The 56,600-nt window shown below is 57.9% G+C and carries 57 protein-coding genes (1 of these 57 running past the window's edge); 9 read left to right on the top strand and 48 right to left on the bottom strand.

From position 1 onward, the window contains the following. Positions 1-209: 209 nt before the first annotated feature. Entirely contained in the window at positions 210-1,685 is a 1,476-nt protein-coding gene (locus tag LPB405_RS06930) for a class I SAM-dependent methyltransferase (protein ID WP_374021072.1), read from the top strand. Positions 1,686-1,986: 301 nt separating this feature from the next. Then, positions 1,987-3,135 carry a glutamate--cysteine ligase gene (locus LPB405_RS06925; protein ID WP_219100869.1) on the top strand — a complete coding sequence of 383 codons (1,149 nt, stop codon included), beginning with the start codon at positions 1,987-1,989 and terminating at the stop codon, positions 3,133-3,135. Positions 3,136-3,310: 175 nt separating this feature from the next. On the opposite strand, the gene tsaD is transcribed toward LPB405_RS06925, so the two are convergent. The 5 genes from tsaD to alr form a co-directional block, all read right to left on the bottom strand. Next, a complete protein-coding gene (gene tsaD / locus LPB405_RS06920; RefSeq protein WP_219100867.1) occupies positions 3,311-4,411 on the bottom strand; it encodes a tRNA (adenosine(37)-N6)-threonylcarbamoyltransferase complex transferase subunit TsaD in 1,101 nt (366 codons plus the stop codon). A gap of 144 nt (positions 4,412-4,555) precedes the next feature. Beyond that, complete coding sequence (gene rimI / locus LPB405_RS06915; RefSeq protein ID WP_219100865.1) at positions 4,556-5,065, bottom strand: ribosomal protein S18-alanine N-acetyltransferase; 510 nt, start codon at positions 5,063-5,065, stop codon at positions 4,556-4,558. Then, entirely contained in the window at positions 5,066-5,911 is an 846-nt protein-coding gene (gene tsaB / locus LPB405_RS06910) for a tRNA (adenosine(37)-N6)-threonylcarbamoyltransferase complex dimerization subunit type 1 TsaB (RefSeq protein ID WP_219100863.1), read from the bottom strand. Positions 5,912-5,934: 23 nt separating this feature from the next. Further along, positions 5,935-6,534, bottom strand: coding sequence for a tRNA (adenosine(37)-N6)-threonylcarbamoyltransferase complex ATPase subunit type 1 TsaE (tsaE, locus tag LPB405_RS06905; RefSeq protein WP_219100861.1), 600 nt, complete (start codon positions 6,532-6,534; stop codon positions 5,935-5,937). After that, on the bottom strand, positions 6,534-7,847 hold the full coding sequence (alr, locus tag LPB405_RS06900) for an alanine racemase (RefSeq protein WP_219100859.1): 1,314 nt from the start codon (positions 7,845-7,847) through the stop codon (positions 6,534-6,536). The genes tsaE and alr overlap by 1 nt, the downstream gene beginning before the upstream one ends. Positions 7,848-7,985: 138 nt before the next feature. Between alr and LPB405_RS06895 the strand changes: the two genes are divergently transcribed. The 3 genes from LPB405_RS06895 to LPB405_RS06885 all read left to right on the top strand — a co-directional run bounded on the left by LPB405_RS06895 (position 7,986) and on the right by LPB405_RS06885 (position 12,050). Next, positions 7,986-9,248: a glycosyltransferase gene (locus LPB405_RS06895; RefSeq protein WP_049363214.1), complete on the top strand. Its 1,263-nt coding sequence runs from the start codon at positions 7,986-7,988 to the stop codon at positions 9,246-9,248. A 28-nt stretch (positions 9,249-9,276) separates the two neighbouring features. After that, complete coding sequence (locus LPB405_RS06890) at positions 9,277-10,059, top strand: phosphatase (protein ID WP_049341800.1); 783 nt, start codon at positions 9,277-9,279, stop codon at positions 10,057-10,059. 509 nt (positions 10,060-10,568) lie between these two features. Further along, positions 10,569-12,050, top strand: a complete 1,482-nt coding sequence (locus LPB405_RS06885) for a sugar transferase (protein ID WP_219100857.1) — start codon at positions 10,569-10,571, stop codon at positions 12,048-12,050. A gap of 224 nt (positions 12,051-12,274) precedes the next feature. On the opposite strand, the gene LPB405_RS06880 is transcribed toward LPB405_RS06885, so the two are convergent. From LPB405_RS06880 to glmS, 3 genes are all read right to left on the bottom strand, one after another. Next, positions 12,275-13,861 (bottom strand): bifunctional ADP-dependent NAD(P)H-hydrate dehydratase/NAD(P)H-hydrate epimerase, encoded by a 1,587-nt coding sequence (locus LPB405_RS06880; protein WP_219100855.1) that lies wholly within the window; start codon positions 13,859-13,861, stop codon positions 12,275-12,277. Positions 13,862-13,946: 85 nt separating this feature from the next. Then, complete coding sequence (locus tag LPB405_RS06875; protein WP_049356365.1) at positions 13,947-14,390, bottom strand: holo-ACP synthase; 444 nt, start codon at positions 14,388-14,390, stop codon at positions 13,947-13,949. A gap of 265 nt (positions 14,391-14,655) precedes the next feature. Then, entirely contained in the window at positions 14,656-16,539 is a 1,884-nt protein-coding gene (gene glmS, locus LPB405_RS06870) for a glutamine--fructose-6-phosphate transaminase (isomerizing) (protein ID WP_049341792.1), read from the bottom strand. A gap of 184 nt (positions 16,540-16,723) precedes the next feature. Here glmS and coaA point away from each other — a divergent pair, with 184 nt between their 5' ends. From coaA to mscL, 3 genes are all read left to right on the top strand, one after another. Next, on the top strand, positions 16,724-17,680 hold the full coding sequence (gene coaA / locus LPB405_RS06865) for a type I pantothenate kinase (protein WP_005505041.1): 957 nt from the start codon (positions 16,724-16,726) through the stop codon (positions 17,678-17,680). A 151-nt stretch (positions 17,681-17,831) separates the two neighbouring features. After that, complete coding sequence (locus tag LPB405_RS06860) at positions 17,832-18,746, top strand: M15 family metallopeptidase (RefSeq protein WP_219100853.1); 915 nt, start codon at positions 17,832-17,834, stop codon at positions 18,744-18,746. 292 nt (positions 18,747-19,038) lie between these two features. Then, positions 19,039-19,419, top strand: coding sequence for a large conductance mechanosensitive channel protein MscL (mscL, locus tag LPB405_RS06855; RefSeq protein ID WP_049363200.1), 381 nt, complete (start codon positions 19,039-19,041; stop codon positions 19,417-19,419). 176 nt (positions 19,420-19,595) lie between these two features. Here mscL and glmM read toward each other — a convergent pair whose 3' ends face one another. The 37 genes from glmM to rpsJ all read right to left on the bottom strand — a co-directional run bounded on the left by glmM (position 19,596) and on the right by rpsJ (position 48,356). Beyond that, complete coding sequence (gene glmM, locus LPB405_RS06850) at positions 19,596-20,954, bottom strand: phosphoglucosamine mutase (protein ID WP_219100851.1); 1,359 nt, start codon at positions 20,952-20,954, stop codon at positions 19,596-19,598. Between the two features lie 243 nt (positions 20,955-21,197). Then, entirely contained in the window at positions 21,198-22,265 is a 1,068-nt protein-coding gene (gene ppk2 / locus LPB405_RS06845) for a polyphosphate kinase 2 (protein WP_012903067.1), read from the bottom strand. A 180-nt stretch (positions 22,266-22,445) separates the two neighbouring features. Further along, a complete protein-coding gene (rpsI, locus tag LPB405_RS06840) occupies positions 22,446-22,937 on the bottom strand; it encodes a 30S ribosomal protein S9 (RefSeq protein WP_005505036.1) in 492 nt (163 codons plus the stop codon). Positions 22,938-22,969: 32 nt separating this feature from the next. After that, a complete protein-coding gene (gene rplM, locus LPB405_RS06835) occupies positions 22,970-23,413 on the bottom strand; it encodes a 50S ribosomal protein L13 (protein WP_005505035.1) in 444 nt (147 codons plus the stop codon). Between the two features lie 365 nt (positions 23,414-23,778). After that, positions 23,779-24,744, bottom strand: coding sequence for a tRNA pseudouridine(38-40) synthase TruA (gene truA / locus LPB405_RS06830; protein WP_219100849.1), 966 nt, complete (start codon positions 24,742-24,744; stop codon positions 23,779-23,781). Positions 24,745-24,917: 173 nt separating this feature from the next. Further along, entirely contained in the window at positions 24,918-25,571 is a 654-nt protein-coding gene (gene rplQ / locus LPB405_RS06825) for a 50S ribosomal protein L17 (RefSeq protein WP_005505032.1), read from the bottom strand. A 105-nt stretch (positions 25,572-25,676) separates the two neighbouring features. After that, a complete protein-coding gene (locus LPB405_RS06820) occupies positions 25,677-26,669 on the bottom strand; it encodes a DNA-directed RNA polymerase subunit alpha (protein ID WP_005505031.1) in 993 nt (330 codons plus the stop codon). A 139-nt stretch (positions 26,670-26,808) separates the two neighbouring features. Then, the gene (rpsK, locus tag LPB405_RS06815) at positions 26,809-27,216 is read right to left on the bottom strand and encodes a 30S ribosomal protein S11 (protein ID WP_005505028.1); all 408 of its coding nucleotides are present in this window, start codon (positions 27,214-27,216) and stop codon (positions 26,809-26,811) included. Between the two features lie 68 nt (positions 27,217-27,284). After that, positions 27,285-27,653, bottom strand: coding sequence for a 30S ribosomal protein S13 (rpsM, locus tag LPB405_RS06810; protein ID WP_005505026.1), 369 nt, complete (start codon positions 27,651-27,653; stop codon positions 27,285-27,287). Between the two features lie 180 nt (positions 27,654-27,833). Continuing rightward, entirely contained in the window at positions 27,834-27,947 is a 114-nt protein-coding gene (gene rpmJ, locus LPB405_RS06805) for a 50S ribosomal protein L36 (RefSeq protein WP_004005257.1), read from the bottom strand. 124 nt (positions 27,948-28,071) lie between these two features. Next, positions 28,072-28,293 carry a translation initiation factor IF-1 gene (gene infA, locus LPB405_RS06800; RefSeq protein WP_005505018.1) on the bottom strand — a complete coding sequence of 74 codons (222 nt, stop codon included), beginning with the start codon at positions 28,291-28,293 and terminating at the stop codon, positions 28,072-28,074. Between the two features lie 286 nt (positions 28,294-28,579). Then, complete coding sequence (gene rlmN, locus LPB405_RS06795; protein ID WP_044150213.1) at positions 28,580-29,794, bottom strand: 23S rRNA (adenine(2503)-C(2))-methyltransferase RlmN; 1,215 nt, start codon at positions 29,792-29,794, stop codon at positions 28,580-28,582. Positions 29,795-29,918: 124 nt separating this feature from the next. Further along, positions 29,919-30,758, bottom strand: a complete 840-nt coding sequence (map, locus tag LPB405_RS06790) for a type I methionyl aminopeptidase (RefSeq protein ID WP_049341779.1) — start codon at positions 30,756-30,758, stop codon at positions 29,919-29,921. A gap of 120 nt (positions 30,759-30,878) precedes the next feature. Beyond that, positions 30,879-31,442 (bottom strand): adenylate kinase, encoded by a 564-nt coding sequence (locus LPB405_RS06785; RefSeq protein WP_005505015.1) that lies wholly within the window; start codon positions 31,440-31,442, stop codon positions 30,879-30,881. After that, complete coding sequence (secY, locus tag LPB405_RS06780) at positions 31,439-32,746, bottom strand: preprotein translocase subunit SecY (RefSeq protein ID WP_219100847.1); 1,308 nt, start codon at positions 32,744-32,746, stop codon at positions 31,439-31,441. Before secY ends, LPB405_RS06785 begins: the two co-directional genes overlap by 4 nt. A 279-nt stretch (positions 32,747-33,025) precedes the next feature. Further along, positions 33,026-33,472: a 50S ribosomal protein L15 gene (rplO, locus tag LPB405_RS06775; RefSeq protein ID WP_005505008.1), complete on the bottom strand. Its 447-nt coding sequence runs from the start codon at positions 33,470-33,472 to the stop codon at positions 33,026-33,028. A 2-nt stretch (positions 33,473-33,474) separates the two neighbouring features. Next, entirely contained in the window at positions 33,475-33,681 is a 207-nt protein-coding gene (rpmD, locus tag LPB405_RS06770; RefSeq protein ID WP_004005265.1) for a 50S ribosomal protein L30, read from the bottom strand. A gap of 2 nt (positions 33,682-33,683) precedes the next feature. Beyond that, positions 33,684-34,328, bottom strand: coding sequence for a 30S ribosomal protein S5 (gene rpsE, locus LPB405_RS06765; RefSeq protein WP_171840195.1), 645 nt, complete (start codon positions 34,326-34,328; stop codon positions 33,684-33,686). Positions 34,329-34,357: 29 nt separating this feature from the next. Next, positions 34,358-34,717, bottom strand: coding sequence for a 50S ribosomal protein L18 (rplR, locus tag LPB405_RS06760; RefSeq protein ID WP_005505006.1), 360 nt, complete (start codon positions 34,715-34,717; stop codon positions 34,358-34,360). Between the two features lie 2 nt (positions 34,718-34,719). Next, positions 34,720-35,256 carry a 50S ribosomal protein L6 gene (gene rplF, locus LPB405_RS06755; RefSeq protein WP_049338084.1) on the bottom strand — a complete coding sequence of 179 codons (537 nt, stop codon included), beginning with the start codon at positions 35,254-35,256 and terminating at the stop codon, positions 34,720-34,722. A gap of 27 nt (positions 35,257-35,283) precedes the next feature. Further along, positions 35,284-35,682 carry a 30S ribosomal protein S8 gene (rpsH, locus tag LPB405_RS06750; RefSeq protein WP_005505003.1) on the bottom strand — a complete coding sequence of 133 codons (399 nt, stop codon included), beginning with the start codon at positions 35,680-35,682 and terminating at the stop codon, positions 35,284-35,286. A gap of 73 nt (positions 35,683-35,755) precedes the next feature. Then, positions 35,756-36,316 (bottom strand): 50S ribosomal protein L5, encoded by a 561-nt coding sequence (gene rplE, locus LPB405_RS06745; protein ID WP_005505001.1) that lies wholly within the window; start codon positions 36,314-36,316, stop codon positions 35,756-35,758. Beyond that, positions 36,316-36,651 carry a 50S ribosomal protein L24 gene (rplX, locus tag LPB405_RS06740; protein ID WP_005504988.1) on the bottom strand — a complete coding sequence of 112 codons (336 nt, stop codon included), beginning with the start codon at positions 36,649-36,651 and terminating at the stop codon, positions 36,316-36,318. The genes rplE and rplX overlap by 1 nt, the downstream gene beginning before the upstream one ends. 3 nt (positions 36,652-36,654) lie before the next feature. After that, a complete protein-coding gene (rplN, locus tag LPB405_RS06735; RefSeq protein ID WP_005504986.1) occupies positions 36,655-37,026 on the bottom strand; it encodes a 50S ribosomal protein L14 in 372 nt (123 codons plus the stop codon). Between the two features lie 670 nt (positions 37,027-37,696). Then, complete coding sequence (locus LPB405_RS06730; RefSeq protein WP_257604881.1) at positions 37,697-38,473, bottom strand: YncE family protein; 777 nt, start codon at positions 38,471-38,473, stop codon at positions 37,697-37,699. A 1,364-nt stretch (positions 38,474-39,837) separates the two neighbouring features. Next, positions 39,838-42,633 carry a Vgb family protein gene (locus LPB405_RS06725; protein ID WP_219100843.1) on the bottom strand — a complete coding sequence of 932 codons (2,796 nt, stop codon included), beginning with the start codon at positions 42,631-42,633 and terminating at the stop codon, positions 39,838-39,840. A 489-nt stretch (positions 42,634-43,122) separates the two neighbouring features. Continuing rightward, positions 43,123-43,395, bottom strand: coding sequence for a 30S ribosomal protein S17 (gene rpsQ / locus LPB405_RS06720; protein WP_012903053.1), 273 nt, complete (start codon positions 43,393-43,395; stop codon positions 43,123-43,125). Continuing rightward, entirely contained in the window at positions 43,392-43,631 is a 240-nt protein-coding gene (gene rpmC / locus LPB405_RS06715) for a 50S ribosomal protein L29 (protein ID WP_005504969.1), read from the bottom strand. The genes rpsQ and rpmC overlap by 4 nt, the downstream gene beginning before the upstream one ends. Positions 43,632-43,636: 5 nt before the next feature. Beyond that, a complete protein-coding gene (gene rplP / locus LPB405_RS06710; protein ID WP_005504968.1) occupies positions 43,637-44,056 on the bottom strand; it encodes a 50S ribosomal protein L16 in 420 nt (139 codons plus the stop codon). Beyond that, on the bottom strand, positions 44,057-44,854 hold the full coding sequence (rpsC, locus tag LPB405_RS06705) for a 30S ribosomal protein S3 (RefSeq protein ID WP_005504966.1): 798 nt from the start codon (positions 44,852-44,854) through the stop codon (positions 44,057-44,059). It lies immediately after the preceding gene. Further along, positions 44,855-45,220, bottom strand: a complete 366-nt coding sequence (gene rplV / locus LPB405_RS06700; RefSeq protein ID WP_005504964.1) for a 50S ribosomal protein L22 — start codon at positions 45,218-45,220, stop codon at positions 44,855-44,857. Positions 45,221-45,280: 60 nt separating this feature from the next. Then, on the bottom strand, positions 45,281-45,562 hold the full coding sequence (rpsS, locus tag LPB405_RS06695; RefSeq protein ID WP_004005282.1) for a 30S ribosomal protein S19: 282 nt from the start codon (positions 45,560-45,562) through the stop codon (positions 45,281-45,283). A 12-nt stretch (positions 45,563-45,574) separates the two neighbouring features. Further along, a complete protein-coding gene (rplB, locus tag LPB405_RS06690) occupies positions 45,575-46,411 on the bottom strand; it encodes a 50S ribosomal protein L2 (protein ID WP_005504961.1) in 837 nt (278 codons plus the stop codon). Between the two features lie 40 nt (positions 46,412-46,451). Further along, positions 46,452-46,754: a 50S ribosomal protein L23 gene (gene rplW, locus LPB405_RS06685; RefSeq protein WP_005504959.1), complete on the bottom strand. Its 303-nt coding sequence runs from the start codon at positions 46,752-46,754 to the stop codon at positions 46,452-46,454. Then, entirely contained in the window at positions 46,754-47,371 is a 618-nt protein-coding gene (rplD, locus tag LPB405_RS06680; protein ID WP_005504957.1) for a 50S ribosomal protein L4, read from the bottom strand. The genes rplW and rplD overlap by 1 nt, the downstream gene beginning before the upstream one ends. A 6-nt stretch (positions 47,372-47,377) precedes the next feature. Continuing rightward, positions 47,378-48,034, bottom strand: a complete 657-nt coding sequence (gene rplC, locus LPB405_RS06675) for a 50S ribosomal protein L3 (protein WP_219100842.1) — start codon at positions 48,032-48,034, stop codon at positions 47,378-47,380. A 13-nt stretch (positions 48,035-48,047) separates the two neighbouring features. Beyond that, positions 48,048-48,356 carry a 30S ribosomal protein S10 gene (gene rpsJ / locus LPB405_RS06670; RefSeq protein WP_004005287.1) on the bottom strand — a complete coding sequence of 103 codons (309 nt, stop codon included), beginning with the start codon at positions 48,354-48,356 and terminating at the stop codon, positions 48,048-48,050. Positions 48,357-48,842: 486 nt separating this feature from the next. Here rpsJ and LPB405_RS06665 point away from each other — a divergent pair, with 486 nt between their 5' ends. Next, positions 48,843-52,262 (top strand): Fe2+/Zn2+ uptake regulation protein, encoded by a 3,420-nt coding sequence (locus tag LPB405_RS06665; protein WP_219100840.1) that lies wholly within the window; start codon positions 48,843-48,845, stop codon positions 52,260-52,262. A 604-nt stretch (positions 52,263-52,866) separates the two neighbouring features. On the opposite strand, the gene tuf is transcribed toward LPB405_RS06665, so the two are convergent. The 3 genes from tuf to rpsG form a co-directional block, all read right to left on the bottom strand. Beyond that, entirely contained in the window at positions 52,867-54,057 is a 1,191-nt protein-coding gene (gene tuf, locus LPB405_RS06660; RefSeq protein WP_005508397.1) for an elongation factor Tu, read from the bottom strand. A 200-nt stretch (positions 54,058-54,257) separates the two neighbouring features. Further along, positions 54,258-56,372 (bottom strand): elongation factor G, encoded by a 2,115-nt coding sequence (gene fusA, locus LPB405_RS06655; RefSeq protein ID WP_219100838.1) that lies wholly within the window; start codon positions 56,370-56,372, stop codon positions 54,258-54,260. Between the two features lie 72 nt (positions 56,373-56,444). Next, on the bottom strand, positions 56,445-56,600 hold the 3' portion of the coding sequence (rpsG, locus tag LPB405_RS06650; protein WP_005504941.1) for a 30S ribosomal protein S7. Its footprint extends 315 nt past the window's final position; 156 of the gene's 471 nt are visible here — the last part of the coding sequence; its start codon lies beyond the right edge, outside the window — the gene reads right to left on this strand; it ends in the stop codon at positions 56,445-56,447.

The raw sequence follows: 56,600 nt of genomic DNA, 5'->3' as shown, positions 1-56,600 counted from the left end.
TGTGGATTTACGTTTGATGCGAGACAGCGGCGCAGTGGCGCGCCCGATGACTGTCTCGAGTGCTACCTCAACTCTAGTTTCACCCGTGCTTTCGGTCAAGAAAAGCGCCCCTCTGCCGGGGTGTTTCACCGCAAGGCGAACGCTGAGCAAAAAGCTGGGCGAATCGGGCTTCCCACCCGCCAAAATCGGCACCCCGTAAAATGAGGAGCATGCCTATTCCCGCATCCCTTTTTACTCCCGCCGCCAAGCTTCCATTCAGCGCCGAAGCGCTCGCGGCAGCCGATGAGCTCTACCCGCTGGGCTCGGACACACTCAGCGCCGTCACTTCTTTGCGTTCGCGCGGTTTTAGCCCCGAGGAGTCTGCACAGATTATCTCGCTGGCGCAAGCACGCACCCGTGCACGTGCCAAGTTCGGCGAGCGCGCCCGCACGCTCATGCTGACTCAGGAGGCTGCGGAGCAGGCGACCCGCCCGGTGATTGCGCACTATCGCGCTCAGCGTCTGCGCCCGGTTGCCGGCACGGTGGCTGATTTGGGGTGCGGTATCGCCTCGGATTCTGCCGTGTATGCGGCGGAGCGCGGTGCCGTGGTTGCGGTGGAGTTGGATCCGCTGACGGCTTCTTTTGCGGCGAAGAACCTTGAGTTTTGCCCGCAGGCGCGCGTGTATTCGGGGGATGTGACCAATTACGTGCACGGTGAACTTCTGGACACTGCCGGTGAGCCGGTGGGCATTGTGTGGATGGACCCGGCACGCCGCGAGTTGCGCGGTGCGAAGAAGGCTCAGACGGAGCGCCTTTTTAATCCGGAGGCGTTCTCTCCCCCGTTCTCGTTCGTTCTGAATCTGGCTCGTACAGGCGTGCCGATGGGCGTGAAGTTGGGTCCCGGTTTTCCGCATGAGGGCATCCCCTCACCCGAAGATATTGCGTCGGAGGCGAATCCTAACCCGCGCGTTGAGGCGGAGTGGATTCAGTCGGAGGGTTCCCTCGCCGAGTTGGTGCTCTGGTTTAACTCGCTGGCTCAGGAGGGGGTGGCTCGCACGGCAACCTCGGTGCGCGAAGTGTCCGCCGAAGAGACCGACTGCAACGAAGGCCCCGCCGAAGGTTCTGCCGAAACTAGTGCCCTACTGCCGCCCTATGAAGCGGTCAGCTTCCGTAGCCCCTTGACAGCGGAAGAGGCGGAGCAGAGCGTCGACGTTCCGGTATCCCTGCCGCAGCCCGGTGAGTACCTGCTGGAGCCTGCCCCGGCGATTGTGCGCTCGCATCTGGTTGCTGAGTTTGCGCAGAGTATTGGCGCGTTTCTATTGGATGAGCACCTGGCGTACCTGTGTTCTGCCGAGCCGGTGGAGCATCCGCTGGTTGCTTGCTACGAGGTGCTGGAGGAGATTCCCCTGCAGGAGAAGCAGTTGAAGCGCTGGGTGCGTGAGCAGGGCTTTACGGCGCTGACGATTAAGAAGCGTGGCGTGGATATTGTTCCGGAGCAGTTGCGTGCGCGTCTGCTGGGTTCTGCAGGCTCTAAGCCGTCCAAGAAGAAACAGAAAAAGAACGCTAATTCTTCTTCTGGTGCGCAGAAGGGTGCACAGGAATCTTCGTACCGTCCGGCAACGCTGGTCTTTACCCGCATCGGCTCGGGTAGGGATTCACGCCGCGTCGGCTGGCACGTGCGCCCGCTCCAACCTCGCCAGCCCTAACTAACCAGCCTTGACTACTCAACCCTGGCTACCCAACCCTGACTGCCCAGCCCCGAGGACAGGTTACCGTTCTTAACGATTCGTGACGTTTCCCGTTCCGGATTCTGCCCCCGACAGGGCACCGGGCACCGCAAGACCGTACACTAGATACGGTGCCTGATAAAGATACGGTGCCTAGTAGAGGTACTCCCCGCGAAAGCCAGCTCTCACCAGCTAGCGCACGACCGGGTAGAGCCCACCGATAATAACTTCCATAGTCGGCACCATGCACGACCCTATTTCCAGACGCAGGAAAGGCCATATGATCGACTTTGCTTCCTCCCCGCAGTCCACCCTCGGCGTGGAATGGGAGATTGCACTTATCGACCGTGAAAGCGGCGAACTGACCCAGCGCGCCAGCGAGGTGCTGTCCATCCTGCGCGAGCGCCGCCCCGAACTGCTCAAGCCCGCCTCCGACCGGGCGCATGTGACCGGCGAATTCCTGGAGAACACCCTCGAGGTGGTGACCGGCATCTGTCGCACCGTCGCTGAGGCGTGCCGTCAGCTGCAGGATTTGGCGGATACTCTGCGTGACATTACCGATGAGCTCGGCATTGAGTTCTACCCCGCCGGCACTCACCCCTTCTCCCATTGGGCTGACCAGCCGGTCGTGGCGAAGGAACGCTACCAGCGTGTGGTCGAGCGCGCCCAGTATTGGGGCCGCCACATGGTCATTTACGGTGTGCACGTGCACGTGGGCGTTGATTCTCGCGATAAGGTTCTGCCGCTCATTGACGCGCTGACCAACTACGGTCCGCACCTGCTGGCGCTTTCCTGTTCTTCCCCCTACTGGGATGGAATCGACACCGGTTACGCATCGCACCGCACCCAGCTCTACCAGCAGCTCCCGACGAACGGTCTGCCCTTCCACTTTGATACCTGGGAGCAGTACAGCGACTACCTGGAGTCGCTCGTGGCAACCGACGTGATTAACGACCCGAGCGAGGACCGTTGGGATGTTCGCCCGGTTCCGCGTTACGGCACCATTGAGATGCGCTATTGCGATGGCCTCGCCTCCCTGCCGGATATTGCCGCTCTGGTAGCGTTCACGCAGTGCCTGGTGGAGTACTTCTCCCGCCGTATTGAGGCGGGTGAAAGCATCGAGGTGCTCGCCCCCTGGCACGCACAGGAGAATAAGTGGCGCGTTGCCCGCTACGGCCTGGAAGCTAAGATCGTGGTCTCTAACGAGCCGGTGCAGCGCACCCTGCGTGAAGATTTTGAGCTGCTTCTGCCCAAGCTGGAGCCGGTGGCACGCGACCTTGACTGCGAGGTAGAGCTGGCGCAGGTACGCCGCATCCTCACCGAGGGCACGGGTGCGGATCGTCAGCGTGCGGTCTTTGAGAAGACCGGCTCTCTGCGTGAGGTGGCGCTGGATGTTGCCGCGCAGTCCCGTGCGCGAGCACTGCGCTAGAGCCGCTCCCCCGCAACTCAAGTTTGAAGACAGAAAATGCCTCGGCGCAGTCCTTTGGGAGAGTCCTTTTGGAAAACTGCGCCGAGGCATTTCTATGAGCATTTTCGAGGCGAGCCGCATCAACGCGCTCGCGCTGGTAATCCCTGTAGAGGCAGCCTGCTTAGAAGCAGACAGTTTAGAAACAAACGGTGGTCACGGGCAGCGAGGAGTCCGTCGTGAAGTCCACGCCCGAGGGCTCACGGCCGGCGGCGACCAGGCGGGCACCCAGTGCCGCAACCATCGCGCCGTTATCGGTGCACAGGGTGAACTTCGGGATGATTAGGCGCACCCCCTCGGAGGCGCATCGGGCGGCAAGCAACTCACGCAGACGCGAGTTAGCCGCCACGCCACCGCCGAGCAGCAGGGTCTTCATGCCCTGCTCGCGGCAGGCAAGCATCGCCTTCTTGGTGATGACGTCCACGACCGCCTCCTGGAAGGACGCGGCAATATCGGCAACCGGGACCTCTTCACCGGCTGCTTCAAAACTTTCAATCACGCGCGCCACGGCGGTCTTCAGACCCGAGAAGGAGAAATCGTAGCGGTGCGCGCCGGGCTCCTCGGCGGTGCCCATGAACTTGCGGTTCGACAGGCCGCGAGGGAACACGAAGGCGTTGCGGTTGCCATCAGCGGCGGCGCGGTCAATCGCGGGGCCGCCAGGGTAGTCCAGGCCGAGCAGGCGAGCGACCTTATCGTAGGCCTCGCCTGCGGCGTCGTCGAGGGTCGCGCCGAGCAGACGCACATCGGAGGTAATGTCGCGCACCTGCAGAATTTCGGTGTGACCGCCAGATACCAGCAGCGCACCCAGACCACCGGAACCGGCATTCGCCAGCAGGTCGGAGCCGTCCTCGGTGCCGTTATCCTCAAGCAGACCAACACCAACGTGGGCGACCAGGTGGTTAATGCCGTAGAGGGGCTTGCCGGTGGCAATAGCGAGCGCCTTCGCTGCGGAGACACCGACCATGAGCGCGCCAGCCAGGCCGGGGCCCGCGGTGACGGCGATAGCGTCCACCTGATCGAGGGTGATGTCTGCTTCGGCGAGTGCCGCCTTGAGGGCGGGAATCATGGCGTCCAGGTGAGCGCGGGAGGCGATTTCGGGGATCACGCCGCCAAAGCGCACGTGCTCTTCCATGGAGGAGGAGATGGTGTTGCTGAGCAGCTGTGCACCGCGCACAATGCCGATACCGGTCTCATCGCAGGAGGATTCGATGCCCAGAACGAGGGGTTCGCGAGTGCTCATAGTTCATCTTTCTGTTGCGCTGTCTGCGCGTAGTGCTTCTAGTTGCAGTGATGTAAGGATGCTGTGTTGTAGGGATACTGCGATGTAGAGGGCGGTGGAAGCTTGCCCCTAGTGCGGGGATTGCCGTTTAGCCCAACGGAGTATTTAGAACGTGCATTCCATAATGATGGCGTCGGTTCCGTCATCGTAGTAGCCGCGGCGTACGTGAATCGCACGGTAGCCGTTGCGTTCGTAGAGGCGCTGGGCTCGCGGGTTGTCGGCACGCACCTCCAGCAGGATGCGCTCGGCACCCTGCTCGCGGGCACGCTCGTGCATCTGCTCGAGCATGGCGCGACCGAAGCCGCGGCCCTCGTACTCGGGGAGCACGCCAATGGTTTGAACATCGGCGGTGTCGGCTACGACCATGGTTCCACAGTAGCCGATAGCGCGCCAGCTGCCCTCGTTATCTTCCGAACCTTCTGCAGGCAATTCGAGCATGTAGTAGGTGCGGGTCGGGTGGGTCAGCTCTTCGAGGAACATGTCGATGTGCCAGGCGTCGGCGGGGAACAGGGTGGTTTCCATGCGGTGCATTGCCTGCACATCGGCAAGTTCTGCAACGCGCAGGCGGGCACCCAGTGCCAGGTCATCTCGCACGATATTTTCGGTAGCGCTCATTTAGCTCTCCTTCTGCCCGGTTTCATGCGCGGCAGTCTGCGCGGCGGAACCCTGAGTAGCTGCCTGTTTCTGCTGGCGGGCGAGCATTGCGGCGGGGACCTTTGCATCCGAGTCGCGCAGGTACTGGGCGGAGGTGTCCTCGCTCAGGTTCTCTACGCCCAGGCGTGCCGCGGCGGCAACCAGGTACTCGGCGTGGGGGTGAACCTCGTGGGCAGATTCGACGATGGTCCAGCCGTGCTCTTCGAGGGTTTCGGAGTACAGGCCGGCGCCGTAGCCGTAGGCGTAGGAGGGAGCCCCACCGGGCAGAATTTCGGAGGCGGGGCATACGTTCGGGCCGTCCACCAGGCTGTAGCCTTCGGCGTTCACGCGGTAGCGGGCGGAGTAGACTTCGCGGCGGCGTGCATCGGAGAGCACGAGCAGCTCAGCACCTTCGACAAGATCCGCAGAAGCGAACGCTCGTTCTGCGTTCTCTTCACCAGCAGCTGCACCAGCTTCACCGGCAACCACACCAGACACAGCGCGCTCAGCCAGGGCGGTCAGGCTCATCATGCCGTACACCGGCACCGACCAGGCAAAACCCAGAGCGCGCGCAGTAACGATACCGGCACGCAGACCCGTAAAAGGTCCCGGGCCGGTACCGGTCAGAATCGCATCCAAATCTTCGCCGCGCACGCCAGCGTCCTGCAGGGCAGCCTGCGCGTAGGGCCCCATTACCTCAGCGTGGGAGCGGGTATCTTCACTCTCGTAGCGGGCGAGGATTTCGAAGGACGCACCGGCTTCGGAGCCGTGCACACGGGCGAGCGCCACAGATGCGGTGGCGGATGAATCAAGGGCAAGTACTAGCACCCTATCATTCTAACGCGCGGGCTCTAGGCGCTCTGCAGGGCCTCTTTCAGAGCGTCGAAAGCGTGCTCCCAGCGGGGGCCGAAGGCGCGCACCCGCAGCAGGCGAGGTTCGGGGGTGTCCGCATCTTCGTCGCTTTCGTCTTCGTCGTCCCAGCTGAACTCTTCGGCACCCGAGTAGGCGAAGCGCGCATCCGCGCCAGTCAGTCGGGTGAAGTCCAGCTCCAGGCGGGAATCACTCAGGTGCTCAGCCTTATCGCGGCCCCACTCGATGACGGTCACCGAGCGCGGCAGGGAGAACTCCAGATCCAGGTCGTCGAGCTCTTCGGCGCTGGAGAGGCGGTAGGCGTCCACGTGCACCAGGTCGGGGCCGCCGGGGCGGGGGCCGTCCGGCAGGTTCGGATGCACGCGCGAGAGCACGAAAGTCGGCGAGATAACGCCTTCGCGCACGCCCAGGCCTTCACCCAGGGAGCGGGTGAACGTGGTCTTACCCGCACCGAGCTCGCCCGAGAGCAACAGTACGTCCCCGGCGTTCAGGTGCTGCGCCAGGGTGAGCGCCAGTCGGCGGGTATGGTCGGGGCCGGTCACATCCAGGTCGAGGGCGGCAGAAATATACTCAGTGCTCATTAGCCCTCCTGCTCCTGACCGGTGCCCCACAGCTCGTTCAGTTCAGCTTCAACCCAGGAGCCGCCGACGTAGAGGCGCTCCACGCGGGGCGAAATGCGGGTCACGATTTCGTAGTTAATGGTCTGCGCGGCATCCGCCCACTCTTCCACGGGCGGGTTCTCACCGGCACCAAAAAGGATGGCGGGAGCACCCAGGTAGCTCAGGGCGGGGTCGCTCAGGCCGGGTTCGCCCAGGTCAACGACCATCTGGTCCATAGCGACGCGGCCAACCACGCGGTAGGTCTTACCCTCCGCGTTATTAGGCACGGAGCCGTTCTCCGCGTTCTGCGCGCCCGGGTAGATGCGCACCGGCGCGTTCTCCGCAATGCGCGGCACACCGTCAGCGTAGCCGAGCGGCACCAGCGCCAGGGTAGTCGGCTTTTCGGTGTGGTAGCGCAGACCGTAGGAAACGCCCTGACCTGCAGGAACTTCCTTCACGGCGGCAATGTAGCTACCCACCGTCATGACGGGCTTTAGGCCCAGTTCCTCAGCGGTGACCTCCGGCAGCGGGGAAAGACCGTAGAGTGCAAGGCCGCAACGCACACCGTCACCGAGCAGACGCGCCTCCGTATCCCAGCCCTCCAGCGAGGCGGTCAAGGTCGCCGGTGAGTTCGCCAGATGCACCATCTTCGGATTCAGGCCAGCCTCACGAGCCTGAGCCACAAAAGTATCCAAAGTATCGACCTGCTGCGCAGTCTCGGCGCGGGTCGGCTCATCCGCAACCGCCAGGTGGCTAAAAATACCCTCAACCGTAATCAGCCCAGACTCCTCCAGGGAGGCGGCGCGAGCCACCAGCGCAGGCCAATCCGCAGCGGTGGCACCGTTACGGCCCAGACCGGTATCAGCCTTCAGATGCACGATAGCGCGCTCGCCGGTGCGTTCAGCAGCGGCGGCTACCGCCTCCAGGTCCCAGCCGGAAACACCCAGGCGGATTTTCTCCTGCAGTGCAGCCTCAAAATCGGTGGAGGGGGTGTGCAGCCACGCCATGAGCGGCGCATCAATACCGTCAGCACGCAGTTCCAGCGCCTCGTTCACGTGCACCACACCCAGCAGGTCAGCACCGGCTGCAATAGCCGAACGTGCCACCGGGTACGCGCCGTGACCGTACGCATCCGCCTTAATCACTGCAATGAGCGCGCGGTCGCCAATCAGTTCCTTGAGTCGGCGCACATTATGTTCCAGCGCGTCAAGATCAATCGTGGCGCTACGTTCCACCTGGCCGGGAGCGCAGGGCGGGCAGTAAAGCGGTTCGGCAGGCTGCTGAGGGTGAGTCATGGTCCTTCGTTTCTGACGGGCGGGTACTACAGGCTGTACTTGAGCAGCCTCTCTTCTACTAAATTCTAGACCTCCCGCTGTGCGAAAGTCCTGTCGCGCTACACTAGGTCAGGTACCCCTTTAGAGAGGAAAGCATCGATGAGCACTCTGCCGCCGGTTCGGACGGTTCACGTGTATTCCATGCACACCGACCCTTTTGCGCAGCCCGGTAGCGGAGATGCAGGCGGCATGAACGTCTATATTGCCCGGTCGGTGCATGCCATGCTGGAACTGGATCCGGAGCTGCGGGTTGAGGTTTTCACCCTGGATCGCGGTGAGGCGCTTCCGACCGATTCGCCGTTCCGTCAGCCTCCTCAGCCCGGCGAGCGCCTTGTGCGCCACAGTCTTGATCTGCCCTCCGCCCGTGGTCTTTCGAAGAATGAGCTGGCTGCGGTCACCGATGATTTTGCGCAGGCGTGCGTGGAGCAGGCACTGTACACCCCGGATATTATTCACGCCCACTATTGGCTGTCGGGTCAGGCTGCGGCTCGTGCATCCGACCTGTGGTCGGCTCAGGGCGTTGGCTTCCCGGTTCCTGTTCTTTTTACTCCGCATACGACGGCTGCTGCCAAGGATGCGCGCCGCGGCGAAGGTGAGGCGCCCGAACCCGAGGAGCGCTATGCCGCCGAGCGCCTGATGAGTAGCTCCGCGAGCCGGGTGATTGTGAATACTCCCCTGGAGGCGCAGCAGATGGGCGAGTATTACGGTACGGACGCGCAGAAGCTTGCCACTATCCCGCCGGGTGTTGACACCTCGATTTTCCATACGATTCCTGGCGTGCATCCGCTCAATGACACCTCTGAGACTCGTTGCCGCATTGTTTTTGCCGGTAGGCCTCAGCCGTTGAAGGGCCCGCATCTGCTGGTGGAGGCACTCGCGCTGCTCCCCGATGACTTGCAGGTGGACGTAGATATTATTGGTCGTTCCGATTCGGATTATGAGCGCCGCCTGTTGCAGCGTGCAGCTGAGCTGGGTGTGGCGGATCGGGTGCATTTGAAGGACCCGGTTCCGGCGTCTGAGTTGGCGAACATTTTCCGTGCCGCCGATATTGTGGCGTCCCCGTCCTCATCTGAGACGTTCGGTTTGGTGGCGCTGGAGGCGCAGGCATGCGGCGCGGCGGTGCTCGCTACGGATGCTGACGGTCTGCGCTATGCGGTGGAGAACCACCGTACGGGTCTGCTGGTGGCGCCTCGTACTCCGCAGCGTTGGGCTGCGGCTATTGAGCGTCTGGTGCGTGCCCCGTATCTGCGTCATTCGTTGGGTGCGAACGCCGCGGCGCGTGCCCGCACGATGGGTTGGGATCAGACGGCGCGCCGAACCCTTGAAGCTTATGCCGAGGTACGTCAGGGTATCTCGCAGTAATGTATTTTTCACGTTGTGAGGAGTTTTAATGTCTTTCTCCATGAGCCGCGATGAGTTCGCCGCGTACCTGGATTCGGTGCGTATTACCGGTGAGGTAGCGACCGCCCGAGAGAATAACCTGGACCATATTCAGGGTTTCCTGGATGGTAATGAGCACCTTGAGTTTGGTGTGCAGTGGACCCGCGAGTGGGATTACGATTCGGTGTTTGAGGTGATGGTCCGCCGCGCGGGTCTGAACCCGGACCGTTCGCATACTCACGGTCAGGACACTATTGGTGCCGAGCAGTGCATCAGCGCGCTGGAGGAGTACGCCCGTATCTTTGGCGAGGCGGTGCGTGCGGGTTCTCGTATTCTGTTTGCGACCGGTCACCCGGCGGGTCTGTTCCCCATGTACGCGGTGATGGCTGCGGCGGCGAAGGCTGCTGGTGCTGAGGTTCTTCAGATTGAGGAGGGCGAGCGTTTCCTGGACGGCGACGTCCGCCAGATTATGGATGTCGTGATGTTTGAGCAGTACGGCAACCTGCAGCATACGCATTTCCCCGGCCCGATGCGCATCGCTTTGGATCAGCTGGAGGCGCGTGGCGTGACCCCGGACCTGGTGGTTTCGGATCACGGTATGGGTGGTTATGCGGCGTCTACTCGTAAGCTGCTGACGATTGGCATTGCGGATTGTAATGATCCGGGTCTGTTTGTTGCGGCTGAGCAGGGAGATTTGCCGGTGTGCGTGCCGATGGACGATAACGTTCCGCCGCGCCGTTATGAGCCGATGATTGATTTCATTTTGGATCGTGCGGGGCTTGAGCGTCCTTAATGTCCCTTTTACGCCGTGTGCGTAGGGTTTGTTATTGAGCCTCCGGGGTTTGTCTTTTTATATGCCGGTTATTGTTTTTCTGCAGGTGCGTGAAACATACCGGTAGTTTTGGGAGTTTCTTAGCTCCACTAGGCATTCTTCCCGGAGGCTCTTATTCTCTTCTTTTTCTGTGATTGATTTCATCACACCGGAGCGACTTTGCCTCTTCATTCTTCGAGACGGAAGACCCCCGACCCCGTAGAATAGTTTACGGAACACGTTTATGCGCTCTGTGGGCTCATATAACGCTCCACTAGGCGTCTTACCAGCGCCTTTGCCGTAGTCTCTGCCATTATTTTCACTCAGTAAGATTAAGGGTTCACTCATTCATCAGGACAAAGACTAGGACACGATTCCCTATTCACCGATAATTAGGGGTAAATGTGCCTATTCGCCGCTCTCAGTCCACGACACAGGACAAATTTCCGGGGAAGATTACACCGTTGAAAGTACAAGATCGTCTTAAAAAAATGTGGGGTTCAGACTTCGTCGTCAAGCGAAGCTGGCATCCCAAGGTTCAGCGTGCCCTTTACTTTGGCGATTTTCTCGCCATTGCTATTGCGGTTGTCGCTGCGCATCTGATTCGTTTCGGGTGGGAGAATGCTGACCTGCCCTATGTGAACGTTTGGCCTATTAACGCCCTGGATGGCCGTATTCCCGCTATTGATTACATCTTCCTGGGCGTTGGTATGGTTGTCGGCTGGTGGTTTATCCTCCAGGTGAACGGCTCCCGCAGCCTGCGCATCATGGGGTTCGGCACTGAGGAGTACCGCCTCATTACTCGCGGTACTACTTACTTTTTCTGCCTGCTGATTATTGTGGCGTTCTTCCTTAAGGTTGACGTCACCCGTATGTACCTGCTGATTGCTTACCCGCTGGGTCTGTTCCTTCTGCTCGTTGAGCGTTGGCTGATTCGTCAGGGTCTGGTGCGTTCGCGTACTCGCGGTCGTGCGTTGACTCGCGTCATGATTATTTCTGATGTGACGACCGGTCAGCACCTGTACAAGAACCTGAAGGATGTGGTTGCTTCCGGCCTGTCCCCCGCTGCGTTCTACCTGCCCGGTTTCACCCCGGGTACTACTGTTGCTGGCGCTCCGATTCCGGTCCTTGGTTACAGCACTTCTCCGGCTGACATTATGGAGGCCATCCGCGAGAACGATATTCACATGGTCGCGGTTACGAATGGTCACCACTTGAGCCCGGATCAGGTTCGTCTGCTGGGTTGGAAGCTTGCTGATGCGCATATTTCGCTGATTATGGCTCCTGCGACGACCGATATTGCTGGTCCGCGTATGCACATGCAGCCGCTGAATGGTCTGCCGTTGGTGCACGTGTCGACGCCGCGTATTACCGGTCTGTCGGCGTTCTTCAAGCGCGCTGTGGATGTTGTGTCTTCGGGTCTGGGTTTGATTCTGCTGTCTCCGCTGTTCCTGGTGGTGGCGCTGCTGGTGAAGCGTGATGGTGGCCCGGTCTTCTTCCTGCAGAATCGTGTGGGTCTGAACGGTGAGCTTTTCAAGATGGTGAAGTTCCGTTCGATGCGTACTGACGCCGAAGAGGTTAAGAAGCGCCTCCTGGAGCAGAACGAGGGTAATGGTGTGCTCTTCAAGATGAAGGACGACCCGCGTATTACCCCCATCGGCAAGTTCATCCGTAAGTACTCGATTGATGAGTTGCCTCAGCTGTGGAACGTGTTCATTGGCGATATGTCGCTGGTGGGTCCGCGTCCTCCGCTGGTTGAGGAAGTTGAGCAGTACGAGGACATTGCGTACCGCCGTCTGCTGGTGAAGCCCGGTATTACCGGTCTGTGGCAGGTTTCTGGCCGTAGTGACCTTTCTTGGGAAGAGTCGGTTCGTCTGGATCTCTACTATGTTGAGAACTGGTCGCTTACCGGTGACCTCATTATTCTTCTGCGTACTGTCCGTGCGGTTTTCGCTAAGGAAGGCGCGTACTAAGAAGAGTTGGGGGTCTCTCGCTGGTATGTATGCCGTTTTTGAAGATGCTGTTCCGGCACAGGCAGCTTGGCATCATCCATTGATATAAACGCACAGAAGGGGCGTGAATCCATTTCCGGTGGATTCACGCCCCTTCCTTTGTGCCTTCTGCCTGGTTCATTGAGAGACGCTCTAGAATCTCTGGAGGGCGTTAGGCTGGAGGCGGCGTACTGGGCGCCTCTGCCCTATTCGGCGATGAGTCGCGCAATGACTTCGGGGAGCATCTGCGCGACGCGGGTTGCCGGGGCGGGGCCCAGCAGTGCGTCCTTGACGCTTCCGGTGGCGCTGGCGCGTGCGGCTTCACCGTGCAGGTAGACTGCGAGCGCACCGATGGAGGCGTAGGTGCAGTCTTCCAGGGTTTCTCCGCGGGCTTCGAAGGCGGCTACGGTCTGGGCGAGCAGGGCGCCGTAGATGCCGGTGAGGGTGTCTCCGCTGCCTGCGGTGGCGAGCCAGGGGCTTCCTCCGGCAACGCTGTAAGTGGCGCCGTTGGGTGCCGCAATGAGCGTGTAACCGCCCTTGAGCATGACGGTCGCGCCGGAGAGTTCGGAGGCGGCACGCACCCAGCGGAAGGGCTCTGCGTCAATGTCCTTGCGGCTGGGTACGATGGCTTCGCCCAGGTGCTTCTTCCAGGTTTCGGGGGCGAGCTCGTGTACGACCCGCAGGAATCGTTCGAGTTCTGCCGCGTGCGGGGTGAGAATCTTGTGGGATCCGAGGTGCTTACCGGTTGCCATGTATTCTGCCGCCAGGTCGCAGGCACCAGCGTCGAGGATTGCGGGTTCGGGCGAGTGGAGCAGGTAGCGGTTCTTGTCCAGCGAGTCGTAGCTGGAGCCGGAGCCGCCGGCCCACACGGTGACCCTCTGCAGGGCGGGTGCGCCGCTGAAGTAGACGGTTTCGGGGTTGTGGGCGATCATGAGCTGGCGGAGCTCGTGGGAGTTGGCACCGAAGCGAACCATACCAACGCCGGTGTTGAGGGCAGCACGCACACTCATGAGGGCTGCGCCGGGGTATTCGAGGCTTCCAGTGAGCATGCCGAGTACGCCACGAGTGTACTTGTGGGAGTGCTCGTCGGGGATTTCGATGAGTTCGCGGTAGTCTTCGCGGTCGAGAACACGCAGGGCGGGCTTGTGGGCGTCGAGGGCTTCGGGCACGCCCAGGTCGTAGAGTTTGATGTCTCCGGAGTGGACGCTGTGGCTGGTGCCTGCCGGCAGCTTGTGACCGATGAAGGTGACGGTGCGGTCGGCACGCAGGGAGGGTTCGTGCACGGTTCCGCGGTTGTTGTCGACTCCGGAGGGGGTGTCGACGGCGAGGACTGCGCCGAGCTTACCGTCGAGCTGCGCGGCGCGGAGTACGCCAAGGTATTCACCGGCGCTACCGCGTACGGCGCCGCTGGAGCCGGTACCCAGGATGCCGTCAATGGTCAGGTCGTAGCCTGCAAGCTGTTCGAGGGTATGTTCGGGGTCGAGCACGCGGGTGCCTTCGCCGCCTTCGCGGGCGATGAGTTCGAGGTTCTTTTCGCTGGAGTCGAAGATGACTGCATCAACGCGGTGTCCCTTGGCGCTGAGGCGGGCGCCGGCGTAGATGGTGTCTGCACCGTTGTTGCCCGGGCCGATGAGCAGCAGGATTTTTGCTGTGTCTTTGCCGTGGAGTAGCTCCTGTGCTTCGGCTGCGACGGCGTCTGCGGCGCGTTGCATGAGGTAGCCGTCGTAGTCGGCGGCTTCGATGTAGGGCTTTTCTGCTTCGCGTACCTGGGAAGCAGTGTAGATGAGCTTCATTGCTGTCTCCTTGGGTGGCACCGTGCGGGCCTTAGGGGTCACCGGGTGTGGTGTTGATGTGGCTCTGCGTTAATCGTCGGTGGCGTTAGTTTTCGTCGATAGTATCGTCGCCGGCGATGACGCTGAGTCGGTAGCTTTCGGGGTTGAACTTTTGCAGGTGTGCCAGTTCTGCATCGCTGAGGTATTCGGCGGTTGCAATGGCGATGGCCATGGGTTCGTCGTGGGTCAGCGACAGGTGGATACGGTTGATGCCGAGTTCTTTGGCTCGGCGGGCGATGGTGCCCTGAATGATGAGGTAGGGTTGGCCGCTTTCGGCGGTGGCGACTTCGCAGTCTTGCCAGTTGAGTCCGGCGGGTGCTCCGAGTACTTTTGCGACGGCTTCTTTGGCGGCAAATCGTACGGCTTGGGAGCGTACATTCCGGGTACGTTCGTTGGGGGTGAAGACGCGGCGGACGAAGGCTGGTGTTTCGGTGACGATTCGTTCGAATCGTTCGATGTTGACGGTATCTACGCCGATTCCCATGATCATGAGCTTCACCTTCTGGGCTAGGGGTGGTGCCGCGTCCTGTTTGCGGTTTCTCTTGTTTTAAGTCTAGCGAGATTCGTTTCTTTTAGATGGGATAGCGGCAAATATGACGCATAGTTGATATCTGTTTCACAGCGTCTATTTTTGTTGGGTCATCCACGAATAACCACCAGGTTAAACGACAAGGGCGGTGGTCAAGTTCTCTAAGAACTCAACCACCGCCCTTGTCGTTATCGCTGAGGCGATTTCCGAGGATTACTCCAGAGGATTACTCCACGGTCACGGACTTTGCGAGGTTACGCGGCTGGTCAACGTCCAGGCCCTTAGCTTCTGCCAGTGCGCATGCGAAGATCTGCAGGGGCACGGTTGCCAGCAGGGGCTGCAGCAGCGAGGGGCATGCCGGGACGGTGATGAGGCGGTCTGCGTAGGGCTTGACGGCCTCGTCGCCTTCCTCTGCGATGACGATGGTGAAGGCGCCGCGAGCGCGCACTTCCTGGATGTTGGAGACGACCTTGCCGTGCAGGGAGTCGCGACCGTTTGCGGAGGGAACCACTACGATGACCGGCTGGCCTTCATCGATCAGTGCGATGGGGCCGTGCTTGAGCTCGCCTGCTGCGAAGCCTTCAGCGTGGATGTAGGTGATTTCCTTGAGCTTGAGTGCGCCTTCCATTGCGACGGGGAAGCCCACGTGGCGGCCAAGGAAGATCACGGAGGAGGCATCCTTCATTTCGACGCCCAGTTCCTTGACCTGGGTGTCGTTGTCGAGGACCTTCTGGATCTTTGCGGGCATGTTCTGCAGCTCGGCAAGGATCGAAGCAATTTCGTCCTTGTACTTGTTGCCGCGCAGCTGTGCCAGGTACAGGCCAAGCAGGTATGCTGCGGTGATCTGTGCCAGGAATGCCTTGGTGGATGCCACTGCGATTTCGGGGCCTGCGTGGGTGTACAGCGCAGCGTCGGATTCGCGGGGCAGGGTCGAGCCGTGGGTGTTGCAGATGGAGATAACCTTTGCACCCTGTTCGCGTGCGTGGCGCACTGCCATCAGGGTGTCCATGGTTTCGCCAGACTGCGAGAGTGCCACGATGAGGGTCTTCTCGTTCACGATGGGGTCGCGGTAGCGGAACTCGTGTGCGAGCTCAACCTCGGTGGGGATGCGGCACCAGTGCTCGATGGCGTAGCGTGCCACCTGGCCTGCGTATGCTGCGGTACCACATGCGACGACGATGATCTTGTCGATCGAGCGTAGCACCGAGTCGTCGATGTTCAGCTCGTCGAGGGTCAGGTTGCCGTTCTCGTCGAGGCGGCCCATGAGGGTCTGCTCAACAGCTGCGGGCTGCTCGTGGATTTCCTTCTCCATGAAGGAGTTGTAGCCGCCCTTTTCGGCTGCTGCTGCGTCCCACTCGATGTGGAAGGGCTTGCCCTCTGCGGGGTTACCTTCGAAGTCGATGATGGAGTAGTCGCTGCCGGTGATGGTCACGATCTGGTCCTGACCCATTTCGACGGCTTCCTTGGTGTAGTCAATGAACGCGGAGACGTCAGAGCCGAGGAAGTTCTCGTTCTCGCCCAGGCCGATGACCAGCGGGGAGTTGCGGCGGGTTGCCACAACGCGGTCCGGGTGGTCGGCGTGAATAGCCAAGATGGTGAAAGCACCTTCCAGGCGGTTGGATGCGACGCGTACTGCCTCGGTGAGGTCACCGGTACCGAGCTTGTTGTAGATGCTTGCGATGGTTGCTGCAGCTACCTCGGTGTCGGTCTGAGATGCGAACTCTACGCCTTCGGCGAGCAGTTCGGCACGCAGTTCTGCGAAGTTTTCGATAATACCGTTGTGTACGACGGCGAGGCGGCCGTTGTCGACAACGTGGGGGTGAGCGTTGTTGTCGGTGGGTCCACCGTGGGTAGCCCAACGGGTGTGACCGATACCAATCTGGGAGTCCGGCAGGGGGTTTTCCTTAACCTCGTTTTCGAGGTTCAGGAGCTTACCAGCCTTCTTACGGAATACGATGCCGTCGGGGCACACGAGTGCCACGCCAGCAGAGTCATAGCCGCGGTATTCCTGGCGGCGCAGACCTTCGAGGACCACATCGTATGCGTTGTGGTCAAACTTGTTACCGTCCGGAGCAGTGTCCAGACCTACATATCCTACGATTCCACACATGCTATAAGTTTATCCCACAAGTATCCAGATATGCGCACGGTGAAATACCGTTATACGTCACGTTTATTGTGGCTTTCCTGGCTTTTTCAGGTTTTACCCTTTTCTTTCCATACATTTATTTCTTCAGACATACCGTGAGAGTAGATATTTTCCCCACGGGCTGAAAGTTCGTACACTTAGATAAATGAGCACCGCACCGTATTTTTCTGGCGATGACCGCTTCATGCATCTTGACCGTTCCCGTTGGTCGCACCTAGCCGATGAGATTTCTGTTCCCCTCAGTGCTGAGGAAATTGAGTCTCTTCGAGGCCTGGGTGAAACTGTCGACCTTGAGGAGGTGCAGCGTATTTATCTGCCGGTTTCTCGTCTTCTTAACCTGTATGTGACTGCTGCTTCTTCGTTGAACCATATGACGAATGATTTTCTGCATGTGTCTCAGCGCCGCGTCCCGTTCATTATTGGTGTGGCGGGTTCTGTTGCTGTGGGTAAGTCGACGACGGCACGTATTTTGCAGGCTCTTTTGAGCCGTTGGCCTTCGACTCCGAAGGTTCAGTTGGTGACTACGGATGGTTTCTTGTACCCGAATGCTGAGCTTCAGCGTCGCGGTATTATGCACCGTAAGGGTTTCCCGGAGTCTTATGATCGCCGTGCTCTGTTGAATTTTGTGTCGCAGGTGAAGTCCGGTGCCGAGCGTGTGGTGGCGCCGAAGTATTCACACCTGTATTACGACATCATGCCGGATGAGCATATTGAGGTCACCGCACCGGATGTTCTGATTCTTGAGGGTTTGAATGTTTTGGCGCCTTCGCAGGCTGAGGGTCCGGAGACTTCTGATCTGACGCTGAGTGATTTCTTTGATTTCTCTATTTATGTAGATGCCCGCACTGAGGATATTGAGCGCTGGTATGTAAATCGTTTCTTGACTCTGCGTTCTTCAGCTTTTGCGAATCCGGAGTCATATTTCAAGCGTTATGCGGAGTTGAGCGATGAGCAGGCGGTTGAGGTAGCGACCGGCATTTGGAAGAGCGTGAATGAGCCTAATCTGGTGCAGAATGTTTTGCCGACTCGTGCTCGTGCGCATTTGATTCTGCAGAAGGGCGCCGAGCATACCGTGGAGCAGGTTCTTCTGCGTAAGAACTAGAGGTTCTTTAGGTTTTTAGTGTTCGTGTGCGGCTTTTAGCCGGTATTGTGGTGCATTCTAGTAGAAGGCGCCGGAGGCTCCACTCCCTCGCGGGGTGGGTTTAGGCTTCTGGCGCTTTTTGTTTGCATCTACGCCATGATGAGGAGTTATTGTGAAGTCTCTGCACCGTACGTCTACCGCTCAGGAGTCTCTTAATAGTTCTGCGCTGAACCGCCGCACTCTCTTGGGTGCCGCTTTGGGGGTTGGCGGTACCGCCTTGTTGGCGGCTTGTGGCTCGCAGGGCCGGGGTGCCTCCTCTTCATCTTCTGCAGCGAGCGCTTCTGCGTCTGAGTCTGCGACGGCTTCAACGGCTTCTTCTAGTGTCTCTTCCACTGCGGCGACCTCTTCTGCCGCGCCCTCCCCTGTTGCTTCTGCTACCGGTGCTTCTGCAAGCGCTTCGGCTTCTGCGAGCGCGTCTTCGTCCCCGTTGGCTCTTGCTCAGCCCAGTGTTGAGTCTCAGCCGGACTCGTTGCGTTGCCTCGTGAATAAGATGCGCCCCTTTGAGCAACAGGACTGGGAGCCGAGCGACCTGGTGGAGTTCTATGGTCATCAATTGCGTGCTGAGGCGGCTAAGGCGGCGGACACGATGATTGATGCGGCGGCGACCGACGGCGTGACTCTGCTTGTTTCTAGCGCATATCGTTCGTATGCGGTGCAGCAGCAGACCTATCAGTATTGGGTTTCGGTGAACGGCCAGCAGGTGGCGGATCAGTTGTCGGCTCGTCCCGGCTATTCGGAGCATCAGACTGGTTTGGCGATTGACTTTGCTTCTCCTGAGGGTTGCCGTCTGGAGGAGTGTTACCGCGATACACTGGCTGGTCAGTGGTTGGCTAAGAATGCTCCGCGTTACGGATATATTTTGCGTTTCCCTGATGGTCGTCAGTCGGTGACCGGTTATCGTTTTGAGCCGTGGCATTACCGTTATGTGGGTGTGCAGATTGCTCAGGAGTATGTGTCTTCGGGTGCGAAGACTTTTGAGGAGTTTATCGGTACGGGTGCGGCACCCGACTATGCAAGTGCGAACTAGGCTCTGAGCTAAGTTTTTGGCTTTGTCCGGTGCGTCGAGTGGTGATGCGTGTCGTATTTCTGGCTTCCATGTCGGAATTAAATAGGCACAGTAGATGCATATTTTTTCGCGTACAAGTCCTGTAAATCCGCGGTTTTTCGCAGGTTTTAGAGAGTTTTAGTCAGCTTCATGTGACCTAGACCTTAAGTATTGAGTGCCATAGAACCACTGTGAAGAAAAACACATACTTTACAGTGAAAATTTTCTCAGAATATGGCATTTTGAACACCCGAAAGGCGCTATTCTATATCTCATGCTTAAGGGTTTTAAAGATTTTCTGATCCGCGGTAACGTCATCGACCTCGCAGTTGGTCTGATCATGGGTACCGCCTTCACCGCTGTGGTGACCTCTCTTGTCCAGGCCGTCCTGATGCCGGCTATCTCCATGCTGGTTGGCTCCCCCAACTTCGATGAGTTCCTGGTCTTCGGCCAGATCAAGGTTGGCGTGTTCCTGACCGCTGTTGTCAACTTCGTCCTGATTGCAGCTGCTGTGTACTTCGCAGTTGTTATCCCCACTCAGAAGCTGACTGAACTCGCACTGGCTAAGAAGAAGGCTGAAGACGAGGCTGTTGAAAAGGAAGAGACCGAGCTTGACCTCCTGAAGGAGATCCGCGACGCTCTGGCAAAGAAGTAATTTCTCTGCTCTCTACCACTAAGTTTCAAACCCCCGTATCCCCTGTGGATGCGGGGGTTTTCCGTATCCTCGTCCCCCTCCCCCACCCAAGATAACGGAGAAGGGCTGGGAAGGTGTTACCTTCCCAGCCCTTTCTCTATCCTCCATTACGGTCTTCGCGCCGGAAGAGAATACGTTTAGAGTGCCAGTTCCTTAGCCACAACGTCAGCCAGCTGCTGAGCAACCTCATCAGCCTGCTCCTGAGTTGCAGCTTCAACCATCACACGCACCAGAGGCTCGGTGCCGGATGCACGCAGTAGCACGCGGCCGCTCTCACCCAGTACGCCCTCAGCCTCGCTCACAGCGGTAGCGAGCGCCTCATTGGTCTTCACAGCCGCACGGTCAACACCCTTGACATTGATCAGACGCTGCGGGGTGGGCTGCATACGGGATGCCAGATTCGAGAGGGTCTGGCCGCTTCGTGCAACCTCTGCAGCCAGCTGGATGCCAGTCAGAACGCCGTCACCGGTGGTTGCGTAGTCGCTCATGATGACGTGGCCGGACTGCTCGCCGCCGAGGTTGTAGCCGTGCTCGCGCATAGACTCGAGGACGTAGCGGTCGCCCACAGCGGTACGGCCCAGGGTAATACCGTGCTCGCGCAGGTACAGTTCCAGACCCAGGCTGCTCATCACGGTTGCGACGAGGGTGTCCTTTGCGAGCTTACCTTCGCGCTTAGCGGCAACAGCCAGGATAGCCATGATCTGGTCGCCATCTACCAGGTTGCCCTTTTCGTCAACTGCCTGGCAACGGTCGGAGTCACCGTCGTGGGCGATACCGAGGTCCGCGCCGTGCTCAACGACAGCTGCCTGCAGCTTCTCGGGGTGGGTGGAACCCACACCGTCGTTGATGTTGGTGCCGTTGGGCTCTACAGCCAGTGCGATGACCTCTGCACCCAGTGCCTCGAAGGTTGCCGGGGACGCCGCGTAGGCTGCACCGTTTGCGCAGTCCAGAACAATCTTCATGCCGTCGAGGGGCTTGCCTTCGGGCAGGGTGGAGACCAGGTGCTTCACGTAAGCCTCGGTACCGTTCTCCAGGGGCTTGACGGTACCCACAGCACCACCGGTCGGGTAGCGGAAGGACTTCTCGCGGTAAACGCGCTCAATAGCGTCCTCAACGGAGTCTTCCAGCTTCTGGCCGCCACGAGCCAGGAACTTAATACCGTTGTCCGCTGCGGGGTTGTGCGATGCAGAAATCATCACGCCAAAGTCAGCACCGGTGTGTGCCACCAGGTAAGCTGCTGCGGGGGTGGGGACAATGCCGGCATCCAGCACGTCAACACCTGCGCTAGCGAAGCCAGCCTTCATCGCAGAGACAATAAAGTCTGCAGAGGATCGGGAGTCATTTGCAATCACGGCACGGGGGCGTACGCCCTCTTCTACCGTGTCAAAGCCCAGAACAATAGAAGCCGCCTGCGCGAGCTCCATAGCCAGGGCGGGAGTAATTACATCGTTTGCCAGACCGCGTACGCCGTCGGTTCCAAAAAGTCGTTCAGTCACCCTTTTATTTTACGTTGTGCGTAACTCTGCTTAGGCGCATACACCGTAAATTCTTCATAATCAGAAAGTGATTTTCAGCGGCTACATATCTGCTTCATAGCTAATATTTCTGCAGACGCGCAAAGGTGCCTGCTCTCCGTTCCCGGGGTTGGGAAAAGAGAGACAGGCACCTTCATAATGCAAGCTATTTGGCGGCTCTATCGCCGTAGGGTTGAGTTTTTATTCTCCCCTATTTATCCACGCTTACTTGACGACGGGGAAGCCGTCGGGGGAGTCACCGGACTCGTCCTCGAAGACGTGTGATGCGGAGCGGACAATCAGCGAATCGAGCTCGCCCACAACTGCCTCATCCTTGGAGGGGTAGTCGAACTGGGTGAGCACGTAACGCATTGCTTCCAGACGTGCGCGCTTCTTGTCGTTGGACTTGATGACGGTCCAGGGAGCGTCACCGGTGTGGGTGTAGAAGAACATTGCTTCCTTTGCCGCGGTGTAGTCGTCCCACTTGTCCAGGGACGCCAGGTCGGTGGGGGAAAGCTTCCACTGACGAACCGGGTCGGTACGGCGGGAGGTGAAGCGTGCGAGCTGCTCTTCGCGGGTGACGGAGAACCAGAACTTGATGATGTGGATACCGGAGTTCACCAGCATGCGCTCCAGGTCCGGAACTTCGCGCATGAACTCGAAGTACTGTGCCTGGGTGCAGTAGCCCATAACGCGCTCAACGCCGGCACGGTTGTACCAGGAGCGGTCCATCAGGACGATTTCGCCGCCGGAGGGCAGGTGCTTGATGTAACGCTGGAAGTACCACTGGGTCTGCTCGATATCGGTCGGCTTCTCCAGTGCGACAACGCGAGCGCCACGGGGGTTCAGGTGCTCGGTGAAGCGCTTAATGGAGCCACCCTTACCTGCTGCGTCACGGCCTTCGAAGATGATGAGGATCTTCTGACCGGTGGACTTAGCCCAGAGCTGTAGCTTCAGCAACTCAATCTGCAGGGCACGCTTTTCCTTCTCGTATGCCTTACGGCTGAGTTTGGTGTCGTAGGGGTAACCCTTCTTCCATGCCTGAGAGGTTTCGTCGTCCTTCTTGTCCTTGCCGAGGGCGCGGGTGAGGGAAGCCATTTCGTCCAGCTCTGCCGAGTAGTCTTCAACGACGGAGGTACGGCGTGCCTGGGGCTTCAGGGCTTCCTTGATGGCCTGTTTCTTCTCAGAACCGGTGTGTGCGTGTGCGCCTTCAGCGGTGTGCTGGGGGGCTTCAGCCTGAGGAGCCTCCACTGCCTTTTCTTCGGGCTTGGTGGAGGGATTCTGCTCTGCCATGAGTACTCTTTTCTTCCTGTCTGCTTTGACTCTTTAACTCTACCGGGGTGCTCTTCAATGAACAAACGTAACAGTTATATGCACCCTATAACCTTGTAACGCTCACGGTGAGTAGATACGCAAAACGCCCCGAATCTCCCGAAGGAGAAGCGGGGCGTAACGCTTCGTAAAAACCAGCGATTAACGCTTGGAGAACTGCGAAGCCTTGCGTGCCTTCTTAAGACCAGCCTTCTTACGCTCGATGACGCGTGCGTCACGGGTCAGGTAGCCAGCCTTCTTCAGTGCGGGGCGGTTGTTCTCGCGGTCGATCTCGTTCAGTGCACGAGCGATACCCAGGCGCAGAGCACCTGCCTGACCGGAGGGGCCACCACCGTTGATGCGTGCGATGACGTCGTATGCGCCCTCAAGCTCCAGGAGCTTGAAGGGCTGGTTGACGTCCTGCTGGTGCAGCTTGTTGGGGAAGTAGTCTTCCAGGCTACGGCCGTTGATGGTCCAGTTGCCGGAACCGGGCACAACGCGAACGCGTGCCACTGCTTCCTTGCGGCGACCAACTGCTGCGCCTGCAACGGTCAGTGCCGGACGTGCTGCCTTAGCCGCTGCGGGGGCAGCGGACTCCGAGGTGTAGCTGGTCAGCTCTTCCTCGACTACGATCTGCTCTTCGTTCTGAGCCACGATTTCTCCTATTGTTTCTTCGTAGGCCCGAATTACTGGGCGACCTGGTTGAATTCGTAGGTCTTGGGCTGCTGTGCCGCGTGCGGGTGCTCGGGACCAGCGTAGACCTTCAGCTTCTTGAGCTGCTGTGCAGCAAGCTTGTTCTTGGGCAGCATGCCCTTAACAGCCTTCTCAACCGCGCGAACGGGGTTGGTCTCAAGCAGCTCTGCGTAGTTCACGGACTTCAGACCGCCGGGGTAACCCGAGTGGCGGTATGCACGCTTCTGCTCGAGCTTTGCACCGGTCAGGGCGACCTTCTCAGCGTTCACGATGATAACGAAGTCACCGGTGTCAACGTGGGGAGCAAAAGTCGGCTTGTGCTTACCGCGCAGCAGGATAGCGGTCTGGCTTGCGAGGCGGCCGAGAACAACGTCGGTGGCGTCAATGACGTGCCACTGGCGCTCGACTTCGCCGGGCTTGGGAGTATAAGTGCGCAAAATATTGGCCTTTGTCTCGAAATGTACATACGGCGCTTAGTTGGGTATCGCGCCTTTTACTTACGTGCATGACGAACACCCGGGTGAGGACCGAGCTGCCGCCCGTTCTGCCCGTACTCTATACCGCCTTAACGTCCTGCAACTAGACAGCGATTTAGAGCGCGCTCGGGTAGAACACGCACAACATATCAAGACTATACAGGACGTCGAGTGCTTAATCCACCGCCAAAGCCTTAAAAATAGGGCTTTTTTGTCTTAAACACATTTTTAAATTCCATCCGTGTAATTCACCCTCGACGATTGCGCTCCTCCGTTGAGCCCCTCATCACTTCCGGCGTGTGACGGCGCTCAATATACACAGGGCGTTAAGCACTCTGTGCCTCGTGGTCTTCACGCTTTGCTCGAGCACGCTCCGCCTGCACACCGTAGAGCTCCGATGCAGGGTAGTAAATCTCAGCCAGGGCGAGCGCATGCGGAGGTGCCAAAGTCAGCGAAGCCTCGCGTCCAGGGTTCTCGATCCGCTCACGCAACCAGGCGGCGTCACGCTTACCTGTACCGTAGAGCACCAACGCGCCCACAAGCGAACGCACCATGTGATGGCAGAAGGCGTCAGCCACCACGCGCACCTCAATCAGACCGCTTTCTATGCGGGTAAAGCTGAGTTCTCGCAGTTCACGAATCGTAGTCGCCCCTTCACGCGGCTTGCAGAAAGAGAGGAAATCACGCAGACCGAGTAGCTGCTGTGCCGATTCGTTAAGATCAGCGCAATCCAGATGCTCAGGTACTGCCCAAGTGTAGGTGCGGTGCAGAGGGTTAAGACCGTCCGCCGCACCATCTGCGATGCGGTAAACATAGCGGCGGCCGGTAGCGGAGAAGCGCGCATCAAAATCAAAGGGCACTTCGCTCACGCGGTGAATCTGAATAGCGCCCTGCAAAATGCCGCGAACGTTCTTCGGAAGGTTCAGCTGCTCTTCCGCATCGTAAAGGCATCGTTGAAGAGCCCCGGTGAGGCGGCGCCCCAGGGCAGCCGTCGGGTCATCTTCCCCCGTTCGCCCCTGCAGGCGAGTCCAGTCCTCATCACTCAGATCGCAGTGCAAGGTTTGGGCTTCTGCGTGGACTCCCGCATCCGTTCGACCCGCAACCACCACACGGTGAGGCGCCCGCAGAATCAGCTCGAGGGCGTTCTCGATAACTCCCTGCACGGTGACCAGGTTCGGCTGGGCTGCCCACCCGCTGAAAAGAGAACCGTCGTAAGCACAATCAATTCGCACGCGGTGCGTAGCGGTGAAGGGCTGCTCTTCGTAATTCTCTAAAGAAGTAGCGTTATGCATTGGTGTGCCTTTCAGCGGTAAAGGACGATTGAAGACTACGGGCCGGCTCTTGGATAGCGAATGCGCAAAGAACCGTGTCCTCTTAAGTATGCAGATACACCAATCCGCCGCCCACAGCAGTGGACGGCGGATTGACATATTTTAGGCTTAGCCTAAATCAGCTGGGATCCGTATTACTCGGAAACCTTCTGTGCTGCTGCGCCACCTGCGGGGGCGTAACCTGCAGCCTCTGCCGACTCAGCGGAGTCGAACCAGATTTCAGCCTTGGTGCTGGAGTACCAGCGGGAACCGGGCACGTGGTACTTCATGGAATCGGCGTTACCCTTAACCTCGAAGCCCTCGGGAGCCTCGCCGGACTCCAGGGGTGCGTGGGAACCTGCGGGCAGGCCCTCAGCTGCTTCAGCCTTGGGAGCCTCAGCTGCCTTCTCAGCAACCTTGGTTGCCTCAGCAACTGCACCCTTGGTTGCAACGGGCTCCATGACGAGCTCGATGACTGCCATGGGAGCGTTGTCACCCTTACGGTTACCGATCTTGATGATGCGGGTGTAACCACCGGGGCGCTCTGCCATTGCCGGAGCAATAACGGTGAAGAGCTCGTGCACGACGGACTTGTCGGTGATGGAACGCAGCACGCGACGGCGAGCAGCCAGGTCGCCCTTCTTACCGAAGGTGATGAAGCGCTCTGCCACCGGACGCAGGCGCTTTGCCTTGGTCAGGGTGGTGGTGATGCGCTTGTGCTGGAACAGCTGCGCCGACAGGTTGTTGAGCATGTGGCGCTCGTGGGTCGGGGAACCGCCGAGGCGGGGACCCTTAGTGGGAGTAGGCATAGTTAAATCTCCATAGTTGCGTTCCCTAACGCCCCAGCAGCGGAGCCTCTTAGGGAATCAAGTTTGACTGATCCCGGTGGAACCGGGTGAACTATTCGGTCGAAATTATTCGCCGGAACCGTCTTCGTCATCAAGCGGGCGTGCAGCAGGCTCGAAACCGGGAGGGGAGTCCTTCAAAGCCAGGCCGAGCTCGATGAGCTTTGCCTTGACCTCGTCAATGGACTTAGCACCGAAGTTACGGATATCCATCAGGTCAGCTTCACTGCGGGTCACGAGCTCACCCACGGTGTGGATGCCCTCGCGCTTGAGGCAGTTGTAGGAGCGGACGGACATGTTCAGGTCCTCGATCGGCAGTGCCAAATCAGCGGCCATGGACTCGTCGGCGGGCGACGGGCCAACTTCGATACCCTCAGCTGCAATGTTCAGCTCACGTGCAAGGCCGAAGAGCTCGACCAGGGTGCTGCCTGCAGAAGCAACGGCGTCACGCGGTGCGATGGCTTCCTTGGTTTCGACGTCCAGGGTCAGGCTGTCGAAGTCGGTGCGCTGCTCAACACGGGTCGCGTTCACGCTGAAGGTAACCTTCAGAACCGGGGAGTAGATGGAGTCAACCGGGATACGGCCAATCTCGCCATCGCCGACCTTGTTCTGAGCTGCAGTCACGTAGCCGCGACCGCGCTCGATAACCAGCTCAGCGTTGAAGTTTGCCGAGGCGTTCAGGGTTGCCAGGTGCAGTTCCGGGTTGTGGATCTCCACGCCAGCGGGAACCTCGATGTCGCCTGCGGTCAGTTCACCTTCGCCCTGCTTGCGCAGGTAGGCCACGACGGGCTCGTCGTTCTCAGAAGAGATGGAGAGCTTCTTGATGTTCAAGATGATCTCAGTGACGTCCTCGGTCACGCCGGGAACGGTGCTGAACTCGTGCAGTACGCCATCAATGCGGACGCTGGTAACAGCGGCGCCGGGGATGGAGGACAGCAGAGTACGGCGGAGGGAGTTACCCATGGTGTAGCCGAAACCGGGCTCCAGAGGCTCGATAGTGAAGCGCGAGCGGTTGGGCGCTACGACCTCTTCAGTCAGAGTGGGGCGCTGTGCAATAAGCACTTTGTTTCCTTTCGGTGAGCTCCGCTATATGAGCCCACAGGTTGGGGAAAACATATCTTAGGAAGCAGACGGGTGTCTGTACTCTCCGGGTACAGCTCCGTGCGGAGTGTACCCGTCGAGGGATTAGGTCGAGACCTAATTAGACGCGGCGGCGCTTCGGGGGACGGCAACCGTTGTGTGCAACGGGGGTAACGTCCTGGATCGAACCGACCTCGAGGCCTGCAGCCTGCAGGGAGCGGATTGCGGTTTCGCGACCGGAACCGGGGCCCTTGACGAACACGTCAACCTTGCGGACGCCGTGCTCCTTGGCGCGGTTTGCAGCAGCCTCAGCAGCCAGCTGTGCGGCGTAGGGGGTGGACTTACGGGAGCCCTTGAAGCCCATGTCGCCAGCGGAGGACCAGGAGATCACTGCACCGGTGGGATCGGTGATGGAGACGATGGTGTTGTTGAAGGTCGACTTGATGTGAGCCTGACCAGCAACGATGTTCTTGCTAACCTTGCGGCGGTTGGTCTTACGAGCTGCCGCAGCGCGAGTCTTGGGAGGCATTTTTGATTCTCCTACAAAGGTTTTCTAATACGTTGGTCGGATAGAGATATCCAACAGAGCAACGTTGCTTACTTCTTCTTACCTGCGACGGTACGCTTCGGACCCTTGCGGGTACGTGCGTTAGTCTTGGTGCGCTGACCGTGAACCGGCAGGCCGCGGCGGTGGCGCAGGCCCTGGTAGGAACCGATTTCAACCTTACGGCGGATGTCAGCTGCAACCTCGCGGCGAAGATCACCTTCAACCTTGTAGTTGCCTTCGATGAAGTCACGAAGTGCCACGAGCTCCTGGTCGGTCAGGTCCTTGACGCGGGTGTCAGGGTTGACGCCGGTAGCAGCGAGGGTTTCGTGTGCACGGGTCTTGCCCACGCCGTAGATGTAAGTGAGAGCAACTTCCACGCGCTTTTCGCGGGGAATATCAACTCCAGCGAGACGTGCCATACTGGCTTCTCCTTGTTGTTTTCCAGAGGTCTATAGCATCACTGCCCGAGTTATTCTGGCTCGGTCCCCGGCCTCTGAGTCCGGAGGTATCCGAAGGCGCCTCTTGGGGCGTTGCTTCGGAGCGGTGCCTATGACAATTCCACCCTCTTATAGGGCGGCTATGAAGTCAGCTGCTAGGGATTAGCCCTGGCGCTGCTTGTGGCGCGGGTTTTCGCAGATCACCATGACCACACCGTGACGGCGGATCACCTTGCACTTATCGCAGATCGGCTTAACGCTCGGCTTGACCTTCATCGCATTCCTTTTGATTGCAACTTGATTACTGGCGAGATAAGAGGTTCCCTCACTTACGTTGGGGAACTGCGTTATCCCTTTGAACACGATTTAAACGCCGCCAGAGGCGACGTTTATCTCGGGTTTACTTGTAACGGTAGACGATACGACCTCGGGAAAGGTCGTAGGGGCTCAGTTCCACTACTACTCGGTCCTCAGGCAGGATGCGAATGTAGTGCTGACGCATCTTGCCCGAGATGTGTGCGAGAACCTTGTGGCCGTTATCCAGCTCAACACGGAACATCGCGTTGGGCAGAGCTTCAACCACAGAGCCTTCAATCTCGATGACGCCGTCTTTCTTAGCCATATCCTCCGCTAACGTCGGTGCCCGTCGCAGGTGCGGCGGGCAATTGTATCTTCTGTTTGTGAGCTCACCTCGGTGAGGCGATAGGGCGTTTTAAGGCGCACTTAACACTGGCACAAACAACCAACTGTTAACTCTACGGCAAAGGCCGTGGAAAAACAACCGTGATTTTTATGACATCAGGCACTTAATGTTTAAAAGGAAGAAGCCCCTCCCCCACGTTCCTGAAAGTCTTATTGACTTCCCTCCGCAGGAAAGGGGCACCGTTCACCGGTCACAGCTCAACTGCTTAGTCTTCCTTAGCGGCAAGCTGACCGCATGCTCCATCAATATCGGAACCGCGAGTATCACGAATAGTCGTCGGAATACCGTGGGCACGCAGACGCTCCACAAAGTTCTGCTCAACGCCCTTACGGGATGCCGTCCACTTCGAACCCGGGGTCGGGTTCAGCGGAATCGGGTTCACGTGCACCCAACCACGGCCGCGCTGCGCCAGCTTCTTACCGAGCAGATCCGCACGCCAGCCCTGATCGTTAATATCGCGAATCAGCGCGTACTCAATGGAGACGCGGCGGCCGGTCGTACGGTAGTAGTCGTACGCAGCGTCCAGAGTCTCGTCGACCTTCCAGCGCTGGTTAATCGGGATCAGCTCATCACGCAGCTCATCATCCGGAGCGTGCAGAGACAGCGCCAAAGTAATGGGCAGCTTCTCCAGCTCAAACTTACGAATACCCGGCACCAGGCCCACGGTCGACATGGTCAGACCGCGAGCAGAAATACCGAGGCCCTCGGGCGAAGGGTCAATCAGGCGGTGCACAGCACCCATGGTTGCCTTGTAGTTAGCAAGCGCCTCGCCCATACCCATGAAGACAATATTGGAAACACGCAGCGGACGAGTATCCTCAGAACCGCCTTCTGCTTCTTCCAGGCCCTTCATCTGCTTCAGGTAGCGGGCACCGGCAACGACCTGCTCCACAATTTCCGCGGTGGACAGGTTGCGAGTCAAACCCTGCTGACCGGTCGCACAGAAGGGGCAGTTCATACCGCAGCCAGCCTGCGAAGAGATGCACATGGTCACGCGGTTGTCATAACGCATGATGACAGACTCAATGAGCGCACCATCAAAGAGGCGGTGCACAACCTTCAGGGTGTCGCCACCGTCAGCCTCGAGGGTACGGACCGGGGTCAGAAGCTGAGGCATCGCCTGTGCAACCATCTGCTCGCGGTCCTTAGCCGGCAGGTCAGTCATCTCAGCGGGGTCAGTGACCAGACGCTCAAAATAGTGCTTGGACAGCTGGGATGCACGGAACGACTGGTAGCCAAGTTCCTTCAGAAATTCACGGCGGCCAGCCATGTCGAAGTCAGCGATATGCTTGGGCGGCTTCGCACGGCGCGGTGCTTTCAGGGCAATCTGGCCGGGTGCGGGGCGAACGTTCGAGATTTCAACCGGCACCTTGGTCGCAGCGGGTGCGGTTGCCTCGCCGCTATTGAGAGTTTCGCTCATGGAGCTTCTTCCTTGTGATGTGGATGCTTTCGGATGCGCTATCACGCACCGGACCGGATTCGCCGGTTTCTTCGGGTGGAGGTGGGGCAGCTAAAGGTGGATACCCCTCCCCTAGTGGTGGGACTTAGGCGGGGATCGGAACCGGGGTTACGCCAAAGCGAGCAAGTTCGCTTGCACCACCGTCTTCTGCAGTCAGGACCCAGATACCTTCGCTATGCACAGCAACGGAGTGCTCCCACTGGCAGGCATCGGAGCCGTCAACGGTTACAACGGTCCAGTCGTCGGAGAGCACCTTGGTCTCGATGGAACCAGTCACAAGCATCGGCTCAATAGCGAAAGCCATGCCGGGCTTGATCTTCGGCCCCATGTCACGCACTGCGTAGTTCAGTACGTCCGGTGCCATATGCATCTGGGAACCGATGCCGTGGCCCACGTAGTCTTCAATAATGCCGTACTTATCGCCGTATTCTTCGGTCACATATGCTTCGATGGCAAGGCCGATTTCGCCGACCTTCTTTGCGGTTGCCAGAGCGGCGATGCCGTGCCACATTGCTTCGCGAGTGACGGCGGAGAGCTCTGCGCGTGCTTCGCTCACATTGTCACCGACCAGCACAGTACGTGCCGAGTCGCCGTGCCACTGGCGGTTGGTTGCGGGGTCGATAACGTATGCGCCACCGTCGATAGAAAGGATGTCGCCGTCCTTGAGCACGTAGTCGCCGGGGATGCCGTGAACGACCTCATGGTTGACGGAGGTGCATACGGTTGCCGGGTAGTCGTAGTAGCCGTAGAAGTTGGAGGTGCCACCCAGTTCCAGCATGGTGCGTTCAAAAGCGGCGTTCACCTCTGCGGTGGTTGCGCCGGGGCGAGCTGCCGCCACTGCCGCATCGAGCGCGCGGCTGGTGATGACGCCTGCACGAGCCATCTGCTGAAGCTGTGCATTGGTTTTGATTTCGACTCGTGCCATTCTGGCTCCTTAGGTATAGGGGGCGGTGCGCCCAAGCTTAGAACTCTACAGACAGCACTGTACCCCCGCAAGTCTTTGTGATGCATCATGCACCTCAAATTGCGGGGGTACAGCAGAAGATTACTTCAGAGCGTCGAGGATGCGCTCGGTGACTTCAGCAATCTCGCCGAGGCCGTTAACTTCCTTGACGATGCCGCGTTCGCGGTAGATTGCGATCAGCGGTGCGGTCTCTTCTTCGTAGACTTTCAGGCGGTGACGGATGACCTCTTCGTTGTCATCGGTACGACCCTGCTCTGCTGCGCGGTTGAGCAGACGCTCGACGAGCTCGTCGTTGTCTGCAACCAGCAGGAGAACGCGGTCGATCTTCTCGCCCTTGGCTTCGAGGATGGAGTCCAGCTCGTGCACCTGGGAGGTGTTGCGGGGGTAGCCATCGAGCAGGAAGCCGTTGACGACGTCGCTTTCCTCCAGGCGTGCGCGCACCATGTTGTTGGTGACGGAGTCGGGAACCAGGTTGCCGGAGTCGATGTACGACTTCGCTTCCTTGCCCAGCTCGGTCTCTTCCTTGATGTTCTTGCGGAAGATATCACCGGTGGAAATCGCGGGAATCTTCAGCGCTTCAGCGATCTTGACGGCCTGGGTGCCCTTACCTGCACCGGGAGGGCCGACGATGAGCAGACGGTTCATCGGAGCAGTCCTTCGTAGTTTCGTTGTTGGAGCTGAGCGTTGATCTGCTTGAGAGTGTCAAGACCAACACCCACCACGATCAGCAGCGAGGCGCCGCCGAACGGGAAATTCTGGTTTGCGTTGAATAGGATAAGCGCTACCAGGGGAATCATGGAAATTACACCCAGGTAAAGTGCGCCAGGCAACGTAATTCGGTTGAGTACGTAGCTGAGGTAACGCTCGGTGGGCTTACCGGCGCGAATACCGGGGATGAAGCCACCGTACTTCTTCATATTGTCCGCTACTTCTACCGGGTCGAAGGTGACCGCCACGTAGAAGTACGCGAAGCCAATAATCATGAAGAAGTAGAGAGCAATGTACAGCGGGTGGTCGCCGCGCACCAGGTATGCGTTGATCCAGTTAACCCAGTCCGGCGGAGTGGAGCCGTCGGTGGGGGTGTTGAACTGGGCAAGCAGACCGGGCAGGGTCAGCAGGGAGGAGGCGAAGATCAGCGGGATCACGCCGGCCATGTTGACCTTGAGCGGAATGTAGGTGTTGGTGCCGCCAATGGTGCGTCGACCAATCATGCGCTTTGCGTACTGCACGGGGATACGGCGAACGGACTGCTCCACGTAGACCACAGCGAGCATGACCAGCAGGCCGATGCCGCAGACAGCTGCGAAGATACCCCAACCGTGGGTGCGCTGGATGGAACCCAGAGCGCTCGGGAAGGAGGAAGCAATGGAGGTGAAGATCAGCAAGGACATGCCGTTGCCGACGCCACGCTCGGTAATCTGCTCACCCATCCACATGATGACGGTGGTACCTGCACACAGGGTGACGATAATCAGCAGGATGTGCAGTACGTCGTCCTGGGGGATGATGCCCGGGCAGTTACCCAGCAGAACGCCAGAGCGTGCCATCGAGACGATGGTGGTTGCATTCAGCAGAGCAAGAGCGATGGTCAGGTAGCGGGTGTACTGGGTGAGCTTTGCCTGACCCTGCGCGCCCTCATCGTGCAGCTCCTGGAATCGCGGGATGACCACGCGTAGCAGCTGGATGATAATGGACGCGGTAATGTACGGCATCACGCCGAGGGCAAAGATCGAAAGCTGCAGCAGTGCGCCACCACTGAAGAGGTTGACGATATCGTAGACGCCACCGCTTGTAACATTGGCGTTCAGACACTGCTGTACATTTCCGTAGGAAACGCCTGGCGCGGGGATGAAAGTGCCCACGCGGTACAGCACAATCATTGCCAGGGTAAACAGCAGCTTACGCCGCAAATCGGCGGTCTTGACGACTCGCCCGAATGCGCTCAGCACATGTCCTCCTGTAAGTCTATGGGGCACCCTTTCCTCTGAAGGAGTTTCAGGGCGCATTAAACACACCTTCCAGTCTATCGTGTTTGGAGCAGGTAACGATAACTCCCTAGCAGATTATGTAGCTTTTATATTCTCTTAGCGTGATTTTTGGATACTAATGTGGCGCGCGCCAAGCGTTCAAATATGCAAATACAGGAATATACCCCGTTGTGAGTCTTTCCGAGCAGCAAAAAGCCCCCGCCGTACAGTGTACGGACGGGGGCTTTCTCGTCTTGAAGACTACTTAACGGTTACAGAACCGCCAGCGGCCTCGATCTTCTCAATAGCGGAAGCCGATGCCTTGTCGACAACAACGTTCACCTTGACGGAGATTTCGCCGTTGCCCAGAACCTTCACGAGCTCGTTCTTGCGAACGGCACCCTTAGCAACCAGTGCCTCGACGGTGACGTCGCCACCGTTGGGGAACAGTTCCTGGATGCGGTCCAGGTTAACAACCTGGTACTCGGTGCGGAAGGGGTTCTTGAAGCCGCGCAGCTTCGGCAGGCGCATGTGCAGCGGCAGCTGGCCGCCTTCGAAGCCTGCACGAACCTGGTAACGTGCCTTGGTACCCTTGGTACCGCGACCTGCGGTCTTACCCTTGGAGCCTTCACCGCGGCCAACGCGGGTCTTTGCCTTGTGGGCACCCGGTGCCGGGCGCAGATCGTGAATCTTGATAGCTTCTGCCATCTTTACTTGACCTCCTCAACCTTCACCAGGTGAGCAACGGTGTTAACCATGCCAACGGTGACGGGGTCAGCAGTGCGGACTACCTTGTTGCCGGGGCGCTTGAGGCCCAGGGAACGCAGGGTGTCGCGCATGTTCTGCTTCTGACCAACATAGGACTTGACCTGGGTGATTTCCAGCTTTGCGTCGCTGGGCTGAATACGCTTGGCCATTACTACGCACCTGCCTTTTCAGACTTGGTGTTGCGCAGGTAGCTGGGGATAACCTCATCGGTGGGCAGGCCACGGCGGGCTGCCACTGCCAGGGGCTCCTCGAGCTCCTTGAGTGCTGCAACAGTTGCGTGAACGATGTTGATCTGGTTCGAGGAACCGAGCGACTTGGACAGCACGTCGTGAATGCCTGCGCACTCGAGTACTGCACGCACGGGGCCACCTGCGATAACACCGGTACCAGCGGTTGCCGGACGGAGCATCACAACGCCTGCAGCTGCCTCACCCTGCACGCGGTGCGGGATGGTGCGGCCTTCGATGCGGGGAACGCGGAAGAAGTTCTTCTTTGCTTCCTCGACACCCTTGGAGATTGCTGCGGGAACTTCCTTAGCCTTACCGTAGCCAACGCCGACCAGGCCGTTACCGTCACCAACGACGACCAGTGCGGTGAAGCTGAAGCGACGACCACCCTTGACGACCTTGGAAACGCGGTTGATGGTCACAACGCGCTCGATGTACTTGTCCTTCTCCTCCTCGCGAGCGCGGTTGTTACGGCGCTCACCACGGCCACGACGCTCGCCGCGGTTGTTGCGGCGCTCCTCGCGCTGGTTGGAGGTCTCAGCGGTTTCAGCTACTACTGCTTCGCTCACCTGAGTTTCCTTTACGTTCTGCTCGCTCATTAGAGTGCAAGACCTCCCTCGCGTGCACCGTCAGCAACGGCTGCAACACGGCCGTGGTACTTGTTACCACCGCGGTCGAACACGACTGCCTCAACACCAGCTGCCTTGGCGCGCTCTGCTACGAGCTCACCAACGCGCTTTGCCTTAGCGGTCTTGTCCAGGTCAGCTGCACGCAGCTCTGCTTCCATGGTGGAAGCGGATGCCAGGGTTACGCCCTTGACATCGTCGATAACCTGAACGAACATGTGACGGGTCGAACGGGTGACGCACAGGCGCGGACGCGCAGCGGTACCCGAAACGTACTTGCGGATGCGAGCGTGACGACGTGCACGCTGCGCTGCCTTCGACTTGATAGCCATGTTTACTTACCAGCCTTTCCGACCTTGCGGCGGATGTGCTCACCTGCGTAGCGAACACCCTTACCCTTGTAGGGATCGGGCTTACGCAGACCACGAATGTTTGCTGCAACCTGACCAACGAGCTGCTTGTCGATACCCGACACGGTCAGCTTGTTAGCACCCTCCACTGCGAAGGTAATACCCTCGGGAGCGGTGATGTTGATCGGGTGGGAGTAGCCCAGAGCGAACTCCAGGTCGTTACCCTTCGGGGTCACACGGTAACCGGTACCAACGATTTCCAGCTTCTTCTCGTAGCCGGAGGTAACGCCGATAATCAGGTTCTGAATCAGGGTACGAGTCAGACCGTGCAGCGAGCGAGACAGGCGCTCGTCGTTCGGACGAGATACAAGGATCTCGTTTTCGTTCAGAGCCACGGTGATGGGGGAAGCTACCTTGTGGGAGAGCTCGCCCTTCGGGCCCTTAACGGTGACCAGGTTGCCATCGACCTTAACCTCAACGCCGGCGGGAACCGAGATGGGGAGACGTCCAATACGTGACATTATTCTCTTCCTTTCTCTTCTAACCGACTACCAGATGTAAGCGATGACTTCGCCGCCCACGCCCTTCTTCGCAGCCTGCTTGTCAGTGAGCAGACCCGAAGAGGTGGACAGGATTGCGATGCCGAGGCCACCCAGAACCTGGGGCAGGTTGGTGGACTTTGCGTAGGTACGCAGGCCCGGCTTGGAAATACGACGCACGCCAGCGATGGAACGCTCGCGGGACGGACCGTACTTGAGGACGAGGGTCAGGGTCTTGCCGACCTTTGCATCCTCAACCTTCACGTCGGCGATGTAGCCCTCAGCCTTCAGGATCTCTGCAATGCGAGCCTTCAGCTTGGAGTAGGGCATGGATACGGTGTCGTGGTATGCGGAGTTTGCGTTACGCAAACGGGTCAGCATATCTGCGACCGGATCAGTCATAGTCATTGTGGGCTTTAGCCCTTCCTCGTTGTGGTTTCCCTACCCCGCGGTAACGGGGTCTGGACCTACAACGTAGTCGTTAGTTGGTCTTGAACGGGAAGCCCAGTGCCTTCAGGATTGCACGGCCTTCTTCGTCGGTCTTCGCGGAGGTCACCACGGTGATGTCCATACCACGCACGCGGTCGATCGAGTCCTGATCGATTTCGTGGAACATGGACTGCTCGGTCAGACCGAAGGTGTAGTTACCGTTACCGTCAAACTGGCGGTCCGAGAGGCCGCGGAAGTCGCGGATTCGGGGCAGTGCCAGGGTGACGAGGCGGTCCAGGAATTCCCACATGCGGTCGCCACGCAGGGTGACGTGTGCGCCGATGGGCATACCTTCGCGCAGCTTGAACTGTGCGATGGACTTCTTCGCGCGGGTAACAATCGGCTTCTGACCGGTGATTGCGGTGAGATCGCGGATTGCGCCGTCCATGAGCTTTGCGTCGCGAGCTGCCTCGCCGACACCCATGTTTACGACGACCTTAACGATCTTCGGGGTCTGCATGACGTTCTCGTACTTGAACTCTTCCTGCAGAGCGGGAACGACGACCTCAGCGTACTTGGTCTTGAAGCGGGGGGTGATCTTGGTTTCGGTCATTAGATGTCCTTACCCGAACGCTTAGCAACGCGCACGCGAACGGTGCGCTCCTTGCCGTCACGCTCTACAGTCTCGAGGCGGAAACCAACACGGGTCGGCTTCTTGGTCTCGGGGTCAACAATCGCAACGTTAGAAACGTGGATCGGTGCCTCAACCTTCTGAATGCCGCCTGCTGCGCCGGTCAGGGGGTTAGCCTTGGTGTGCTTGGTGACGACCTTGACGCCCTCAACAATCACGCGGTTTTCCTTGGGGAGAACCTTCAGAACCTTGCCCTGCTTGCCCTTATCTGCACCGGAAATAACCTGAACCAGGTCGCCGGACTTGATCTTAGCCATGAATTAGAGCACCTCCGGAGCCAGCGAAACGATCTTCATGAACTTCTTGTCGCGAAGCTCACGACCCACGGGGCCGAAGATACGGGTACCACGGGGATCACCATCAGTGTTCTTCAGGATCACTGCGGAGTTCTCGTCGAACTTGATGTAGGAGCCGTCGGGACGACGGGTTTCCTTCTTGGTGCGGACGACGACTGCCTTGACAACGTCACCCTTCTTTACGGTACCGCCGGGGATTGCATCCTTGACGGTTGCGACAATGATGTCGCCAATGCCTGCGTAGCGACGCGAGGAACCACCGAGAACACGGATGGTCAGGATTTCCTTCGCACCAGTGTTGTCGGCGACCTTCAGTCGCGACTCCTGCTGAATCATATTTCTCCTGTCGTCTCGCCGGTTCCGACTCGCTTTAGGCGCGAGCCAGCCTTGCGGAACATTTTTACGGGATTGGTTGACGCCCCGGGCCCCAACTCTATGGAAGGGGTTAGCGGAAACGCCTGGGGCAAACCCATGCCAGAAGCATTTGGACCCGCGTGAAGCGGGCGTATCCCACCCGTAAATAGCGGCATTATGCACTGGCACGAGAAGCCCGTGGTTGTGCGGCTATTTGGATACAGCCACACAGTCTTAACACTGTACAGGAAGCAGGTATGTAGCGCAAGAGTTTGCCGACTATGATTTCAGTCTCCTCCACCCTATCTCTGGGGATAGCCGGGCTTAGAGAGCAAAAACCCCATACCCCACATCACCATCGATTGAGAAGGCCCCTTATTTGACACTTAAAGCAGGAGGCCCCTTCGTGTAGTTCCTGACGCATAAGAAACTGAAGGGGCCTCGAGAAATCTATCAAACAATGTGTCAAACAAAGAAGATAGATATTAATATTTTACTACGCTTTAATGTCCCTCCACGACAGACTTGCCGCAGTACTGGCAAGAGACCACCCCGGTCCTACTCCCCACCTCTCAGACATACGCACAGTGCTAGAGCGCGGCACGCACTACGTTGATATATCAGCTGCTCTCAGTCGCTCTTCACTCATCAGCTAGGGCATATATACTTTCGCGATACCGTCACGAATGATAGGGCGAGGAGGTTCTCCCGGTCGAGTCTCTTCTGCAGCCTCATAGTATTCGCCAGAGTTTGCATCCAGCACGTAGGGAACCTCAGCTGCGGGGTAGTCTCCTGCTTTATCGACAGCAATGACACTCCCGTCCTTCAACAGGACCTGGTGGTTAATGCGGGTGGGAGCCACCTGCACGGTGTCAATAATGGCTCGATTGAGCGTATTAATGACGGTAACAGTTCCGCCACCAGCAACTGCCGCCTCCCCCTTGCCACCGAAATCAGCAACATAGAGCAGGTGACGTTCTGCATCGAGCAAGATATCGGTGGGCATCTTTCCGAACGGAAGATAAGCGAGGTGCTCACCCTCAAAGCTCAGAACATACAGACCGCCATTCTTACCCTCGCGCCCTTGCGCAGAGACATATAGTTCACCGCGCGTCGAAACAATCTCCACACCGTGAACACCGACTGGAGTATTGGCGTCTTCCCCGCCAATTACGGGCAGCTTGCGTGCAAGCTCCCAGGTATTCATATCCACAACCCAGATTTCATCTCGCATAATATTCGGGATGTACAGGAGGCTACGGCTTTCGTCCGCTACGGGTCCTAGTAGCATGGCAGGGCCTTCCCCTTGAAGGGGGCTAACCCTACGTTCCCCCTCTGCGGTGGGTGCAGAAATCACCTGGTAGCCGCCCATTCCGGTAACGAGTACGGCACCGTTGGGTGCGACGTATAGCTCACGCGGAGTCAGCATCTCTACTTCTAGAACGAGAGAATCCCATACGCGCGATAGGTCCTTTTGGGAGTATGCGGTAACCGAGTTTGTGCGGGTTCCTCCGGTCCAGAGAAGCCCCCGTTCATTGTCTGCGGCTAACCCATAGGCAGCTTGAACCTGGAAGAGGTTTGCTAGTTCGGGGTTATTTTCCGGGATAACGGGCAGAGTAGCCGTCTGCTCAATCTGCAGGGTATCCGCGTTTATGCGAGCAATTGTGGCGCAGAGAGTGCCGTGGGTCTTTGTGTGGTTATAGCTTCCACTTACAAAAAGAACGTTCTCTTCAGGGTTGTATGCCACTTGATACTGGCCAGCAAGTCCCGCGGAACGATCCACGGAAAAACGCTTAGCATCCGGCACGTTCTTCTGCTCTTCTCCTGCGACAGGGGGAACCATAAGTATCTCCAGAGTTGTGTAGTTTGGAGGCTAGCTCACCTTATATTTTGCGGGCTTAGCATCCGGAGCTTTCTGCTGTATATCTTACGCTTTGCCCACCATTTTGAGGCTTTTCTAGTGCAGTCCATGCACTACGAAATTCATCCTCAAGAGGTCCTATATTGGCATCCGGAGCTGTTCTCCCCTCCGGCTCTGAGCGGGGCAAATTTACCCCATGAAAGCTTTACAATCTAAACATAATTAGCATAAAAGACATATATCTAGAACTATCGGCATCTTCTAGAACTAAAAGACTTATATCGAGTCGACCAGAGCCATAGATTTTGTAATATTTCTTCACCTCTGACCCCCTCAAAACAGCGTTCTGAAAAAATCTGCTTAAAAATTTAGAAATTAAGGGTTGTTTTTTCAAAAATCAAGTTTTTTAGCAAAAATCGCGATTCAAGGTGCGAAAATCAGCGAGATGTACCATAATAGAAGAGACGCATGCGTCAAACAAGAGGTTCGGTCCTTATCGGACAGATTTCTTGGGTCCCTTTTTCCTCGCTAATCCGTTTGTCTAGGGACCGAACCTCGCTTTGACACTAAACCCGCACTTCGGTGCGGGTTTTCTTCGTATTTGAGGCGTTAGAATCCCGCACTTCATTCTTCAGGCTGTTAACTCGTCAAATAAGGGCGGGCGAGCGCAGAGGGTGCGCTTCACCCTTCCTCCGCTTCTCTTCCGCTCTCCCCCGCTACTACTTCTGATCCTGGTCTAGGCCTTCCGCTCGAATACAGACGTATAGGCAAAACGATAGGGGCGGTACCCATCGGTTCGATGGGTACCGCCCCTTTCAGCGCCTATCGGCAGTTTCAGAGAGTCAAGCGGGTTCTTGAATATCTAGCAGATCCCGCTCTACCTCTTTCGCTACCGCCAAGCGGTAGTATCGTGGGCTGCCGTGGGGTACGGGCTATGCCTTGCGGCGACGTGCTACCAGCACGGTTGCGCCAACGACCAGGGCAAGAACGCCGATTCCTGCAGCAACGACGACGCCCGAAGCACCGGTGTTAGCCAGCGAAGACTTCGAGGAGCTCGAAGCGGTGGAGCCGTTGTTGGAAGAGGTGACGTTCTGCGACGAAGAGCCGGAGGTCTTCGGTGCAGTGCTGTCCTTCTTCTGAGCATCAGACTTCAAAGAATCCGCGGGAGCCTTGGACTGATCCTTAGCGTTTTCCTTTACCTGTTCCTTGGAGTCTGCCGGTGCGGAAGGCGCCTCAGAGGGGTTAGTTACAGGTGCATTAGCCGATTCGGATGCCTTCGGTGCAGGTGCCTGGTTGTCAACGCTGAAGGTGTATTCTGCAGCCACACCACCGCGCACGTTATCGTTCTCGGTCAGGGAACCGGAGAGCAGGTAGATAGCAACGCTATCGCCGGTCTTCAGTTCTTCAGTCAGGTTAGAGTTTGCCACGGTGGGGCGGTCGATGGTTGCGGTGAAGTTACCGTTTTCGTCCGCCTTGATGTATGCCCAGATGCCTGCGCTATTGCCTTCAACGCCTGCGAGCTTAGGCTCTACCTTCGCAGAAATAGCGCCCTTGTTCAGCTTGACGGCGATAACGGAGCCCTTACCGTCCAGAGTCTTGAAGCCTTCACCGCGGAAGGTCAGCTTCTGGCCGTCCCAAGTCTTGGGGAAGTAGACCTTAGCGCCGTCCTTGTACTCGTGCACAACTTCATTGGAATTTGCGCTTTCGGAGGGTGCCGGGGTGCTCGGCTCGGGCTTAGCAGACTCGCTCGGAGCCGGAGTAGTCGGCTCAGGCTTAGCAGACTCACTCGGAGCCGGAGTGGTCGGCTCAGGCTTAGCAGACTCACTCGGAGCCGGAGTGGTCGGCTCAGGCTTAGCAGACTCGCTCGGAGCCGGAGTGGACTGTTCGCTATCCGGCAGGCTCAGCTTAGTGCCGGCAGGGTAAGTGGTAGTCACGCCAGAAGGAGTAGCAGCGACCTGGGTGGTTTCTGCCGGTGCGCAGGTCTCAGCGGTGTCTGCCTTCTTCTCTGCAACAGTTGCGGAGAGCGCTTCACCACCGCGAGGAGTGTCACCTTCAACAATGGAGCCGGAGAGCAGGAAGACCGATACCTTATCGCCGCTCTTCAGATTTTCCGTCAGGTTGGAGTTCTCGGTGGTCGGGTACGGCAGTTCAGCGGTGAAGTTACCGTTTTCATCTGCCTGGATGTACGCCCAAACACCTGCGCTGTTGCCCTCAACGCCGTTGAACTTCGGCTCTTCCTTCGCGGAGATACGACCCTTGTTCAGCTTAACGGCGAGCACGGAGCCCTTCGAACCGTCCTGAGTCTTGAAACCTTCACCACGCAGCTTCAGGGTTTCACCGGTGGTCCAGTCCTTCACTGCGTAGAGCTTAGCGCCGTCGGCATAGGTCTTCACCAGCTCTTCAGAAGCAGTCTGCACTGCCGGCTTCGCGGCAGTTTCAACGGTGGTGTTGATCTTCACCATGACGCCGGGGGTAATCGGGGAATCTGCGTTGTCCTTGCCCTTAGGCTCGGTGCTAGAGGTGCGGTATTCACCGGTGGTCTTATCGATGGTGTAGTCGGTTTCGATAGCGGAAGCGCCTTCGACGCTACGTGCTACAGCGTATACGCTACCGTCTGCAGTGACCAGAACATCATTCGCACCGCTAGTTGCGCCGGTGGACACCTGAGACACAACGGTGCCGGTGCGTGCGTCAACAACGCCGACGTTGCCGGTACCGTAATCGGTCACGTACAGCAGGTCACGGGCTTCGTCGGAGGCAAGGGCGAGAGCCTGAGAGCCGAAAGGAATGGTCTTCTTGTAGGCGCCGGTTTCCAGGTCGTAGACGGTGATACCAGAGTTAGTGCCCTTACGGTCACCCTGGGAGCTGACGTAGATTTCCTTCAGAGACTTGTCGATGGTGACGTCAGAGGCGTTCAGGTCGGCTTCAGCATTGTCCTTGTGCAGCTGAATAGTCTTCTCAACCTCGTAGCTCTTGGTGTCGATTACCTTCACGGTGCCGGCACTCAAGGAGGGTACGTAGAGCTTGCCATCAGCGGAGTCCACGTGCATGTTCATTGCGATGTCAGATTCGCCCTTGGCGTCGGTGAATTCAATCTTCTTGACCAGGGCGTGCTGGGTGGTGTCGAAGACGCTAATGCCGCCGGAGCCAGATACAAAGACCTTGCCGCTGGAGGGATCGATGCGTACCTCGCGCGGGTGGTTGACCTCGCCTTCTGCGCTGCTCCAGATAATCTTGTTGGTCGCGGGATCGAAGACAGATACCTTGTTGACGCGGGTCTGGGTCACCCATACGTATCCGGTTGCTTCGTCGTAGGCAATACCGTAGGGAGATTCAATCTGCTTACCGGTCGGTGCGGTAGCGCCACGTGCGGTGAAGTCGGTGGTCGGGAACTGGTAGACAGTGGAGAGGCTCGGGGTGGATCCAACGTTCCAGGTGCCGACACCACCGGTCAGTACCGGCGGGCGGCCGGAGGAGAAGGAGGTGTAGAGGGAGGAGGTTGCTGCCGAGTATGCCAGCTGGTACTGGCCGGGCAGGCCCTGGTACTGGGTAGCGCTCACTGCAATGTGGCGGCATTCCTCAGCAGAGGTCTGGGAGTTTCCTCCGGGGACGGAAGCGGAGACGTTTGCCGCAAAGGTAGCGGGAACCGCAGCGAAAGAACCTGCGACAACGGAAAGTGCGCCAGCAATGGCGAGCAGCTTACGTGAGGGCTTGGGTGAAGAAGTCATGCTGATCCTCGATGATGTGTAGTGGTACTTCTCCAAAGGTCGTGCAACCTCCGGAAGATGCGTAGCTAAGCCCCTATGGATGAAGCAAGGCTAGACTAAGCAACTATAAAGTTGATAATAAGTGCCTCGTTAGGTTATTTTCAAGCAGCTATTATCAGCGCCCACGCTTCTCACGACTCTTTTAGCCACCGTCGCTATCCTCCCTAAAGCCCCGCATACACGCTCCACAAGGGGATTTCTTCCTCCAGCTCAAGCTACGTGGCTCTTTGATAGCGTTGTCCGGTAAAAGTAACCACTTTTCTGTATGACATCTTCAAAAGTTTTATGACAAATATTTATTCGGCATTTCATGACTTCTATCGTTGATTCTGTAGCTCACAGAACTTCCCGCTGAGTTCTCCCGAATAAAGGTTAAACGCAAAGGAGCCCTCTCCTACCTAAGTAGGAGAGGGCTCCTTTTATTGCTCTAGCAGAGAGTCATTAGAGGGCTTACTTAGCCTTCTCGATGATCTCCACGATACGCCAGCGCTTGGAAGCGGACAGCGGACGGGTCTCTGCAATCAGAACGAGGTCACCGATACCAGCAGTGTTCTGCTCGTCGTGTGCCTTGATCTTGGAGCTACGGCGAACGACCTTGCCGTACAGTGCGTGCTTCACGTGGTCCTCGACCTCGACGACAACGGTCTTGTCCATCTTGTCGGAGACAACGTAGCCGCGGCGGGTCTTGCGGTAGCCGCGCTCTTCGTTCTTTACTTCACTCACTTGGACTCACCTTCAGTTGCGGGACGAATACCGAGCTCGCGCTCACGCAGCACGGTGTAGATACGTGCGATGTCGCGCTTGATAGTGCGGCGACGACCTGCGTTAGCCTGACCGGTGACTTCCTGGAAGCGGATGTTGAAGAGTTCCTTCTTCGCTTCGCTCAGCTTTGCAGCCAGCTCTTCGTTGGAGAGCTCTGCGAGCTTATCGATGCTCAGGTCCTTGGATCCTACTGCCATCTCGCTTATTCACCACCTTCGCGGCGACGCACAACACGTGCCTTCATCGGGAGCTTGTGGATTGCCAGGCGCATTGCCTCGCGAGCCACTTCTTCGGACACACCGGAGAGTTCAAACATGACTCGACCCGGCTTGACATTTGCGACCCACCACTCGGGCGAACCCTTACCGGAACCCATACGGGTTTCAGCAGGCTTCTTGGTCAGCGGACGGTCGGGATAAATGTTGATCCAGACCTTACCGCCACGCTTGATGTGACGGGTCATTGCGATACGTGCAGCCTCAATCTGGCGGTTGGTCACGTATGCGGGCGACAGGGCCTGAATGCCCCACTCACCGAAGCTAACCTCGGTGCCGCCCTTTGCGAGACCACTACGCTTGGGGTGGTGCTGCTTGCGGTACTTTACTCGACGGGGAATAAGCATTTATGCCTCACCGTTCTCTGCAGTCTTGGCCTCGACCTTTGCCGAAGCGTTCTCGTTGCGGCGCTCGCGACGAGGACCACGGTTGCCCTGGCGGCGGCGGTCACCATCGCGGCGGTTGCCACGGCGGTTGTTTGCTGCCTGCTGAGCTGCCAGCTCCTTGTCGGTCAGGTCGCCCTTGTAGATCCAGACCTTCACGCCGATGCGACCGAAGGTGGTCTTAGCCTCGAAGAAGCCGTAGTCGATGTTCGCACGCAGGGTGTGCAGGGGCACACGGCCTTCGCGGTAGAACTCGGAACGGGACATTTCAGCGCCACCCAGACGGCCGGAGCACTGGATACGGATACCCTTTGCGCCTGCACGCTGTGCGGACTGGATTGCCTTCTTCATTGCACGTCGGAATGCAACACGCGATGCGAGCTGCTCTGCGATGCTCTGTGCAACCAGCTGAGCGGAGAGGTCGGGGTTAGCAACCTCGAGGATGTTCAGCTGAATCTGCTTGTTGGTGAGCTTCTCGAGCTCGCCGCGGATGCGGTCTGCTTCTGCGCCACGGCGGCCAATCACGATACCGGGACGAGCGGTGTGGATGTCCACACGCACGCGGTCACGGGTACGCTCAATCTCGACCTTTGCAACGCCTGCGCGATCCAGGTTCTTTGCCAGCAGCTCGCGGATCTTTACGTCCTCGCGGACGAAGTCAGCGTAACGCTCGCCGGGCTTGTTGGAATCAGCGAACCACTTGGAGACGTGGTCAGTGGTGATGCCCAGTCGGAAACCGTTCGGGTGAATTTTCTGACCCATTTAGCGGTCCTCCTCCTTCTCCGGGGTAGCAACTACCACGGTGATGTGGCTGGTGCGCTTGTTGATTCGGTATGCGCGACCCTGAGCGCGGGGCTGAATGCGCTTCATGGTCGGGCCCTCGTTCACGAATGCTTCGCTGATGAACAGCTCTTCCTCGCGGAAGGGCAGACCCTGCTGGGTTGCCTTCTGACGAGCGTTAGCTACTGCCGAAGCAACGATCTTGTATACCGGTTCCGAAGCTGCCTGGGGGGCGAACTTCAGAATCGCCAGAGCCTCTTCCGCCTGCTTACCACGGATCAGGTTGACGACACGGCGGGCCTTCATAGGCGTAACGCGAACGAAACGCGCTGATGCCTTGGCTTCCATTGCCTATCTCTCTTTCGTCTATTGCCGAAAGGGAAACGTTAGCTTATCGGTATGAACCGATTAGCGACGCTTACCCTTACGGTCGTCCTTCACGTGGCTGCGGAAAGTGCGGGTCGGAGCAAACTCACCGAGCTTGTGACCAACCATCGACTCGGTGATGAACACCGGCACGTGCTTGCGACCGTCGTACACTGCGATGGTGTGACCGAGCATGTCGGGGATAATCATCGAGCGACGCGACCAAGTCTTGATTACGTTCTTGGTGCCCTTCTCGTTCTGAGCTGCAACCTTCAGGTAGAGGTGCTGATCAACGAAAGGGCCCTTCTTCAAACTACGAGGCATGTTTCAGGCTCCTTAGCGCTTCTTGCCAGTACGACGGCGACGAACGATGAGCTTGTCGCTTTCCTTGTTGGGACGGCGGGTACGACCCTCGGGCTTACCGTTGGGGTTAACCGGGTGACGACCACCGGAGGTCTTACCTTCACCACCACCGTGCGGGTGGTCAACCGGGTTCATGACCACACCACGGACGGTCGGGCGGATGCCCTTCCAGCGGTTACGGCCTGCCTTACCCCAGTTGATGTTGGACTGCTCAGCGTTGCCAACTTCACCAACGGTTGCGCGGCAGCGAACATCCACGTTGCGGATTTCGCCGGAGGGCAGACGGAGCTGACCGTACTTGCCTTCCTTAGCAACCAGCTGTACAGAAGCACCTGCGGAACGAGCCAGCTTTGCGCCGCCACCGGGGCGGAGCTCGACACAGTGAATCACGGTACCAACGGGGATGTTGCGCAGGGGCAGGTTGTTACCGGGCTTGATGTCAGCTGCGGGGCCGGACTCGACGATGTCGCCCTGAGCGAGCTTGTTCGGAGCGATGATGTAGCGCTTGGAACCATCGAAGTAGTGCAGCAGCGCGATGCGAGCGGTACGGTTGGGATCGTACTCGATGTGCGCAACGCGTGCGTTAACGCCGTCCTTGTCGTGACGACGGAAGTCGATCAGACGGTACTGGCGCTTGTGGCCGCCACCCTTGTGACGGGTGGTGATGCGGCCGGTGTTGTTACGGCCGCCGGTCTTGTGAAGCGGACGAAGCAGGGACTTTTCCGGGGTGGAGCGGGTGATCTCGGAGAAATCAGCAACGCTCGAACCGCGGCGACCCGGGGTCGTCGGCTTGTACTTACGAATACCCATTTAGATATTTCTTCCTTCGTTAAAGTGGTCTCCGCGGGGCTTATGCCTGCGGACCGCCGAAGATGTCGATGGTGCCTTCCTTGAGGGTCACAATCGCACGCTTGGTGTTCTTGCGAGCGCCCCAACCGAAACGGGTGCGCTTGCGCTTGCCCTGACGGTTGATGGTGTTGACGGAAGCAACCTTGACGTCAAAGATCTTCTCGATGGCCTGCTTGATTTCCAGCTTGTTGGAATCGGTTGCGACCTCGAAGGTGTACTTACCTTCGTCGAGCTGACCGTAGCTCTTCTCGGAAACGACGGGAGCAATGATCACGTCGTATACAGACTTGGTGGAAACGCTCATTACTTAGCGCCCTCCTTCTTCTGAGCTGCAGCAACGAATGCGTCGAATGCTGCCTTGGTGAAGACCACGTCGTCCGAAACCAGCACATCGTAGGTGTTGAGCTGGTCTGCGTACAGAACGTGGACGTTCTCCAGGTTACGTGCGGACAGAGCCACAACGTCCTCTGCACGAGCAATCACAAGAAGGATGTTCTTGCGCTCGGTGATAGCTGCGAATGCAGCCTTTGCAGCCTTGGTCGAGGGGGTTTCACCGGAGATGAAGTTCTCGACAACGTGGACGCGGTCGTGACGAGCGCGATCGGAGAGAGCACCGCGCAGTGCAGCGGCGATCATCTTCTTGGGGGTGCGCTGTGCGTAGTTACGCGGGGTCGGACCGTGAACAACGCCACCGCCGGTCATGTGCGGTGCACGGATGGAGCCCTGACGTGCGTTACCGGTACCCTTCTGCTTGAAGGGCTTACGGCCTGCACCGGAAACCTCGCCGCGGTTCTTGGTCTTGTGGGTGCCCTGGCGTGCAGCAGCGAGCTGTGCAACAACAACCTGGTGCAGCAGGGGCACGGATGCCTGCGCGTCGAAAATCTCTGCGGGCAGGTCTACCTTAAGGGTCTTAACAGCCATGATGTATTAGGCTCCCTTCACAGCGGTACGAACCAGAACAACGCCGCCCTTGGGACCGGGGATTGCGCCCTTGATCAGCAGGACATTGTTCTCTGCGTCCACACCCTGGATAGTCAGGTTCAAGGTAGTGTGACGTGCTGCGCCCATACGGCCAGCCATGCGCATACCCTTGAACACGCGTGCGGGGTAGGATGCGCCACCGATGGAACCGGGCTTACGGTGGTTCTTGTGCTGACCGTGAGACGCGCCAACACCCTTGAAGCCGTGACGCTTCATAACACCTGCGAAGCCCTTACCCTTGGTCTTACCAACGACGTCGACCTTCTGGCCTGCTTCGAAGAGCTCAACGGTCAGTTCCTGACCGAGGGAATACTCAGAAGCATCTGCGGTACGCAGCTCGACGAGGTGGCGACGGGGGGTAACACCGGCCTTCTCGAAGTGACCAGCCAGGGGCTTGGTAACCTTGCGAGAGTCGATTGCACCGAAACCAATCTGAACAGCTTCGTAGCCGTCAGTTTCCTGGTTACGGATCTGGGTAACAACGTTAGAATCAGCCTTGACGACGGTGACGGGCACAAACTTGCCGTCCTCGTCCCAGACCTGGGTCATGCCGAGCTTGGTGCCCAGCAGGCCCTTCACCTGGCGCTCGAATTTGTTAGTCATTAGATGCGATCCTCTACAGCTTGATCTCGATGTTTACGTCTGCCGGCAGGTCAAGACGCATGAGGGCATCAACAGCCTTGGGGGTCGGATCAACAACGTCGATCAGACGCTTGTGCGTACGCATCTCGAAGTGCTCGCGGCTGTCCTTGTACTTGTGGGGAGAACGAATAACACAGTAAACGTTCTTCTCGGTCGGCAGCGGCACGGGGCCAACTACAGTTGCTCCTGCGCCCTTTACCGTTTCGACGATTTTCCGTGCCGAAGAATCGATGACCTCGTGGTCATAGGACTTCAGACGGATGCGGATTTTCTGTCCCGCCATCTGTCGGACTCTCTTTCTTGATGTATTCCCTGTATCGGAGCTTTTGCCCCTTTGTTATAGCGCTTAAGGAACGCGATATATTCATCACGTGCGCCACTCAGAACGGACTGAATCCGGCTTTGCCGGGTTCCTCACCCCGTCTGAGTACCGACCCCCGAACTCGGGCGTGTCGCCTATGTTCTAGGCAAACTCGTCCCGTCATCCTTCGGACCGGGTCATACGTGGGCCTACCTTTAGTGCAGGTAGACGCTTTGACAACGTCGTCAATTCTCTCAGAGATAGAGCCCTTATGCAATACGAACACAAGTTAAGTGCTTAAGAACACTTAACTATCTCTGTCAACCCGGGGGTACTCCCGCGATGTAACTCTCAGGGAGCTTTCAATCTATTTTCAGTAAGTTCCATGCGCTTTATTCCCCGTAATCAAGGTTTTAGTACTGAAAGCTCTCGTATTGTAGAAGTATCACTACAGCCTAAGGAGAAACCATGTCTCAGCCGACACAACCTCATCAGGCGCCCTCTAGCTCTCACTCCTCATCTCAGAGCCCTCAGCATGTTCAGCAGCCGGCTCTTGGCATGTACACTCCCCCTACGGTAGCGGGCGTATATTCTCAGCCTCCTGTACAACGACGCCGAGTCAATGAAGACATCTTCCTCAATATTGTTCTGTACATCGGTTCGCTCCTGCTCATCGGTGCTGCGGGTCTTTTTGTCACCTCGGTGACGTCTTCTCAGGATGAAACGGCTATCTTCCGTGTCCTTGCAATGGCGCTTGGAGCAGTCGTCTTCTACGGAGCCGGTCTGCTCACCTACCGCTTCGTGGAGCGCCTACGTATCGCTTCCTACTCTTTTGCAGCAACCGGTCTTGCGTTTATTCCTCTGACTGGCGTTGCTACCTATGTCCTCAAGATTTGGGTTGAAGGACGCTACGTCTGGCTTCTCACGTCTCTGGTTGGCACTGCAGCCATTGTTGGAGCCTGTGCCCTCATGCGTAACCGTGTGATGGCGTACCTGCTGATTTCGTTCATTGTTTCGGACTCGTTGGCGGCTACAAAGGTAGCGGCTCTGCCTTTCGTTTGGTATTTTGTTTCACTGACTGCAGTTGCCACCGTTCTGGGTTTGGTTCTGCATTTTGCCCCGAATGCTGCTCCGAAGGGCATCCGCGAAGGTCTTGTTGATTCTTCCCGCATTTTTGTTCCGGCTACTGCCATCGCTATTTTCTTCTTCACCAACGATCTGAGCTATACGGATGCGGGTATTGCGTTTGCAGTCATGTCTGTGCATGCCATTCTTTTCACGTGGCTGAACGGTACGGCAGATTACTATGCCCAGGCACGTATCTACCCGATTGCGTCTGTTCTCTCCTTCATCATGGACTCGGATCATGGCCCGTGGTTCCCCAGCATTTTCTTCGTCTCGGTCCTGGTTGTTAACCTGATTTCTGCTTACGTATTTATTCCTCGTCTGCAGAAGACTATTGCTGGTTCTGCTCCTGCTACTGATGAACAGCCCGAGCAGGTTCAAAGCACCCCGGCTATCCCCTGGGCGAAGGAAGCTCCTCACCATCCCGCTCACAAGATGGAGTGGTTGCCGGCAATTGACGCATGCGTCGGCGTGTTCTTCTCTTTCTTCGCTCTCATTGATGCCTTCTTCACTGCTCATGCTGCCGATAGCCCTGTATACGCAACGCGCTGGAGCGCTTTCCTTCCTTATGCAGAAGGTAATCAAGGTATCTTCCCTGCCCCCTGGGTTATTGGTGTCCTCTGCATTGTGAGTTTCTTGCTGTACCGCAAGGCAATCCAGCCTCTGCTACTCATGAGTTTTGTAGCGCTCATTCCAGTTGTTGGCATGTACGCGTCCCCCGGCAATCAGGGTACTTTCTACCTCTTCTTTACCGCGGCAGTAGTCATCTATCTGGTCAGTGCTAAGGCCCCTGAGGCACGTACCGCTGGAGCGGTACTGAGCAACATCGGTTATGCCATTGGTATGATTCAACTCTTCCTCGCTCTCATTCCTGAGATGCAGACTTCTGAGTCGCTTTTGATGTTTGCGTTGGTCTGCGCCGTTATTGCGCTACTGACTTTTGTCCTCTCTCAGGGCGTTGCAGCGCAGAACGCAAGCTACCGTCTTGTAGAGATGTCGGTCTACCTCTTCTTGGGCGTTTTTGCTCTCTTCGTCGGGTACGTAGCTAACCATGCTGATGGCGGAGCGCATGGCCGATTCTGGATTGGTTTCCCTCTCTTCTCGGGTGCCGTCCTCTTCTTGAGCGTGCTGGGCGCTCTTATTCTGGCTCGCGCGTTGCGACTTTCGGACGTTGGGTCCTTCCGCTCAACGCTTGTCATGTTTGTCCGTATCGCGTTCTACACGACTCTGCTTATCGCGACGATCGGCTCACGACACTACCTGCTGTACGACTTGCAGAAGGAGTACATCGCTGTAGCGCTACCGGCACTCCTGACCGTTGTTTATGGTGCGCTTGGTTTCTTTATGCCGGCTGGCTCTTCGATTCGTTCGGAGCTACTCACCGTTGCACGATTCCCCATCTGCTGGTCGGTCATTCTGCTCGCTATCAGCGGCAATATGAAGGAATCGCTCGTAGACTTCCTCGTACTTGCACTGTTGGCGGTTCAGGCACTGTGTAGCGTGCTACTCTACGCGTACTCCAAGCGAAGCTACGAAGCATACGCGGCAGCAATTTTCTTCACTCTTGGTTCTATCCTGAGCGCAGGCCGTTTCATTGGTGATTTTGATAATCTGCTGTTCGCAGTAGCAACCCCGATGATCTTCATCGCCGTATGGGTACTTGCACTCATCTTCAGGATCCCCCGCATGCAGATTGGTGCCTCCATCAGTATCACGACTTTCTGCATTGGTTCTCTATGGAATCTCTTCAACACGAGGGAAAGCACAATGGTGATGACTCTTCTGGGCTACTACGCTCTATTCGCCGTCATCGTCCTGTTCGCGCTGAAGGTCACGCTCCCGGTTGAGGTCTTCGGTGTGAACACAAATGTTCGCCCCCGCATCGCTGTACCGGTCGGGAATACGATGGTTGATTTGCCGATGCACGGCCCGTTAGGTGCCCCCTACGCACGTTTCATGTCTCGCCGCCCCCTGAGCCAGGGCATCTATGCACCGGTCAATACGCTGCTGATGATTCCCGCTCTGGCGGTGCTGGGATTCTACACCTTCGTTGGGTTGGTTTTTGAGCCCAAGCAGGTAGAACTCAACGCACTTCTCTGGGGCCTAGGCGCTCTGTCTTTCGTGTCTGTCACCAAGGCGAAGAACCTGCCGATTGTCTGCACCACGGCGTTCAGCCTCTTCATCGCCCGTCTGGTCATTGATTACTCGAAGTCCAATCCCCTGAGCGTCATTCTTGAGGTTGCTCTCCTGATTCTGCTGGCTGTTGTAGCTGCCAAGGTTCTCAAGAACTTCATCGCAAAGAGGCCTGTAGACGAGCAGGTATCGGATTCTCCTCTGTACTGGGCTTTGGGTCTGCAGGTATTTCTCACCCTGGTAACGTGGGCAGTTCCCGCTGATGGTCCGGATATTGTGGTGCTGGTACTCGGCATCGCTCTGACTCTCCTGAGCGCTTTGCTGCTCGACCGAGTCTGGACCTATATTGCAACCGCCTTGGTCACCCTCGATCTGGCAATTTTGCTCAACGGTCTGAACCCGCTGACCCTGCTGATTATCTCTATCTTGCTTATTGCCGGCGTTATCTGGCGTCTGCTGGTGCGACAGAACAAGCAGGATGCAGTAGCTCCGCACCAGGATTCTGAGCAGCTTGGGGATTTCTCACAGCCTCAAAATCAGCAGGGTATGTACCCCCAGGGTAATGTCCAGATGCAGCTGCCTCCGGTTCCTCAGCAGGGATACCAGCCTCGTGACGGGGAGAATATCTAACCTGTTGCAGGTATAGGTTCTTTTCCTGCGGCATTCTGTAGTAGGATTACCTATGTCCCTTACGAGGGGCAGTCATTCGAATCGCGGTTCCCAGCCTTCGGACTGGGAACCGTTTTTCTTTGTCCGCAGATCTTATATTCCTATCTGCAGGGTCTTTAGACGCTTCCCCGCCGCAAGCCGGTCCACATGACCAGGTTCTTTCTGAGGTCTGCAAATCTCTAAACGGATCAGGCAGTCATTCACCTGCCCGTGCTCTTTCCATATCCGGGAGTTCAGGATTTACAGCTAGAAGGTACGGACTTGCCATGCCGCCGCAGGGGGATTTCTATCGTTACGGATGCAACGTGAACTTCCGCTATTACTACGCATGTTTCCCCACTCAGAAGTCTTGAGCGGCTGCTAAAGGGGACCGAGAATGCCCAGAGCTGTACTTTGGCGGCCCTGGCTGATAATGCCGCTTTCTCTGCTTCGGCGGAGTCCTCAACAGGCCAAAATGGGCATAACAAAAGGACCCCCGCATCTGCGGGGGTCCTTGAGTATCGCTACCTGATGGAGAGTTTTCTCTCCGGCAGATCTTTAGCGAATTGTCGTAAATTTACGGCAATTACTTGATGATCTTGGTAACGCGACCCGAACCAACGGTGCGGCCACCCTCACGGATAGCGAAGCCGAGACCCTCTTCCATTGCGATGGGCTGGATCAGGGTAACGGTCATCTCGGTGTTGTCACCGGGCATAACCATCTCGGTGCCCTCGGGGAGGGTGATAACGCCGGTCACGTCAGTGGTACGGAAGTAGAACTGAGGACGGTAGTTGGAGTAGAAGGGGTTGTGCCGGCCACCCTCATCCTTGGAGAGGATGTAGACGTTTGCCTCGAACTCGGTGTGGGGGGTGATGGAGCCCGGCTCCACGACAACCTGACCACGCTCAACATCGTCACGCTTCAGACCACGCAGCAGCAGACCACAGTTCTCGCCTGCCCATGCTTCGTCGAGCTGCTTGTGGAACATCTCGATACCGGTAACGGTGGTCTTCTGAATCGGGCGGATACCGACGATCTCGACCTCGGAGTTGATCTTCAGGGTACCGCGCTCTGCACGACCGGTAACAACGGTGCCACGACCGGTGATGGTGAAGACGTCCTCGATGGGCATGAGGAAGGGCTTGTCCTTCTCACGCACGGGGTCCGGAATGTAGGTGTCGACTGCGTCCATGAGCTCCTCGACCTTAGCAACCCACTCGGGGTCGCCTTCGAGAGCCTTCAGTGCGGAAACGCGAACAACGGGAGCGTTGTCGCCGTCGAACTCCTGCGAGGAGAGGAGGTCACGGACCTCCATCTCGACGAGGTCGAGGAGCTCTTCGTCGTCAACCATGTCTGCCTTGTTCAGTGCAACCAGCAGGGTGGGGACGCCAACCTGGCGAGCGAGCAGAACGTGCTCGCGGGTCTGTGCCATGGGGCCGTCGGTAGCAGCAACCACGAGGATTGCGCCGTCCATCTGAGCCGCACCGGTAATCATGTTCTTGACGTAGTCAGCGTGGCCGGGAGCGTCAACGTGTGCGTAGTGGCGCTTCTCGGTCTGGTACTCGATGTGAGCAATGTTAATGGTAATACCGCGCTGGCGCTCCTCGGGAGCGGAGTCGATCATACCGAAGTCGCGCTTCTCGTTCAGGTCCGGGTACTTGTCAGCCAGAACCTTGGAGATTGCTGCGGTCAGGGTGGTCTTACCGTGGTCAACGTGACCAATGGTACCGACGTTAACGTGAGGCTTGGAGCGCTCGAACTTAGCCTTAGCCAAGAGTGTTCCTCCTAGAACGATTGAAAACATGCACGCGGATCTTCGCTCCGGCGCATCCCGTTATAAAACGGTCTAGCGTCTACAATAGCGGATTACGCCGCAGAGATGAAACTGTTCATGCTCTCAATAATGGATTTAATTGAAAATTTTAGCGTGGGCCACAGGTTTTTAGCCCGTGGCCCACGGGTGAGACGCGAAAATTACTCGCCGCGGCTCTTCTGGATGATCTCGTCAGCGACGTTCTTGGGAACCTCGCCGTAGCTGTCGAATGCCATCGAGAACACTGCACGACCCTGGGTCTTGCCACGCAGGTCGCCAATGTAACCGAACATTTCGGTCAGGGGCACGATAGCCTTGATGATCTTAACGCCGGATGCGTCCTCCATGGAACGAACCTGGCCACGGCGGGAGTTCAGGTCGCCGATAACGTCGCCCATGTACTCCTCGGGGGTACGAACCTCAACGTCCATCAGCGGCTCGAGCAGGACCGGGTTAGCGCGCTTAGCGCCTTCCTTGAAGACCATCGAACCAGCGATCTTGAACGCCATTTCGGAGGAGTCGACGTCGTGGTAAGCACCGTCAATCAGGGTTGCCTTCACGCCCACCATCGGGTAGCCAGCGAGGACACCGAACTTCATGGCGTCCTGGATACCAGCGTCGACCGAGGGGATGTACTCGCGAGGCACGCGGCCACCGGTGACCTTGTCCTCGAACTCGTACAGCTCTTCGCCATCCAGGGGCAGGGGCTCGAAGGAGACCTGCACCTTTGCGAACTGACCGGAACCACCGGTCTGCTTCTTGTGGGTGTAGTCGACCTTCTCGACTGCCTTCTTGATGGTCTCGCGGTAAGCAACCTGAGGCTTACCAACGTTAGCCTCAACCTTGAACTCACGCTTCATACGGTCAACGATGATGTCCAGGTGCAGCTCGCCCATACCACCGATTTCGGTCTGACCGGTTTCTTCGTTCAGCGAAACGGTGAAGGTGGGGTCCTCAGCGGAAAGCTTCTGGATAGCGGTGGACATCTTCTCCTGGTCACCCTTGGTCTTGGGCTCGATAGCCACGAAGATCACGGGCTCAGGGAAGGTCATCGACTCAAGAACAATCGGGTGTGCAGGGTCGCACAGGGTGTCACCGGTGGTGGTGTCCTTCAGACCGATTGCTGCGTAAATGTGACCTGCGGTGATCTCCTCAACAGGGTTCTCCTTGTTGGAGTGCATCTGGAAGAGCTTACCGATGCGCTCCTTCTTACCCTTGGTGGAGTTCAGAACCTGCTGGCCCTGAGCTGCGGTACCGGAGTACACACGGGTGTAGGTCAGCTGACCGTAGAACGGGTGAGCTGCAACCTTGAACGCCAGTGCTGCGAAGGGCTCCTCAGCGGATGCCTTACGGGTCAGCTTCTCTTCCTCATTGGAGGGGTTGGAGCCGACAACGTCCGGAACGTCCAGCGGGGAGGGCAGGTACTCGATCACAGCGTCCAGCATGGGCTGAACACCGCGGTTCTTGAATGCAGAACCACAGAGAACGGGGAATGCCTCACCGGAGATAACCAGCTGACGGATACCAGCCTTAATCTCGGGGATGGTCAGCTCGCCCTCTTCGAGGTACTTCTCCATGAGTTCTTCGCTAGCCTCAGCAACAGCCTCAACCAGCTCAGCGCGGTACTGCTCAGCCTTCTCAACCAGGTCAGCAGGAATGTCCTGGACCTCGTAAGAGGAGCCCATGGTCACGTCACCCTTGGCATCGCCGGGCCAGACGTATGCCTTCATTTCGAGCAGGTCAACGACACCGAGGAAGTCGCTCTCAGCTCCGATGGGGAGCTGAACAACCAGCGGGCGTGCGCCCAGGCGGTCGATAATGGTCTGAACGGTGAAGTAGAAGTCAGCACCCATCTTGTCCATCTTGTTGACGAAGCAGATACGGGGGACATCGTACTTGTCAGCCTGGCGCCAAACGGTCTCAGACTGGGGCTCAACACCTTCCTTGCCGTCGAACACAGCAACTGCGCCGTCGAGGACGCGCAGGGAGCGCTCAACCTCAACGGTGAAGTCGACGTGACCGGGGGTGTCGATAATGTTGATCTGGTTGTCCTTCCAGAAGCAGGTGGTTGCTGCGGAGGTAATGGTAATACCTCGTTCCTGCTCCTGAGCCATCCAGTCCATGGTGGAAGCGCCGTCGTGGGTCTCACCGATCTTGTGGTTAATACCGGTGTAGAACAGAATGCGCTCAGTGGTGGTGGTCTTACCGGCGTCGATGTGCGCCATAATACCGATGTTGCGGACCTTGTTAAGGTCGGTGAACACGTCAAGTGCCACGTTATTCTCCCTAAATGAGATACTCCGAAAGCCTGCCGACTCGAATCGACTCGGCAGGCTCTAAACGGAGAATTACCAGCGGTAGTGTGCGAAGGCCTTGTTGGACTCGGCCATCTTGTGAGTGTCCTCGCGACGCTTCACAGCGGCACCGAGACCATTGGATGCATCCAGGATCTCGTTCATCAGACGCTCAGTCATGGTCTTCTCGCGGCGCTGCTTGGAGAAGCC

The organism is Rothia mucilaginosa (assembly GCF_019334805.1).
GTDB classification, from domain to species: domain Bacteria; phylum Actinomycetota; class Actinomycetes; order Actinomycetales; family Micrococcaceae; genus Rothia; species Rothia mucilaginosa_C.
This window is presented reverse-complemented; position numbering and strand designations above follow the sequence as displayed.

Excerpts from the sequence above, each read along its gene's own strand:
- LPB405_RS06930 (WP_374021072.1), top strand. The coding sequence starts at position 210 with ATGCCTATTCCCGCATCCCTTTTTACTCCCGCCGCCAAGCTTCCATTC.
- LPB405_RS06925 (WP_219100869.1), top strand. The coding sequence starts at position 1,987 with ATGATCGACTTTGCTTCCTCCCCGCAGTCCACCCTCGGCGTGGAATGG.
- tsaD (WP_219100867.1), bottom strand. The coding sequence starts at position 4,411 with ATGAGCACTCGCGAACCCCTCGTTCTGGGCATCGAATCCTCCTGCGAT.
- rimI (WP_219100865.1), bottom strand. The coding sequence starts at position 5,065 with ATGAGCGCTACCGAAAATATCGTGCGAGATGACCTGGCACTGGGTGCC.
- tsaE (WP_219100861.1), bottom strand. The coding sequence starts at position 6,534 with ATGAGCACTGAGTATATTTCTGCCGCCCTCGACCTGGATGTGACCGGC.
- alr (WP_219100859.1), bottom strand. The coding sequence starts at position 7,847 with ATGACTCACCCTCAGCAGCCTGCCGAACCGCTTTACTGCCCGCCCTGC.
- LPB405_RS06895 (WP_049363214.1), top strand. The coding sequence starts at position 7,986 with ATGAGCACTCTGCCGCCGGTTCGGACGGTTCACGTGTATTCCATGCAC.
- LPB405_RS06890 (WP_049341800.1), top strand. The coding sequence starts at position 9,277 with ATGTCTTTCTCCATGAGCCGCGATGAGTTCGCCGCGTACCTGGATTCG.
- LPB405_RS06885 (WP_219100857.1), top strand. The coding sequence starts at position 10,569 with ATGTGGGGTTCAGACTTCGTCGTCAAGCGAAGCTGGCATCCCAAGGTT.
- LPB405_RS06880 (WP_219100855.1), bottom strand. The coding sequence starts at position 13,861 with ATGAAGCTCATCTACACTGCTTCCCAGGTACGCGAAGCAGAAAAGCCC.
- LPB405_RS06875 (WP_049356365.1), bottom strand. The coding sequence starts at position 14,390 with ATGATCATGGGAATCGGCGTAGATACCGTCAACATCGAACGATTCGAA.
- glmS (WP_049341792.1), bottom strand. The coding sequence starts at position 16,539 with ATGTGTGGAATCGTAGGATATGTAGGTCTGGACACTGCTCCGGACGGT.
- coaA (WP_005505041.1), top strand. The coding sequence starts at position 16,724 with ATGAGCACCGCACCGTATTTTTCTGGCGATGACCGCTTCATGCATCTT.
- mscL (WP_049363200.1), top strand. The coding sequence starts at position 19,039 with ATGCTTAAGGGTTTTAAAGATTTTCTGATCCGCGGTAACGTCATCGAC.
- ppk2 (WP_012903067.1), bottom strand. The coding sequence starts at position 22,265 with ATGGCAGAGCAGAATCCCTCCACCAAGCCCGAAGAAAAGGCAGTGGAG.
- truA (WP_219100849.1), bottom strand. The coding sequence starts at position 24,744 with ATGCATAACGCTACTTCTTTAGAGAATTACGAAGAGCAGCCCTTCACC.
- rplQ (WP_005505032.1), bottom strand. The coding sequence starts at position 25,571 with ATGCCTACTCCCACTAAGGGTCCCCGCCTCGGCGGTTCCCCGACCCAC.
- rpsK (WP_005505028.1), bottom strand. The coding sequence starts at position 27,216 with ATGCCTCCCAAGACTCGCGCTGCGGCAGCTCGTAAGACCAACCGCCGC.
- rpsM (WP_005505026.1), bottom strand. The coding sequence starts at position 27,653 with ATGGCACGTCTCGCTGGAGTTGATATTCCCCGCGAAAAGCGCGTGGAA.
- rpmJ (WP_004005257.1), bottom strand. The coding sequence starts at position 27,947 with ATGAAGGTCAAGCCGAGCGTTAAGCCGATCTGCGATAAGTGCAAGGTG.
- infA (WP_005505018.1), bottom strand. The coding sequence starts at position 28,293 with ATGGCTAAGAAAGACGGCGTCATCGAGATTGAAGGCTCTGTGGTTGAA.
- rlmN (WP_044150213.1), bottom strand. The coding sequence starts at position 29,794 with ATGAGCGAAACTCTCAATAGCGGCGAGGCAACCGCACCCGCTGCGACC.
- map (WP_049341779.1), bottom strand. The coding sequence starts at position 30,758 with ATGGCACGAGTCGAAATCAAAACCAATGCACAGCTTCAGCAGATGGCT.
- LPB405_RS06785 (WP_005505015.1), bottom strand. The coding sequence starts at position 31,442 with ATGAACCGTCTGCTCATCGTCGGCCCTCCCGGTGCAGGTAAGGGCACC.
- rplO (WP_005505008.1), bottom strand. The coding sequence starts at position 33,472 with ATGGCAGAAGCTATCAAGATTCACGATCTGCGCCCGGCACCGGGTGCC.
- rpmD (WP_004005265.1), bottom strand. The coding sequence starts at position 33,681 with ATGGCCAAGCGTATTCAGCCCAGCGACGCAAAGCTGGAAATCACCCAG.
- rplR (WP_005505006.1), bottom strand. The coding sequence starts at position 34,717 with ATGGCTATCAAGTCGAAGGCAGCGCAGCGTGCACGTCGTCACGCTCGC.
- rplF (WP_049338084.1), bottom strand. The coding sequence starts at position 35,256 with ATGTCACGTATTGGACGTCTCCCCATCTCGGTTCCCGCCGGCGTTGAG.
- rpsH (WP_005505003.1), bottom strand. The coding sequence starts at position 35,682 with ATGACTATGACTGATCCGGTCGCAGATATGCTGACCCGTTTGCGTAAC.
- rplE (WP_005505001.1), bottom strand. The coding sequence starts at position 36,316 with ATGACCGAAACCAAGATCACCCCCCGCTTCAAGACCAAGTACGCTGAG.
- rplX (WP_005504988.1), bottom strand. The coding sequence starts at position 36,651 with ATGGCTAAGATCAAGTCCGGCGACCTGGTTCAGGTTATTTCCGGTGCA.
- rplN (WP_005504986.1), bottom strand. The coding sequence starts at position 37,026 with ATGATTCAGCAGGAGTCGCGACTGAAGGTCGCCGACAACACTGGTGCG.
- LPB405_RS06730 (WP_257604881.1), bottom strand. The coding sequence starts at position 38,473 with ATGCTGACTCCGCGTGAGCTATACGTCGCACCCAACGGTGCCGTACTC.
- LPB405_RS06725 (WP_219100843.1), bottom strand. The coding sequence starts at position 42,633 with ATGACTTCTTCACCCAAGCCCTCACGTAAGCTGCTCGCCATTGCTGGC.
- rpmC (WP_005504969.1), bottom strand. The coding sequence starts at position 43,631 with ATGGCAGTAGGATCCAAGGACCTGAGCATCGATAAGCTCGCAGAGCTC.
- rplP (WP_005504968.1), bottom strand. The coding sequence starts at position 44,056 with ATGCTTATTCCCCGTCGAGTAAAGTACCGCAAGCAGCACCACCCCAAG.
- rpsC (WP_005504966.1), bottom strand. The coding sequence starts at position 44,854 with ATGGGTCAGAAAATTCACCCGAACGGTTTCCGACTGGGCATCACCACT.
- rplV (WP_005504964.1), bottom strand. The coding sequence starts at position 45,220 with ATGGAAGCCAAGGCATCAGCGCGTTTCGTTCGCGTTACGCCTATGAAG.
- rpsS (WP_004005282.1), bottom strand. The coding sequence starts at position 45,562 with ATGCCTCGTAGTTTGAAGAAGGGCCCTTTCGTTGATCAGCACCTCTAC.
- rplB (WP_005504961.1), bottom strand. The coding sequence starts at position 46,411 with ATGGGTATTCGTAAGTACAAGCCGACGACCCCGGGTCGCCGCGGTTCG.
- rplW (WP_005504959.1), bottom strand. The coding sequence starts at position 46,754 with ATGAGCGTTTCCACCAAGTCTGTATACGACGTGATCATTGCTCCCGTC.
- rplD (WP_005504957.1), bottom strand. The coding sequence starts at position 47,371 with ATGGCTGTTAAGACCCTTAAGGTAGACCTGCCCGCAGAGATTTTCGAC.
- rplC (WP_219100842.1), bottom strand. The coding sequence starts at position 48,034 with ATGACTAACAAATTCGAGCGCCAGGTGAAGGGCCTGCTGGGCACCAAG.
- rpsJ (WP_004005287.1), bottom strand. The coding sequence starts at position 48,356 with ATGGCGGGACAGAAAATCCGCATCCGTCTGAAGTCCTATGACCACGAG.
- LPB405_RS06665 (WP_219100840.1), top strand. The coding sequence starts at position 48,843 with ATGTCTCAGCCGACACAACCTCATCAGGCGCCCTCTAGCTCTCACTCC.